Here is a 55582-nt window from a genome sequence, read left to right on the forward strand (position 1 = left end):
GGATTGTGCGGCGGGGGCGCCGACGGGGTTTGACATGGTGAATTTCCTTGTGGGATCAGTTCAGACTGCGAAGCTTATGCCTCGGCCCGGGCACTGTCCAAGGCCGGTGTGTTTGTGGGTTATGCATTTGATGCATAGTTCGGCGTAACCCCATCCCATGCTGCAGTGCGGCAATCTACCGGCGGGGTAGCGGCCCGTGGGCCCGGACCTTGCCGGGCGGCCCGTTGCGCCTAGACTCGGCCAGCCCGGCGCAGAACCAGGCGCTGCACCGGGCACACACCGGACGCACACCGGACGCACACCGGACCGCCGGGACCATGAAAAAAGAGAGGGAAATCCCATGAGCGTGACCTACACCGCCTGCCCGCAGTGCCAGGCGCCCAACCACCCTACGGCGCGTTGGTGCGTGAAGTGCGCCCACCCCCTGGCGGCAGAGGCCAACCTCGCCACCCCCGCTGCCCCGGCGCCGATGGAGTTTGTGTTCGATGACGACGAGCACCCTGCTGCGGGCCCGGCGCGCCAGCGACCGGCCATGGCCTACGCAGGCGCCGCAGTGGCCCTGCTGGTGGTTGCGGGCGCCGCGGCCTGGTACCTGCTGGGTCAGCCCGATGCCGTGCCGCCCCCGCAGCACGGCGCGGACGTCGCAGCCCCCGCCGCAGTGCCCGGCACCGCGGGCACTGCGGAGTCTGCACCTGCCCGCCCCGAGCCGGTGGAGGAAATCATTGAATCCGAACGCGCACGCCCGGCAGCCGCTGCGTCCGCACCAGACAGTACCGCTGCTGCTGCACCGTCGTCTGCATCTGCGGCATCTGCGGCCTCTGCGCCGCCTTTCACGCCTGTCACCGCGCCCCGCGTGGCCGATGCGGCATCGCTGCCTGCCACCGGCAAGCCACGCACGGTGGCACCGGCCGACAATGCACCGTGGACGCCGCCCGCAGCGCCCGCGCCGTCGCCCGGCGACAGCCTGGCCCGCTTGCGCGGTGCGCTGGCCCAGTGTGCGGCCATGAGCAACGAGCTGTCGCGCGCAAGCTGCCTCACCCGCACACGGCAGAACTTCTGCGGCGACGCCTGGGGCCGCATCCCCGAATGCCCGCCGGGCCAGTGATGGCATGCGCAGCCTGTCTTTGCGCCGCCCGCTGCCGTGCCCGCAGCGGTGCGGGCCCTATTCGATGCGGATCTTCTGCAGCGCCGGGTCGCCCGGCGGGTAGCGCAGGTCCAGGCCGGTGAGCACTTCGCGCACCAGCGTGGCGATCATCAGGTTGCGGTGTGTCTTGGAGTTGGCAGGCACGATGGTCCACGGCGCCCAGGGCGTGTGCGTGGCGGCCAGCAGCATTTCGTAGGCCTTCTGGTACTGGCTCCACTGCTTGCGTGCCTCGATGTCGCTCATCGAGAACTTCCAGTGCTTGGCCGGGTCGTCCAGGCGCTCCTGCAGGCGTTCACGCTGCTCGTCAGCGCTGATGTGCAGCATGAACTTGAGCACGATGGTGCCGGTGTGCGTGAGCATGCGCTCGAAGTCGTTGATGTGGCCAAAGCGCTGGTGGTGCTGCTCGGGGGTGATCCATCCGTTCACGGCGGGCACCAGCACGTCCTCGTAGTGGCTGCGGTTGAACACCGTGATCTCGCCCGCGCCGGGCACCTTCTGGTGGATGCGCCACAGGTAGTCGTGGGCACGTTCGGCCTCGGTGGGGGCGCTCCAGCCCACGGCGTGCACGCCCAGCGCGCTCATGCGGCCAAACACGCCCCGGATGGTGCCGTCCTTGCCGGCCGTGTCCGTGCCCTGCAGGATCACCAGCAGCTTGTAGCGCTTGTCGGCGTAGAACAGGTTCTGCAGCGTGTCCAGCTCCTGCGCAATCGACTCGGTGGCGGCCTTGTCCTTGAGCTTGTCGCCCAGCGAAAACGGCTTGGCCGACGGATCAAAGTCCTTGAGCGCCACCGTGCGGCGGTGTTTTCCGGCCTTGCGCCGCTCGGGCTGGCCGTCGGGCCGCTTGTCATCGTCATGCTGCGGCGCGTCCGGCTGCCATTGCGACCAGCGCTGGGCCACGTCTTTGTTGCTGCTGTGAAACGGGTGGTTCATGCGGGCTCCTCGATGGGCCATCGTACGTCAGCGGCGCGGGCGCAGTAACCTCTTCTTTCAAAATTCAGACGCTACCAAAATCATAGCTATTGGCGCATGATTCACTAGCGCTTGAGGGCTGTTAGGCTTGAAACTGGCCGCAGGAGCCGCTCAGCGCGCCCCATGCGCCATGTGCCATGCGGTAGGCCAGCGGCGTCTGCCCCGTGGCCTGGCGGAACGTGCGGTGCAGCCCGGCCTCGCTGGCAAAGCCCAGGTCTTCGGCAATGCGCTTGAGCGGCAGCGGCGTGTCGCACAGCGCCTCGCTGGCCTGGCGCAGCTTGATGCGGCGCATCCACAAGGCCGCCGTCAGGCCCGTGTGGGCCTGCACCCGCCGCGCGAGCGTGCGGGGCGAGAGGCCCAGCGCCTGGGCCAGCGCAGGCAGTCGCAGATCGGTGGCGGGGCTGCGCTGCACCCACAGCATGGCGCGGCGCAGGTCGGCGTCGGCCAGCGTCATCAGGTCATGCCCGGCAAATGCGGGGTGCGCCGTGCGGGGGCGGGGCAGCATCAGCAGCTCCTGCAGGTCGGTCAATGCCTGGGGCGGCAGGCGGGCGGACAGCGCGTGCAGCATCAGCGGCAGATAGCCGTTGGCCCCGGCGGCCGTGGTGGCAATGGGGCCGGCCACCAGCGGCTCGTCAAAGCGCCAGTCCACCGGCGCAAACTGCTGCTCCAGCGCCGCACGCAACCACCAGGTGGCTGTGGCGCCCTGGCCGCGCAGCCGCCCGCTGGCAGCCGCCAGCACCACGCCCGCGCAGTAGCTCCACAGCTGGGTGCGCCGGGGTAGCGCGCGCAAGGCCTGTACCACCGGGGCCAGCTGCTGCAGCGGCCCCTGCAGCTGGTCGGGCGACGAGAGCCACAGGCCCGGCACCAGCACCACATCGGCCTCGGCATGCTGCAGCGCCACGGTGGGGGCCAGCGCGGGGCCTTGCCAGGTGGGCACCGGCAGCAGGTCCACCCCCACCCAGCACATGTCCATCAAGCTGGCCTGCGCGCGCAGGTTGGCGGCGCGTGCCATGTCCGCCGCAGCAAACAGGCCGGCGGGCATGCAGCCCGGGTAGAGCAGCAGCGCCACGCGCAAAGGCGGCTGGGGTGCAGAGGACGGAGAAACCATGGGTGGCACAAAAGCGCAAGAAATTGTCAATCTGCGCCATTTTCAGGGGAGGCCTGCTTTTCAACAATGGCAACACCCCTTCCCACTGAAAGCCCCCCATGCTCATCACCCAACTACGCAACGCCACCGTTCTGCTCGAGTTTCAGCACGCGGGCCGCCCGGTCGGCCTGCTGGTGGACCCCATGCTCGCGCCCCGGGGCAGCCTGCCCGCGCTGCGCTACCTGGGCACCCGGCGCCAGCGCAACCCCCTGGTGGATTTGCCCGCCGAGGCCGACACGGCGCTGCAGCGCGTGACCCACACGCTCATCACCCATTGCCAGCGTGGGCACTTTGACCACCTGGACCGCGCGGGCAAGCAGTTTTTGCGGGAGCGCCAGATTCCCGTCCTGTGCATGCCGCACGACGCCGCCTACCTGGCGCAGCGCGGCCTGCAGGTGCTTCCGCTGGCGGGCGAGGGCCGCCAGCCCTTTGCGCTGGGCGGGCAGGTCACGCCCGTGGCTTGCACCCACGGCCGGGGCTGGGTGGCGCGCTTCATGGAGCACGGTCACGGCTACCTGCTGGAGCTGCCGGGCGAGCCCAGCGTGTACTTGGCGGGCGACACGGTGCTGACGCCCCCGGTGCGCGACTGCCTGCAGCACCTGCGGCCCGGTGTGGCCGTGCTGCCTGCCGGTGGCGCCCGGTTCGACCTGGGCGCAGACATCCTGATGGGCGCCGCCGAGGTCGCACAGGCTGCCGCGCTGACGACCGGCGCGGTGGTGGTCAACCACCTGGAGGCCCTGGACCATTGCCCCACCACCCGCGCCCAGGTGCGCGCCCTGGCGCAGCGCGGCGGGTGGGCGCACCGCCTGTGGGTGCCCGAGGACGGCGAGTGCCGTGAATACCCCGGACCCATTGTCCAAAAAAATGCTATGAATTTGATAGCTGTTACGGCATGATCGACTAGCGCTACCGCCCAAAAGGGCCATAAATCACGCCAGCTCGGTCTCCAGCGCCCGCTGGTCCCGCATCAGCGCCACAAACCGAGCAGCGCCCAGGCCCAGGGGCCGCTCCTTGGACCACACCACGTCCACCCACAGCGCGGTGCCGTTGCTCAGGTTCTCGAACGGCATTTCCACCAGCCGCCCTGCCTCGATGCGCGACTGCACCAGCGCGCGCGGCTGCCAGCCCCAGCCCAGGCCGGCTTCGATGAGGCCCAGCGCGGCCAGGTGGTTGTCGGTGCGCCAGTGGTGGCGGGCAAACACAAAGCGCGGGTCGGTCTGTGCCAGGTCGCGGCTGGCCACCACGATCTGGCGCGTGGTGGTCAGGTGCTCTTCGCGCAGCATGGCGTCTTCTGATGGTGCGCCGCGCGCTTGGGCGGCGGCGCGGGCGGCCACCAGCACCGGGTGCTGCGGCGCCATCACCGCTACCAGGGTTTCTGTGCCCACTTCCTGAAAGCCCTCGCGCCCGTCGATGCTGGGCCGCTCGAACACCAGCGCCAGCTGCGCGCGGCCGCTGTGCAGCAGCGCCAGCGCATCCACCTGCGGCGCGGCCAGCACCTCGATCTGCAGCAGCGGGTGTTCTTGCGCCAGTGCCGCCAGCGCCTCCGTCCAGCGCGAGGCCAGCAGCTCGGGCGCAATGGCCAGCGTGAGCCGCTCCTCCAGCCCCTGGGTGAGCGCCAGCGCCTGGGCGTTGAGCTGCTGCAGCTGTCCCGCCAGCAGCCGGGCCTGGGGCTCCAGCGCGCGGGCGGCGGCGGTGGGCCGGGGCTCGCGCCCGCTGCGGTCAAACAGCTGCACATCCAACTCGGCCTCCAGGTGCGCAATGGTCATGCTCACGGCCGACGGCACACGCGACAAGGCCCGCGCGGCGGCCGAGAACGAGCCGTGGTCGAGCACGGTCAGAAACACCTGCACGCTGTCAGAGTTGAAGGCCATGGTGGTTTTATCTATCAGTAAAACTGAAATAAGCTGACTTTATATGTCAGTGTGGCGAATATAAAGTACTGGCCATGGACAAGACTCCCACTCTTTTTGGCCTGCAAGGCGTCAAGCGCCGCGTGATCTACGTGACCCTGTACGAGCTGATCGCCATTGGCGCCGCCACGGTGGGCCTGGCGCTGCTCACGGGCCAGGGCGCGGGGCATTCGAGCGTGGTGGCGGTGGCAGCCTCGGTGATCGCCATCGTCTGGAACATCGTCTTCAACTGGGCGTTCGAGCGCTGGGAGGCACGCCAGCCCGTGCGCGGGCGCAGCGTGGCGCGGCGCGTGGCGCACGCCATCGGGTTTGAGGGCGGCCTGGTGTTCACGCTGGTGCCGCTGTTTGCCTGGTGGTTTGGCGTGAGCCTGTGGCACGCGTTCGTGATGGACCTGGGGCTCATCGTGTTCTTCCTTTGCTACACCTTTGTCTTCAACTGGGTGTTTGACCACCTGTTCGGCCTGCCCGCATCGGCCATGGCAGCGTAGTAACAACAGCCTCGAGCGCGCTTCTTCAAACAATGTCAACCGCCGTTCGCCGGCGGGCTGGGGCGCTAAGCCGCCACCCATAATCGGCCCCATGCGAGGGCCGTTTTTATTGCTGCTGCGGGGGTTGCGGGGTCGGTGGGCCGGCGTGGCGGCCTGCTGCGTGCTGGCAGGCTGTGCCAGCAACGCCCCCACCCCGCGCGGCGAGGTGAAGGGTGCACCCACCCATGCCGCCGAACTGGCCCAGTCCGATGCCAACCGCATGGCCACCCTGGCCATGCAGGAGAACCTGGACGGCCTGCTGCGCCTGGCCGACAAGCTCTACCGCCGCAACCCTGCCGAATGGCGCAAGGGCGCTGCCACCAGCCGCGAACAGGCGCTGGAGCAGCTGCGCACCGCCGTGCTGCAGCGCCAGCCCTGGGCCCCACTGCAGGGCCGCCGCGACATCGCCGCCATGGCGCTGGCCCTGGCACCCGAATTTGCGGGCGACCGCGTGGCGGCCTTCATTCACGCCACGGCCGACATGGTCATCACGGCCCACGGCGGCAAGACCGAGTTCTTCTTGCTCGACGGCGTGGACGCCCAGCACCTCTACAACGCCGCGCGCAACGTCGAGACCGCCGTGTGGCTGCTGGCGCAGCGCCGCAACGCCCAGGGCCAGCCGCTGCTGCTGGCCGACGAGATCGGCCAGCTGGGCCGCAACCTGAGCTTTGAGCGCGAGTTCGGCAAGATCATCGCGCGGCTGGACCTGCTGGCCGCGTTCACCACCGAAAAGTACCGCCGCGCCGCCATCAGTTACGTGCAAGGCATTGTGGGCGGCACCTTTTTGCAATTCCTGCCTGTGCGCTGATGCGGCGAACGCCAGCCGGTATCACCCGGTAAAATCCGCATCTGCCCAAGGAGCGTTGCAGCGGCCTCTCACACGACGGGGCCGTCAGGCTTGGGTACCCAAAAGCTATTCAAGCCCCACCGCAACGACGCTCACCTGTTTTTCTGCTGCCCCTGCACAGGTGAGTCCTATGTCCGCGTCTGCCCCGTCCCTGCCCCCCATGAAGCTGTCCGGCCTGGAGCCCGTCTCCATCGGCGAGGGCACGCTGTTCGTCAACATCGGCGAGCGCACCAACGTCACCGGCTCCAAGGCGTTTGCGCGCATGATCCTCAACGGCCAGTACGAAGAGGCCCTGGCCGTGGCGCGCCAGCAGGTGGAAAACGGCGCCCAGGTCATCGACATCAACATGGACGAGGCCATGCTCGACAGCAAGGCCGCCATGGTGCGCTTCCTGCAGCTGATCGCCTCCGAGCCTGACATCGCGCGCGTGCCCATCATGGTGGACTCCTCCAAGTGGGAGGTGATCGAAGCCGGTCTGCGCTGCATCCAGGGCAAGGGCATCGTCAACTCCATCAGCATGAAAGAGGGCGTGGAGAAGTTCAAGCACGAGGCGCGGCTGGTCAAGCGCTATGGCGCTGCGGCCGTGGTGATGGCGTTTGACGAAGTGGGCCAGGCCGACACCTACGCGCGCAAGATCGAGATCTGCGAACGTGCCTACCGCGTGCTGGTCGATGAGGTGGGCTTTCCGCCCGAGGACATCATCTTCGACCCCAACATCTTTGCGGTGGCCACCGGTATCGAGGAGCACAACAACTACGCGGTCGACTTCATCGAGGCCGTGCGCTGGATCAAGCAGAACCTGCCGGGCGCCAAGGTGTCGGGCGGTGTGTCGAATGTGTCGTTCAGCTTCCGCGGCAACGACCCGGTGCGCGAGGCCATCCACACGGTGTTCCTGTACCACGCCATACAGGCGGGCATGGACATGGGCATCGTCAACGCGGGCATGGTGGGCGTGTACGACGACCTGGAGCCCGTGCTGCGTGAGCGTGTGGAAGACGTGGTGCTCAACCGCCGCCCCGACGCGGGTGAGCGCCTGGTGGAGATCGCCGAAACCGCCAAGAGCGGCGCCAAGGACGAGAGCAAGAAGCTCGAATGGCGCGGAACGCCCGAGCACCCCAAGACCGTGGGCGAGCGCCTGTCGCACGCGCTGGTGCATGGCATCACCGACTTCATCACCGAAGACACTGAAGAGGCCTACCGCGCCATCCTGGCCAAGGGTGGGCGCCCGCTGCACGTGATCGAAGGCCCGCTCATGGACGGCATGAACGTGGTGGGCGATCTGTTCGGCGCGGGCAAGATGTTCCTGCCCCAGGTGGTGAAAAGCGCGCGCGTGATGAAGCAGGCCGTGGCCCACCTGATCCCCTACATCGAAGAAGAAAAGCGCCAGGACGAACTGGCCGGGCGCGATGTGCGCAGCAAGGGCAAGATCATCATCGCCACCGTGAAAGGCGATGTGCACGATATCGGCAAGAACATCGTCACCGTGGTCCTGCAGTGCAACAACTTTGAGGTGGTGAACATGGGCGTGATGGTGCCCTGCCACGAGATTTTGGCGCGCGCCAAGGTCGAGGGGGCCGACATCGTGGGCCTGTCGGGCCTGATCACCCCCAGCCTCGAAGAGATGCAGTACGTGGCCGGCGAGATGCAGAAGGACGACCACTTCCGCATCAAGAAGATCCCGCTGCTCATCGGTGGCGCCACCACCAGCCGCGTGCACACCGCCGTCAAGATCGCTCCGCATTACGAAGGCCCTGTGGTCTACGTGCCCGATGCGTCCCGCAGCGTGAGCGTGGCGCAAAGCCTGCTGGGCGACGGCGTGCAGAGCTACGTGGATGAGCTGAACGCCGACTACGACAAGGTGCGCACCCAGCACGCCAACAAAAAGGCCACTCCCCTGTGGCCCTTGGCCAAGATCCGCGCCAACAAGACGCCCGTGGACTGGTCGGCCTACCAACCCGCTGTGCCCCGCGCGCTGGGCCGCCGCGTGTTCAAGAACTTCGACCTGGGCGAGCTGGCCAAGTACATCGACTGGGGCCCGTTCTTCCAGACCTGGGACCTGGCCGGCCCGTACCCCGCCATCCTCACCGACGAGATCGTGGGCGTGGAAGCCACGCGCGTGTTTGCCGATGGGCAGGCCATGCTCAAGAAGATCATCGAAGGCCGGTGGCTCACGGCCAGCGGCGTGATGGCCCTGCTGCCCGCCAACAGCGTGAACGATGACGACATCGAGTTCTATACCGACGACACCCGCACCGAAGTGGCCATGACCTGGTACGGCCTGCGCCAGCAGGCCGAGAAACATACCATCGACGGCGTGACTCGCCCCAGCCGCTGCCTGGCCGACTTTGTGGCGCCCAAGGAAAGCGGCATTGCCGACTACGCCGGTATGTTTGCCGTGACGGCGGGCCTGGGCATCGAGAAGAAGGAAAAGGCCTTCATCGACGCGCTGGACGACTACTCCGCCATCATGTTCAAGAGCCTGGCCGACCGCTTGGCCGAAGCCTTTGCCGAAGCTCTGCACCACCGCGTGCGCACCGACCTGTGGGGCTACGCTGCCGGTGAAGCGCTGAGTAACGACGACATGATTGCCGAGAAGTACCAGGGCATCCGCCCCGCGCCCGGCTACCCCGCCTGCCCCGACCACAGCGCCAAGACCGACCTGTTCCGCGTGCTGCAGGCTGGCGAGATCGGCATGTCGCTCACCGAAAGCCTGGCCATGATGCCCGCCGCCAGCGTGAGCGGCTTCTACATCGGCCACCCCGACAGCGTGTACTTCAACGTCGGCAAGATTGGCGAAGACCAACTGCACGATATGGCCCAGCGCCGGGGCATGGACGAGAAGGTGCTGGAGCGGCTGCTGGCGCCGAACCTGTGATGCTATGAATTGAATAGCTTCCGGCGCTTGTTCGGTAATCGCTGGAAGCCTGTTTGATTCAAGTGTTCCGGCCCATCAGCCCTTGTATCCAGGCAGCTTCGCGATCACCTTGATCTCGAACTGGAACCCGTACAGCCAGGTCACCCCGATGCCGGTGAGCGTGGGGTAGGGCGCCTCCCCCCAGAACTCGGGCACGACGCCCCAGACGGTCTCGAAGTTCGCCTCCGGGTTGACCACGAACATCGTCACGTCCACCACGTCATCAAACGTGCAGCCTGCAGCGTGCAGCACGGCGTTGAGGTTGCTGAACGCCAGGCGCACCTGCGCGGCCAGGTCGGGCTCGGGCGAGCCGTCCTCGCGGCTGCCCACCTGGCCCGAGACAAACAAGAAGCCGTTGGCGCGCACGGCGGGCGAATAGCGGTTGCGCTCGTACAGCGCCTGGCGGCCTGCGGGGAAGACAACATCACGGTGGGGCATGGGATTCCTTTCGTTCTGCAGGGCATATGGTTGCGATGCAGCCACTGTAAGAGCGCGCGTTGTTTCGATAAACCGGCTAATCTGCGCACCACTGTTCCTGATCGCCAAACAATGGCGGGCTTGCCGTCCCTTCTGCATGCCTCAACTACCTGTACGCCATGGACCGTTTTGACGCCCTGCAGGCCTTTGCCCGCGTTGTGGAATCCGGCAGCTTCACCAAGGCTGCCCTCACCCTGCACCTGAGCCGCACCACCGTCACGCAGCTGGTGCAGCAGCTCGAAGCGCGCCTGCGCGTGAAGCTCCTGCACCGCACCACCCGGCGCGTGCAGGTCACGCCCGATGGTGCTGCCTACTATGAGCGCGTGGTGCGCCTGCTGGCCGACCTGGACGATGCCGATGCCAGCGTTTCCAGCGCCGCCGCCGCGCCCCGGGGCCGCCTGCGGGTGGACGTGCCCAGCCCCCTTGCGCGCCTGGTCCTCATCCCCGCGCTGCCCGCGTTCCACGCGCAGTACCCCGACATCCTTATCCACATGGGCGTGAGCGACCGCACGGTGGACATGGTGGGCGACAACGTGGACTGCGTGGTGCGCGGTGGCGCCCTCACCAACCCGGCGCTCGTCGCACGCCATGTGGGCGATCTGCAATTGCGCGTGTACGCCGCCCCCAGCTACCTGCTGCGCGCGGGCACGCCCGAGCACCCGCAGGCGCTGGAAGGCCCGCACCACCGCACCGTGGGTTTTCTGTGGGCGCGCACCGGCCAGCCTCTGCCTTTCGAGATGCGCCGCGGCACCGAACATGTGCGCGCCCAAGGCCACGATATCTGCGCTGTGGACGACGGCAACGCCTACCTGGCCGCAGGCCTGGCGGGCCTGGGCGTGCTCTGGCTGCCCGACTACATGGCCCGCCCTCACGTGGCGGCTGGCGAGCTGGTGCCCCTGCTGCAGGACTGGACGCTGGAGCCGATGCCGCTGTACGTGGCCTACCCACCCCAGCGGCATGTGAGCGCCAAAGTGCGGGTGTTTATCGAATGGGTGGCGGGGTTGATGGCGCTGCATGCGCCGGTGATGGGGCGCAGCAGATAAAGCGCTATTGAATAAATAGCTAAAAAAGATTGCTGAACAGGCTCAAGACAGGGTTTTGAGTCAAAAATTCACCACACAAAGTGAAAAATCTGCGGCACCGCCATCACCCACGCCACGCCGCCTCAATTGCCGCCACATCAATCTTGCGCATGGCCATCATCGCGTCAAAGGCCCGCTTGGCAGCCGCGCGGTCCGGATCGTTGATGGCCTGCGTCAGCACCCGTGGCGTAATTTGCCACGACAGCCCCCACCGGTCCTTGCACCAGCCGCAGGCGCTCTCCTGCCCGCCGTTCCCCACAATCGCGTTCCACAGCCGGTCGGTTTCAGCCTGATCGTCCGTCGCGATCTGGAACGAAAACGCCTCGCTGTGCGTGAAGGCCGGGCCGCCATTCAGCCCCAGGCACGGGATGCCCAGCACCGTGAACTCGACCGTCAGTACGTCACCCTGCTGGCCTGCGGGGTAGTCGCCGGGCGCATGCATCACCCGCCCCACGGCGCTGTCGGGAAAGGTGGCTGCGTAGAACGTCGCCGCCTCCAGCGCCGTGCCGTTGAACCAGAGGCAGAGGGTGGTTTTGGGGGACATGGGGTGCTCCTGTTGGGAACCGCAGGATGATCGGGCTGAGCGGGATGGAGCCGAGATTTTGGCAGTTTGTGCGGTGTCGAATAGCTCTTTGAGATTGGGCTGGAATGGGCCCAGAGCCGACTAAGCGTCAACCTCCAGTTGTCCAAGTAGACGACAGCGGCAGCGCTTCAGGGTGGGTTCGCAAATACCTATAGGCTTGCTCTTGAGACACGCCTACTAAGAGCGTGGCAGAGGAATCCCAGCAAACAACCTCAAAGCACGCGCCGGGAAGCTGCGGACGGACGTCCGGCGACCTCCAAAAGGCGGGGTTTCCGTCAGCACTCGGCGCCTTTTCCACGGCAACACGTACTCCGGGTGGGAATGCGCTGAACACCCCCCACATAAACTGCGTTGGCTCTCCAAGCAAGGCCTTCGCAAGATCTTCACCCGTCACCCAGAGATTTCCTTTGTTGAGGACTGGGAACGGCGCACTAGTCTCCACGTCGCTCACATACCAATCGTATGCCCGCGGGTCCACTCCCATAGCCGAGAAGGTCGCGCCCACGTCTGTGAACCACGGAATTCGCCTAGAGTTTTCGAGAATGAGGTTCATGCGCGATGTCCGCTCCTGGCCGTTGTCTGCCGTTGGTTGTCTGAACCGATAGGTCTTTAACCGTGCTTGGAGCCGCGCATTGTCTTGCCCTTCAGCGCGACCCCGTCCCACCCGCGCTCTCCGCCATCTCCAGCTGCATCATCACCATGTTGACCAGCGTGTGCACCGAAGGCCGCCCGGTCTCGATCACGTAGTGGGCGGTCTCGCGGTACAGGTGGTCGCGCTGGGCGTAGAGGTCGCGCAGCTTGTCCATGGGGTTACCGCCTTGCAGCAGGGGGCGGGTCTTGTCGTGTTTGACGCGCTTGAAGATTTCTTCGGGCGAGGCGCGCAGGTACAGCACGTTGCCGAACTGGCGCAGCACCTCGCGGTTCTCGGGGCGCAGCACGGCGCCGCCGCCGGTGGAGAGGACCATGCCGCCGGGCTGCTGGGCCACGTCGGCCAGCACCTGGGATTCGATGTCACGGAAGCGGGCCTCACCCTCGGCCTCGAAGAAGCTGCGAATGGTGGAGCCCAGGGTCTGCTCCAGCCGGTGGTCCAGGTCGATGAAGGGCACACCCGCCCGGTGGGCCAGTTGCCGGCCAACGGTGGATTTGCCCGAGCCGGGCATGCCGACCAGTGCGCAGCGAATCTGCATAGGTTCAAAAAAGAGGTCTGGGGGAGGGCCAGCGTACTGCGGATGGGGCTGTGTTGCGTGCCGTAACTGGACGCTGAGTGTAAGCCTGCCCCTCTGGCGCCGGGCGTAGAGCGTAGCCTTTGCAACTGGCGCCGCCCCCCCCGCCCGCGCGCAGCGCGCGAGCGGGGGGAAGCGGCAAAGCCGCTCAGGGGGGGCTAATCACAGTGCCGCATACACCAGCGCCGGGTACAGCTCGCACAGATACCGCAGCTGGCCGGGCGCCTGCGTGAGCAGGATGGCGAACAGGTCTTCCGCGGGGTCCACAAAAAAGAAGGTGCCGCCCAGGCCGCTCCAGCTGTAGTGCCCGGCCGATCCGGGGCGGGTGGCCTGCCCCGCGGCGGTGCGCACGGCCACGCCCAGGCCAAAACCGTAGCCGGTGGGCAGGATGTCGCCCGCCACGGGCAGGCGGCCCAGGTGGTCGGCGGTCATGTAGTCCACTGTGGCGCGGCCCAGCAGGCGAATAGGGGCGCCAAGGCCATCGGGCCCGGGGGCCGTGCCCCGGCCCAGCATGAGCTGCAAGAAGCGCGCGTAGTCGCTGGCGGTGGAGACCAGCCCGCCACCGGCCGACTCGAACACGGGCGGCGCGGTCACGTCGATCAGCGGCATGCCGATGCCGGTCTGCGGGTCGCGCTCAAAGGCTTCGGCCAGGCGGTGCTGCTGCGCGGCCGGCACTGAGAAGCCGGTGTCGTGCATGCCCAGCGGGCCGAACACGCGGCGCTGCAGGATGGCGCCCAGGCTTTCGCCCTCGATCACCTCCAGCACCGCGCCCAGCACGTCGGTGGCGCGGCTGTATTCCCAGCGGGTGCCGGGCTGGTGGACCAGCGGTAAGGGGCCCAGTGCCGCGACCAGATCCGCATTGCTGTGGCGGCGCGAGCCGACGCGGGCGGCGCGGTAGGCGTCGGGCACGGTGCCCGCCTCCCACGCGTAGCTCAGGCCGGCGGTGTGGCGCAGCAGGTCGTGCACCGTGGCCTCGCGCTGCACGGGGGCGGTGGTGCCGGTGGCTTCGTCGTAAACGCGCTGGCCGGCAAACGCGGGCAGGTAGTGCGACACGGGGTGCGAGAGCAGCAGGCGGCCTTCTTCCATGAGCATCATCGCCACCAGCGAGGCGATGGGTTTGGTCATGGAATAGATGCGGAACACCGTGTCGGGCGCCATCGCGGGCACCGCCGACTCGGCGCTGGGCGGGCGCTGGTGGCCCACGGCCGTGTGCAGCACGGTGTGGCCCTGGTGGTGGATGAGGGCCACGGCACCGGGCAGCAGACCCTGGTCCACATGGGTTTGCAGCACGGAGCGCAGGCGGGCGAGGGCAGAGGGGTTCATGGCGGCTGGAGGAGGGTTTTGAGGCAATCTGGGCCGGTAGCGCTAGTGGATATTGCACTGAAAGCTATCAAAAAGAGAGCGCATGGGGTAGGACGTTAATGGGGCTCAGGACGCCGTGCCAGCGGCACGGCTGCGTTCTTGCTCCTGCAGCTCGCGCCACTGCACCTTGCCAGTGCCGGACTTGGGCAGGCTGTCCACCAGCTGCACGATGCGCGGGCTTTTGTAGGCGGCCATGTGTTCGTGGCTCCAGTCGATGATGGACTGCTCGCTCACCTGGCCCTTGAAGGCGTCGCGCAGCACGACCAGGGCCTTCACCGTCTCGCCCCGGCGCTCGTCGTGCGCGGCGATCACGCACACCTCCTGGATCGCAGGGTGGGCGTACATCATGGCCTCGACCTCGGCGGGCCAGACCTTGAAGCCCGACGCATTGATCATGCGCTTGAGCCGGTCCACCATGAAGAAGTAGCCGTCCTCGTCCACCTGCGCCAGGTCACCCGTGCGCAGAAAACGCTTGTCGTCCAGTGTCACGAAGCTGTCGGCCGTGGCCCGCGGGTTGTTCCAGTAGCCCAGCATGACCTGAGGGCCGTGCACCACGATCTCGCCAATCTCGCCCGGAGGCAGTTCGGCGAACGTGGCCGGGTCTACCACGCGCGCATCCACGTCGAACACCGGAATGCCCAGGCACTGCGGCTTGGGGCGGTGGGGCGGGTTGATGTGGGTGGCGGCCATGGTTTCAGACATGCCGTAGCCCTCCACATAGTCGAGCCCGGTCAGGTCCTTCAGCTGCTGCGCCACGGCCTTGGGCATGGCCGCGCCGCCGCCGCGCATGGCCTGGATGCTGCTGATGTCGTAGTCGGCGATGCGCGGGTTGGCCAGAAAGTCCACCACCATGGTCGAGATGGCCTGCCAGATCGTGACCCGGTAGCGCTGGATGAGCTGGGCGGCCGCGTCACGGTCCCAGCGCGGCAGCACGACCACGGTGGCGCCCACAAACAGCGGTCCGTTCATGCTGCCCGACAGGCCGGTGACGTGGAACAGCGGCAGCACCGCGAGGTAGGTCGAATCCTGCGTGCGCGCAAACCACTGCACGCCGCCCACCAGCGTGCTCATCGCGCTGCGGTGCGTGTGCATGCAGCCCTTGGGGTGGCCGGTGGTGCCCGAGGTGTAGGGCATCACGCACAGGTCGTCCGGCCCGGTGGTGATGGGGCCCGGGGTGCGCTGCTGCGCCAGCATGTCGCTCCACAGCGTGACGCCGGGCGCATCAATGGCCTGGCGCGGAGCGCTGACGAACGCGGGCACGGGCAGGTCGGTGGGCACCTGCAGGTAGTCGCTGTAGGCGGCCACGATGAGGTGCTTCAGCTTGCCTTCGCAGCCAGCAGCATCCACCAGCGGCTGGGCCTGCCCATGCAGGTCCTGCGGCACAAAGGCCACGGTGGCGCCGCTGTCGTGCACGTAGTGGCGCAGCTCGTCGGTGCGGTTCATGGGGTTCACCGGCACCACCACCGCGTTGGCGCGCAGGATGCCGTAGAACGCCAGGATCCACTGCGGGCTGTTCTGCATGTACAGCAGCACCCGGTCGCCCGCCTTCACGCCACACACCTGCTGCAAGAAGCCCGCAATGTGCTCCGCCTGTTGCTGGAACTGCCGGAAGGTCACCAGCGTGTCGTAGAACACCAGAAAAGGCTTGTCCGGGTAGCGCGCGGCCGACACCTCGGCGTTGTGGAACAGATGCGTCTGCGGCAGCGTGAGGTGGCGCGACAGGCCGGGCGGCCAATGGGCGAGGTGGCGGTCGGACATGGTGACGGAACTCTGGGTTGGTTCGTGCAGGGTACAGGCCGGGCAAAACAGGGCTCAACTCAGGCGAGGGACGGCCAGCAAGGGCCGCCCCGCAGCAAAGGCCGTCGTCCCCCTGAGGGGGAAGGCGCCCAGCGCCTCAGGGGGCTCAGATCAAACTGGCACCACCGTCCACCACGATGCTTTCACCCGTGATGTGCCGCGAGGCATTGGACGCCAAGAACACCACCGCGCCCTTGAGGTCCTCTTCGCCGCCAATGCGGCGCAGGGGCGTGCGCTCGATCACCGCAGGGCCCAGCTTTTCGATCAGGCCGCTGGCCATCTTGCTGGGGAAGAAGCCGGGGCAGATCGCATTGACGCGAACGCCGTAGTGCCCCCATTCGGACGCCAGCGTGCGCGCAAAGTGCAGCGCGGCGGCTTTGGAGGTGTTGTAGGCAATGGTGTTCATGCCCGGGGGCGTGCCCTTGAGCGCGGCCACCGAGGCCGTGACGATGATCGAGCCCTTGCCGCGCGGGATCATGCAGCGCTTGCCCACTTCGCGCGACAGGAAGAACGGCGCGCTCACGTTCAAGTCCATCACCTTGTGCCAGGCGGCGTCGGGGTAGTCCTCGGCCTTGGCGCCCCAGGTGGCGCCCGCGTTGTTGACCAGGATGTCAATGGTGCCAAAGCGCTCGACCACCTGGTCCACCAGGCCGGGGATGTCCTCGGTCTTTTGGAGGTCGTTCACCACGGTCAGCACCTCGTAGCCCTGCGCCTCCAGGTGCTTCTTGGCCTCGGCCAGCTCATCGGCCTTGCGCGCGGTGATGGCGAGTTTGGCGCCCATTTCGCCCAGGGCCTCGGCCATCTGCAGGCCCAGGCCGCGCGAGCCGCCGGTGACCAGGGCGACCTGGCCGGTGAGATCGAAGAGTTGCTTGACGCTCATGGAAAAAACGCTTTCGTGCAGAGAGGGGTGAGTTGAGTGAATGCCAAGACCAGCCCGGCGGCTTGTGGCCCGCAGGCTGGGTGAGGAGGTGCGGCTGGGGCGGCGGTGGCCGCTGTGTCAATGGCGGTCGAGTCAACCGACAGCGCCCCATGCTAGCCCTGCCCAGGCACCGTGTAAAACCGGTGCTGTCACCTTTGAAACTCTGTGCGATGCATCCGGCACGGTGCGTGTGGGACAGCGCCTACCCCGCCTCGCGGCTGCGGCGGATGGATGGGGCCGCCGCCAGGCCTTACGCTCGCGGGGATGACCGCGCCCCCTCCGTCCTTGATGGCGACTTCGCTTGCCCGCATCGCCCAGCCCCTGTTGCCCCTGTGGCGCCTGGTGCAGCCGTTCTGGCGCGCCGCGCAGATGTGGCTGGACGCCGATGGGCTGCGCATGAGTGCGGCCATGTCGTTCTACGGCATGCTGAGCCTGGCGCCCCTGCTGCTGTTGCTGGTGGGCGTGCTGGGCTGGTGGGTGGACCGCAGCTACCTGGAGAGCAGCCTGGTCGCCCAGGTGCAGTCGGTGATGGGCCAGCAGGTGGCCGATGTGGTGCGCCAGGCCATGGCCAGCGCCCAGGCCCCGTCCGAGGGGCGACTGGCATCGGCCATCGGGTTTGTGGTGCTGGTCTCGGGCGCCACCGGCGTGTTTGTGGAGTTGCAGTCGGCGCTGGAGCGGCTGTGGCGCCGGGATGGCTACACACCTCCCCAGCGGGCCGCGTGGTGGCGCATGGCGTCGCTGCGGCTGCGGGGGCTGGCTTATGTGCTGGCGCTGGGCTTTTTGCTCATGGTGTCGCTGGCGCTGTCCACGCTGATCCACCTGTTGGCGGGCTGGGCGGGAGAGCGGCTGACCGTGGCACACCTGCCCACCTTGGCGCCCCTGGCACCGTTGCTGCAGGTCGTCAACGAAGCCATTGCCTTCGGGTTTGCGGTGGCCCTGTTTGTGGGGCTCATGCGCATCGGCGCGGGCCCCAAGCCGTCGCTGCGCTACCTGGTGATGGGCGCCGTGGTGGGGGCCACACTGTTCACGGTGGGCAAGCAGCTGCTGGCGTGGTACCTGTCCACAGCAGCCGTGGTGTCGGCCTATGGTGCGGCGGGTTCGCTGGTGGTGCTGCTCATGTGGATCTATTTTTCATCGGCCATCCTGCTGTTTTCTGCCAGCTGTGCGCAGGCGCTGGAGCAGGCCTTGCACCCCGGGCCACGCCGACCGGTGGGCTGGGCCCGGTGGACGGCTGCGGCCCGCGCGCGGGTGCAGGAGCTGTAAATGTTGGCAACAGCGCACAACAAGCCGGGGCCAGCGCGGCGCCCGGATCGTTCGGGCCGCTGCGATGGTGCCCGTTGCGCTGCCGGGCCGTGCGGGCAGGGCCCATATGCGGGGCCTGGCGTCGCAAGTGCTGGCCAAGGTGGTTTACCGCTGCTTACTGCCGCTTACAAACCGGCCACACCGCAGCGCCCCCCGCTGTGTACCTTTGCACCATCCAGGCCGTTGAAACACCACGGCTCCATTCCGTAGCGGACATGCAGCGCACATCTACCTGCCACCCCTGTGGATTTCTCCGACATGAACAAGGACATGACCATGAACCTGACAGTTTCTTCTCCTGCCTCGCCCGTACCCGCTGCAGCCCCCGCCGGACCGGCTCTGAAATGGATGTGGGCGGCCATTGGCGCGCTGGGCGTGAGCGTGCTGGCCTTGGGTGCCACCCTGGTGATGCAAAACCGCACGCCCTCGGCAGCCGATGCGACAGCCCCCGCCGCCCTGGCGGCGGCCCCCCGCACGCCCGAATCCGAGATCATTGAAGAAAAACGGGCCCAAGCGCCGGTTGTACCTGCCCAGAATGCTATGAATAACGGAGCAAACTACCGTCCGCAGACCGGCGGCAGCGCAGGCCGGTCCGGTGACATGGCGGGTGGCATGGCCCCCGGGGGCGCTGCCCAGCCCGTGCGTGCTGCAGCCCCTGTGTGCCGCAGCTGCGGCCGTGTCGAATCGGTGCAGGCGGTTCAACAAGCTGCCCCCGCCACGGGCGTGGGCGCCGTGGCCGGCGGTGTGCTGGGCGCCGTGGTGGGCAACCAGATCGGCAAGGGCAGCGGCCGCACCGCTGCCACCGTGCTAGGTGCCGTGGGCGGTGGTTATGTGGGCCACAAGGTCGAAGAGCGCACCCGCACCCACACGGTGTACCAGGTGGCGGTGCGCATGGAAGACGGCTCGCTGCGCCACTTCCAGCGCGCTGAACCCACTGCTGTGGGCACGCCCGTGGTGCTGCAGGGCAAGGGCTTCCGCGTGGACCAGGGCGGCTCGGCCCGGGCGGCAGACCCCTATGCGCAGCCACAGCCCCAGCCAGGTGCGGTGCGGGTGTCGGACACCTACTGAGCCCGTCGCTTCCCTCCAAACAAGAGCCCGCCAATGCGGGCTTTTGTTTTTGTCGCTGTTGGTTGCTGGTGGCTGGTTGGCGGGTTACAGCACCACTGGGATCTCGGTCGCAGGCGGCGTGTTGCGGCTGCGTCCACAGCGCACCAGGCCGTCGATCATCACCATGCCAATGCCCGGGATGTCGCCCAGCTGCACGCTCTCCAGCAGCGTGGCACCCGCAGTGTGCTGCGCACGGTCCATGAACACAAAGTCCGCCGCGCGGCCCACCTCGATCAGGCCGCAGTTCAGGTTGCGGATGCGCGCCGTATTGCCCGTGGCAAAGCAGAACACCAGCTCGGCGGGGATGTCGGCAAAGCTCGAGATCAGCGCAATCATGCGCAGCATGCCCAGCGGCTGCACGCCCGAACCGGCCGGACCGTCGGTGCCAAGGATCACGCGGTGTGGGCACTTGAGCTCGATGGCCGCCCGCGCGGCCCGGATGGCGATCTTCTCGTTGCCGTTGTGCACCAGTTCGATGGCGCGCGACGACTTCTCGCACAACTCGCACACATGCTTCCAGGGCAGCGAGGTGTGGCCGCCATTGATGTGGCCGATCACGTCGGCATCGGCCTCCAGCACCACGTCCTTGTCGATCAGGCCCGAGCCTGGGATGGACGGTCCGCCCGTGTGGATGGTGCTCTGGATGCCGTGCTTGCGCGCCCAGGCCACCATCTGCTGGGCCTCGTAGCCCGCCTTGACGGAGCCCAGGCCTACTTCGCCCAGCAGCGTCACGCCCGCGTCGGCCAGGTCCTTGAAGTCCTGCTCGGTCATGCCTTTCTCGATCACCGGGGCGCCTGCAATCACCTTCACGCCGCCGGGGCGGAAGTTGTCGAACGAGCGCTGCGCGGTGATGGCCAGCGCCTTCAGTCCCACGATGTCCTTGGGCCGGCCGGGCAGGTGCACTTCACCGGCCGAGACCATGGTGGTCACGCCGCCGTTCATGGTCGAGTCGATCCAGCCGATCTGGTTCTGGCGCGGCGTCCAGTCGCCAAACACGGGGTGCACATGGCTGTCGATCAGGCCCGGCGCCACACAGGTCTGGCGTGCGTCGATCACGGTGTTGGCGTGGTCGGTATCGCAGTCCTTGTAGCGGCCCACGGCCACGATGAGGCCGTCATTCACCACGATGGTGTCGGCGTCGAGGATGGGCCTGTCCAGGTCGCCCGACAACAAAAGACCGATGTTCTGGATGACGACCTTGCCCGATTTGCCGCCTGCTGCTGCTTCTGCCATGGATTCTCCTTGTGGGGTGGTGGGCGGGGCACCACGCGGCACCCCGCAGGGAAAAATCTCTTGTTGATTCAGGCCGCTGCCCTGCCCTTGGGCAGGCTGGGGCCGGGTGCCACTGTGCGCAGCACGCTGTCGATGACAAACGATTCCCAGTGCGCCAGCGCGTCGGGCGTCTCCAGGTCTTCGCCCAGAAAGGCCGACAGCGTGTGCCGGTTGGACATGTAGAAGTAGCCCGTGGCGGCGATCAGCAGGTACACGTCGCGCGCCGACACGTCCTTGCGGAACAGCCCTTGCGCCTGGCCGCTCTCCAGCACGCGGCGGATCACCTCGATGGCGGGTGACGAGTATTCGCGGGCGCGCATCGACTTGGAGATGTGCTTGCCCTTGTGCAGGTTCTCGGTGTTGAGCAGCGTGATGAACTCGGGGTTCTTGCGGTAGTAGCCCACCACAAAGCGGATCACCGCCTGCAGCGCCTCGACCGGCTTGGCGGTGTCCAGGTCCAGTTTGGATTCCGCGTCGTTCATGCGCCGGTAGGTTTCCTCCAGCACTTCGATGAACAGGCCTTCCTTGCTGCCGAAGTAGTAATAGATCATCCGGTCGAAGGACTTGGCCGCCTTGGAGATCTTCTCCACGCTGCCGCCTTCGTAGCCGTAGCGGGCGAACACCTTGGTCGCCGCCTTCAGGATGTTGTCGCGCGTGGTCTGTGCGGCCTGCTCGCGCACGCCCGTCTTGCGGGCAGAGGCTGCGCGGGGGGACGCGGTCCGGGTCTTGGTGGGAGTGGCAGACATGGCGGGTCCTGGTGGATGAGGCGGGCCCCCGGTAAGGGGGCCGCCGGGGGATCACTGCTCTGCGAACGCGCGCTCGATCACGAAGTCGCCGGGCTTCGTGGTGTTGCCTTCCTTGAAGCCACGCTCTTCCATCATGTGCTTGAGGTCGCGCAGCATTTCGGGGCTGCCGCAGATCATCACGCGATCTTCGGTGGGGTTGAGTGCGGGCAGGCCCAGGTCGCGGGCCATCTGGCCGTTTTCGATCACGGTGGTCACACGGCCTTGGTGCTTGAAAGGCTCGCGCGTCACGGTGGGGTAGTACTTGAGCTGCTTGGTGACCATCTCGCCCAGGAACTCGTGTTGTGGCAGCTCCTGTGTGATGTAGTCGTGGTAGGCCAGCTCCTTCACCTCGCGCACGCCGTGCACCAGGATGACTTCCTCGAACTTCTCATAAGTCTCGGGGTCGCGGATCAAGCTCAGGAACGGGGCCACGCCCGTGCCGGTGGAGAGCATGTACAGGCGCTTGGCGGGCAGCAGGTAGTCGATCAGCAGGGTGCCCGTGGGCTTCTTGCCGACCACGATGGTGTCGCCCACCTTGATGTGCTGCAGGCGCGAGGTCAGCGGGCCGTCGGGCACCTTGATGGAGAGGAACTCCAGGTGCTCTTCGTAGTTGGGGCTCACGATGCTGTAGGCGCGCAGCAGGGGTTTGCCGTTTTCGCCGCGCAGGCCAATCATCGTGAAATGGCCGTTGGAGAAGCGCAGCGCGGTGTCGCGCGTGGTGGTGAAGGAGAAAAGGCGGTCCGTCCAGTGGTGGACCGTCAGGACGCGTTCGTCAAGAAAGGCGCTCATGGTGCGTTAGATGGAAAAGTTGGAAGCAAATAAGGAATTTGGCTGAAGAGCAGGGCCCCGTGCGCTCTACAGCGCAATGTTCAGGCCTGAAAGCTTGTGGCTCACAACCCTCCATTGTTCCGCATCTGGCAAAGCCGCTTTTCTTTTGGTGATTGTGGGGAGCGTGGGCGCCAGCTTTTTGTTGAACTGCAGAAAGATTTCCATGCCTTCGGGCAGGTCGTCTTCGGCATAGATGGCGTTGGCCGGGCACTCCGGAATGCACACCGCGCAGTCGATGCATTCGTCCGGGTCAATGACCAGGTATTCCGGCCCTTCCTTGAAGCAATCGACCGGGCACACATCGACGCAGTCGGTGTACTTGCACCGAATGCAGGCGTCTGTCACAACGTGCGTCATTTTGGGGCTCCTCATGCACCATTTTTGGGGGCGCAAAAACACCATTGCAGAGTCTGATTGATTCCGCTACATTGACATCGAATGTAGTGTTCACAACATTTAAGTTAAGTGAATGCTACACAAAATGCAATGCGCGTACAAGCACTTGCCACAATGCAATGAATGGGCCGCCACGATGACTGAACACACCAAGACCGACGGGCTACCTGGCATGGATGCGCCGGATCTGCCGCAGGTGCTCGAGCGCGCCCGGCCGCGCAACGAGCGCATGAACGCTGCCAAGGTCGAGTGCAATGCGTGCCCGGTGCTGTGCCAGATTTCCGAAGGCCGCGCAGGCGCTTGCGACCGCTACGCCAACCAGGCGGGCGTGCTGGTGCGGCTGGACCCGGTGGTTTTGCTGCGCAAGACGCTGGACGCGGGCGAGGCCACGCTGGTGCCATTCGCGGGCCGCGCCGAGGCTGCTGAAGGTGCAGGGACGGAGGTGGCTCCAGCACCCACATGGAACGGCGATCTGCTGCTGTCTGAAGAGGTGTTCGTGACGGGCGTGGGCTCGTCCACCACCTACCCCGACTACAAGCCGGCGCCCTTCATCGTGGGTTCCCTAACCGATGGCGTGGACATGGTCACCGTGGTCACCGAGGGCATCTTCAGCTACTGCAGCTTCAAGGTGAAGATCGACACCGACCGCTTCCTCGGCTCCGAGCAGGCCAATGTGCGCTGCAAGGGCGAGGTGGTGGGCCATGTGACCACGGCAGAGTACGGCTCGCAGATGCTGTCGCTGGGCGGTGTGCACCACCTCACGGGTGGCACCAAGAAGGAAGGCCGCATCACCGCCGAGATGATGCAGGCGCTGGGCAACAAGCAGGCGGTGGAGTTCACCATCGACGGCGGCTCGCAGCTCGTGATCCAGGCGGGGCGTGCGCCCATCGTCAACGGTGTGGCCGAGCAGCGCATGCGCGTGGGCTGCGGCTCTGCGGCCATTGGCATCTTTGCGCGCCAGTTCTTCGGCCATGCGGACGAGGTGGTGGTGGTGGACGACCACATCACCGGCGTGCTCACCGAGCACCAGGCGGGCCGTTGCCTCGACATGAAGCCTTCCGGCATCCAGATGCGCGGGCGCAAGTCCACACCGGGCCGTTACTTTCAGGTGGCCAACCCGGGCATCGGCTGGGGCGGCACCGACATTGCCGACCCGCTGTCCATCATCGAGGGCTGGGACGAATCGGTGGCCTGGCCGGGGCTGCGCTTGTTGATGACCTCCACCACCGGGGAGCATGCCTCCTGGTACGTGCTGGACGAGCAACTCCATCCGATCGAAGCCGAAATGCCGGCCGAGGTGCGCCGCATCGTGGACCGCATCGGCGAGAACTGCGAGCCTTCGCTGGCGTCTGTGCTGTTCCTTGGCGGAGCCGGCGGCAGCCTGCGCGCAGGGGTTACCGAGAACCCGGTGCTGCTCACGCGCTCCATCAAGAACGCGCTGGTCAACGTGACCTGTGGCGGTGCCCCTGCCTATGTATGGCCGGGCGGCGGTATCACCGTGATGGCCGACGTGCTGCGCATGCCGGACAACAGCTTTGGCACCGTGCCCACCCCCGCCATCGTGGCGCCCATCGAGTTCAGCATGCGCCGTGCGGACTACGAAGCGCTGGGCGGGCACACCGAACAGATCCGCAGCCTGCGCGAAGTGCTGGAGCGCGGTGCGTGGCACAACGACGGTGCACCGCAGGCGCGCGTATGGCAGAGCTTGCCCGCCACCAATCCGTGGCCGCTGGGTCGCCCACCTCTGCTGGGTTGATATGAAACACCCCCTGAGTCGCTTCGCGCCTTCCCCCTCCAGGGGGACGACACCCTTGCTGCGGGGCGGCCCTTGCTCGGCGTCTATGGCGGGGGCCGCGCCGGTGTTTACGGCTGCGGGCGGTGCGCCCTGCATTGAGTACTGAAACGCACATGCAAGCCGCTCGCAAGCTCCTGTCCGATGGCCGTTGGCATTTCCAGCATGGTCCGATGGACCTCATCCTCCAGGCCGAAGGGGCGCGCGACGCCGTGGCCCAGGCGCACGAACGCGCCTGGCAACGTTTTGAAGGGCTGCTGCAGGAGCTGGTGAATGAACTTCCCGGCCTGCGGGCGCCGGTGGGTGCGCACTGCACGTTGCAGGGCGTGGTGGGGCGTCGCATGTGGGCCGCCTGCAGTCCCTACCGCGCAGGCTTCATCACGTCGATGGCGGCGGTGGCGGGTGCAGTGGCGCAGGAGATTCTGGCCTGCTACGAGCAGCCGGGCATAGACCGCGCCTGGGTCAACAACGGCGGCGACATTGCGCTGCACCTGGCGCCCGGCCAATCGGCCACGGTGGGGGTGTACGCTGACATCGCCGCACTGAATGCGGCACAGTTGCGCAACGGTTTGGTGCTGGATGGGCAGATCTGCATCGACAGCGCCATGCCGGTGCGCGGTGTGGCCACCAGCGGCTGGCGGGGGCGCAGCCAGTCGCTGGGCATTGCCGACAGCGTGACGGTGCTGGCGCGTTCGGCGGCGCAGGCCGATGCGGCGGCCACCATCGTGGCCAACGCGGTGGATTTGGTCGATGCGCGGATTGTGCGCAGGCCCGCGTGGCAGGTGCGGGACGACAGTGACCTGGGGGCCATTCCAGTCACCGTGGATGTCCCTGCCTTGCCCAGGGAGCTGGTGGCCCGGGCATTGCACCAGGGGCTGCAAAAAGCGCAAGAATTGCAGTCCAGCGGCCTGCTGTGGTTTGCGCTGCTGGCGTGCCAGGGGCAGTTGGTGGCGACCTCGGCGCCACAGGCGCTGGCGGATGCGGTATGGCCCCGGGATCCGGCGGTGGAATCGGAAGTTGGTTCAGTATTTGCTTAACGAAATGCACAGGTCTCCAGAATGATCCAGATACGACGCGTTTTCACCCATCTTGAGGAAATCCGGCACGAATTCGGGCCGGTGGCCGACGTGCCGCTGCTGCGTGGCGCCATTGGCGCGGTGCTGACCAACCCGTTTGCGGGACGGTACGAGCCCGACATCCTCCCCATGATGGACGCGCTGCAGGACGTGGGGCTGGACATGGCCCAGCGCCTCCTGAAGGCCATGGGCGTGCCCGCCGAGCGCATCGAGACCTACGGCAAAGGCGCCATCGTGGGCGCGGCGGGTGAGCTGGAACACGGTGCGCTGTGGCATGTGCCCGGCGGCTACGCCATGCGCGAACTGTTGGGCTGGAAGGGCGACCGCAACGCCTATGCCAAGGGCCAGGCCGAAGAGAAGACCGGGCAGCCCGCGAATGCGCTGTCCATCGTGCCCTCAACCAAGAAAGTGGGCGGCCCCGGTGCAGCGCTGGATGTGCCGCTCACCCACATCAACGCCAGCTACGTACGCAGCCATTTCGACGCGATCGAAGTGCGTGTTCCGGGCGCGCCATCCGCTGATGAGATCGTGTTCATACTTGCCATGACCACGGGCCCGCGCATCCACGCCCGCGTCGGAGGGCTCAAGGCGGCAGACATCAGCCAGTGGAACGGCCTGCGCTGAGCCGCCCGCCGACCCGCACACCATCGAACAAGACAAGATCCCAAGGAGCCAAAAAATGCCAGCCAAGATTCGAAAGATCATCGTCCAGACCGACGAGGTCCGCGTGGAAATGGGGCGTGATATTCAGCCCCCGGTGCGCAAGGCGCTGGCCATGGCCGTGATCGAGAACCCCTTTGCCGGACGTTATGTGGAAAACCTCGACGAACTCATCGCCATCGGTGAGGAGCTGGGAGGCCTTCTGGGCGCCCGCTGCGTGCAGGCCCTCGGCATTGCCCCGGGCGATGCGCACAGCTACGGCAAGGCCGCCATCGTGGGCGAGGCGGGCGAGCTGGAGCACGCCGCCGCCATCCTCCACCCCAAGCTGGGCGCACCACTGCGTGTGGCTGTCGAGAAGGGTGCCGCGTTGGTCCCATCCAGCAAGAAGATGGGCGGCCTCGGCACGGCCATCGACGTGCCCCTGGGCCACAAGGATGCGGCTTACGTGCGCAGCCATTTCGACGCCATGGAAGCCCGTGTAGCCGATGCCCCGCGAGCCAATGAAATCGTGGTGGCCGTTGTCGTGACCGACAGCGGGCGGCCGTTGCCACGTGTCGGCGGCCTCACGGCCTCTGAAATAAAAGGCGTTGACGGCCTGCGCTGAGCCCGGCGCGCGTACAACACACCTGTCCTGTCTCACCCCCGTTCGATCTCTCTCCAACCATCCTTCAGGAGTCTCCCCATGACGATGCGACGAAACCTCATGCGTGCCACGGCTGCGGCTGCATTGGCCCTTACCCTGGCCCCTGTTTTTGCCCAGGGCGTGATCAAGATTGGCGAGGTCAACAGCTACAAGGCGCAGCCCGCTTTCCTGGAGCCCTACAAGAAGGGCATGGAGCTGGCGGTCGATGAGATCAACGCTGCGGGCGGCGTCAATGGCAAGAAGATCGAACTGATCACGCGCGACGACAACGCCAACCCCGGCGACGCCGTTCGTGTGGCCGAAGAGCTGGTGTCGCGCGAGAAGGTCGATGTGCTGGCTGGCACCTTCCTGTCGAACACCGGCCTCGCAGTGGCCGACTTCGCCAAGCAGAAGAAGTTCTTCTTTCTCGCTGGTGAGCCGCTGACCGACAAGATGACCTGGCAAGGCGGCAACCAGTACACCTTCCGCCTGCGCCCCGGCACCTACATGCAGGCCGCCATGCTGGTGCCTGAGGCCGCCAAGATGAAGAAAAAGCGCTGGGCCGTGGTCTACCCCAACTACGAATACGGGCAGTCTGCGGTGGCGGCATTCAAGCAACTGCTCAAGGCCGCCCAGCCCGACGTGGAGTTTGTGGCCGAACAAGCCACACCGCTGGGCCGCGTGGATGCCGGCAGCGTGGTGCAAGCGCTGTCGGATGCCAAGCCCGACGCCATCTTCAACGTACTGTTTGGCGCAGACTTGTCGAAGTTCGTGCGCGAAGGCAACACGCGCGGCCTCTTCAAGGGCATCGAGGTGGTCAGCGTGCTGACGGGCGAACCCGAATACCTGGATCCTCTGAAAGACGAGGCCCCCAACGGCTGGCTGGTGACCGGCTATCCCTGGTACGGCATCAACACCCCCGCACACAAGGCGTTCGAGCAGGCGTACCAGGCCAAGTTCAAGGACTACCCGCGCCTGGGTTCGGTGGTGGGCTACAGCATGATCAAGTCGGCTGCGGCCGGTATTGCCAAAGCCAAGAGCACCGACACCGACAAGCTGGTCGCTGCCTTCAAGGGACTGCAGGTGGACACCCCATTCGGCAAGATCACCTACCGGCCTGAAGACCATCAGGCCACCATGGGCGCATTTGTCGGTCGCACCAAGAACGAAGGCGGCAAGGGCGTGATGGTGGATTACGTCTACCTGGATGGTGCCGATGCCAAGTACCAGCCGTCCGCTGCCGACGTGAAGAAGTCACGAAGCGCTGATTGATTCCCTCTGAGGTCTGAGGCGCCTGCCGCGCCTCGGTCCCGGCAGACGCTACCAGCAGCCCGGCACAGGCAAATTCTGCGGGTGCTGGCTGGTGTCGGCTGGGGCACGGCCGGCTTCTTTCATGGCCTTCGCGCTGGCAAAAATAGTGTGAACAGGCCCTACAGGGTTTATTGAACATGAGTTTTTCGGGTTTCATCGTTCAGCTCATCAACGGGCTGGCGAGCGCGTCGTCGCTGTTCCTCGTGGCGGCGGGTCTGTCGCTGATCTTTGGCGTGACCCGCATCGTGAACTTTGCCCATGGCTCGTTCTTCATGGTGGGCATCTACGTCGCGTACTCGCTGGTCGAGCGCCTGAGCGGTGCGCTGGGCTTCTGGGTGGCCTTGCCGCTGGCCGCGCTGATCGTCGGCGTGCTCGGGGCGCTGATCGAAGTGGTGCTGCTGCGCCGCATCTACAAGGCGCCCGAGCTGTTTCAGTTGCTTGCCACGTTTGCCCTGGTGCTGGTCATCAAGGACGCGGTGCTGTGGCTCTGGGGGCCCGACGAACTGCTGGGCCCGCGCGCACCGGGCCTTTCAGGTTCCGTCAGCTTGCTGGGGCGGCAGTTCCCCAGCTACGACCTGTTCCTCATCGTGGTCGGTCCGCTGGTGCTGGGCGCAGTCTGGCTGCTGCTCACGCGTACCCGGTTTGGCACGCTGGTGCGCGCCGCTACACAAGACCGCGAGATGGTGAGCGCCCTGGGCGTCAACCAGGCCTGGTTGTTCACGGCCGTGTTTGCGCTGGGCGCGATGCTGGCCGGGCTGGGTGGCGCGCTGCAACTGCCGCGCGAGCCCGCGACGCTGGAGATGGACCTGCACACCATCGGTGCCGCCTTCGTGGTGGTGGTGGTGGGTGGCATGGGCTCCATTCCGGGCGCGTACGCCGCCGCCCTGCTGATCTCCGAGATCAAGGCCATCTGCATCTGGCTGGGTGTGGTCGACGTGTTCGGCCTGAGTGTTTCTTTTTCCAAGCTGACCCTGGTGGTGGATTTTCTGGTGATGGCGGTGGTGCTGGTCTGGCGCCCGTGGGGCCTGTTCGGCCGGCCGCAGGCACCCAGCCGCTATGTGGGCATGCAGGAGGAGCCGCTGCGTCGGCCTGGCAAGGCCTACCTGGTGGCGGCCGCCGTGCTGGGCCTGCTGCTGGCAGCGGCGCCGGTGCTCACCGCGCAGTCGCCGTACACCACTGTGCTGCTGATTGATCTGTTGATCGCAGCGCTGTTTGCGGCCAGCCTTCACTTCATCATGGGGCCTGCGGGCATGCACTCCTTCGGCCATGCCGCCTACTTCGGGCTGGGTGCCTATGGCGCGGCTCTGCTGGTGCGCTCGCTTGGGCTGCCGATGGAGGTCGCACTGGTGGTGGCGCCGCTGGTGGCCGCCGCCGGGGCGTTTGTCTACGGCTGGTTTGCGGTGCGGCTGTCGGGTGTGTACCTGGCCATGCTGACGCTGGCCTTTGCCCAGATCACCTGGGCCATCACCTACCAGTGGGACAGTTTCACGGGGGGCAGCAACGGCCTGACCGGTGTCTGGCCTGCGGCCTGGCTGGCAGACAAGCGCATGTATTACTGGCTCACGCTGGCACTGGTGGGGTCAGGGGTGTGGTGGCTGCGCCGCGTGCTGTTCTCGCCGTTTGGCTATGCGCTGCGCGCGGGGCGCGACTCTGTGCTGCGCGCCGACGCCATCGGCATCGACGTCAAGCGCATGCAGTGGGCGGCGTTTGTGGTGGCGGGCACGGCTGCAGGGCTGGCAGGGGCGCTGTATGCGTTCTCCAAGGGCAGCATTTCGCCGGAGTCGCTGGCCGTGGGCAAATCGGTGGACGGGCTGGTGATGGTGCTGCTCGGCGGCATCCAGACGCTGGCGGGCCCTGTGGTGGGTGCGGTCACCTTCACCTGGCTGCACGACACCGTGGCGCGCAACACCGACTACTGGCGCGCCATGCTGGGCGCCATCATCCTCATCCTGGTGCTGCTGTTTCCGCAGGGCATCGCTGGCACCATCAAACAGATTTTTGACAACATGCGCGACGCCAAGAACACCAAGGAGGGCGCAGCATGAGCCTCCTCAAAGTCACCGGTCTGGGCAAATCGTTTGGCGGCGTCAAGGCGGTGGATGGCATCCACTTCGAACTGGCGGCTGGCGAGCTGCTGGCGCTGATTGGCCCCAACGGCGCGGGCAAGTCCACCACCTTCAACATGGTCAACGGCCAGCTGCCTGCCGATGCAGGCTCCATCCAACTCAACGGCCAGGAGCTGGTGGGCCGCAAGCCCCGCGACATCTGGCGCATGGGGGTGGGCCGCACCTTTCAGATCGCCGAAACCTTTGCATCGCTGACGGTGGTGGAGAACGTGCAGATGGCACTGATCTCCAACGACGGCCTGCTGTTCTCCCTATGGCGCAGGGCTGCCGATCACAAACGCGAGGAAGCCTTGGCGTTGCTCGACCAGGTGGGCATGAAGTCGCAGGCCGATCGGCCCTGCAGCGTGCTGGCCTATGGCGATGTGAAGCGCGTGGAGCTGGCGATTGCCATGGCCAACAGCCCCAAGCTGCTGCTCATGGACGAGCCCACCGCCGGCATGGCGCCCAAGGAGCGCAACGAACTTATGGCGCTGACCAAACAGCTGGTGATCGACCGCAATATGGCCGTGCTCTTCACCGAGCACAGCATGGACGTGGTGTTTGCCTATGCGGACCGCATGATCGTGCTGGCGCGCGGGCGGCTGATTGCCGAGGGCAAGCCGCTGGAGTTGCGCGACCACCCCAAGGTGCAGGAGGTCTACTTCGGCACCGGCAAGACGTTTGAGAAGAAAGCCGCAGCCAATGCGGAGGCGGCATGACCATGACGACCCACAACCCCAAAGAACTGCTGCTCCAGGCCAAGGGCCTGCAGGCCTGGTACGGTGCCGCGCAAATCCTGTACGACGTGGACCTGGACGTGCGCCGGGGCGAAGTGGTTGCGCTGATGGGCCGCAACGGCGCAGGCAAATCCACCACGCTCAAGACGCTGATGGGCATGCTGGCCAAGCGCAAGGGCAGTATCCAGTTCATGGGCAAGGACCTGTCCAGAACCGACCCGCACGACGCTGCCCGCCTGGGCCTGGGCTTTGTGCCCGAAGACCGCCGCGTGTTCACCGACCTCACGGTGATGGAGAACCTGGAAGTGGGCCGCCAACCCTCCCGCACCTGGCCCGACGGCACAGCCGCCCCGGTGTGGACGCCCGAGCGCCTGTTCAAGCTCTTCCCCAACCTGGGCGAGATGCCCCAGCGCCCCGGTGGGCGCATGAGCGGCGGCGAACAGCAAATGCTCACCGTGGCCCGCACGCTCATGGGCAACCCCTACCTGGTGCTGCTGGACGAGCCCTCTGAAGGTGTGGCGCCCGTCATCGTGGAGCAGATGGCGCACATGATCCTGGAGCTGAAAGAGCAGGGCGTGAGCATCCTGTTGTCCGAGCAGAACATGCACTTTGCCGAGCTGGTCTCCGACCGCGCCTATGTGCTCGAAAAGGGCCAGATCCGTTACCAGGCCAGCATGGAAGAGCTGGCCGCCAACGAAGAGGTGCGGCGCGCCTACCTCAGCGTGTGAAGCAGAAGTTCCCCGGCCCCGGCCCTACCGGGCCATGGCCGATGTGTCAGTGCGTTCCCAACCGGAGTGTTCACCATGCAAACTGCGCAACGTCGTCGCTTTCTTCTTCAATCGGCCGCGCTTACCGTGGCCGGGGCCAGCTTCCCCGCCAGCTGGGCGGCAGGCAAGATCAAACCCGGTGAGCGAGCGGCGCTCATCGTGGTCGATGTGCAGAACTGTTTTGTCCCCGGCGGCACGCTGCCCGTGGCCAAGGGGGATGAGGTGGTGCCCGTCATCAACCGCATTGCCACAGCGTTTGAAAACGTGGTGGTCACGCAGGACTGGCACACCCAGGGCCACGCCTCTTTTGCCAGTGCTCACGCGGGCAAGAAGCCGTTTGAAACCACCAAGCTGAGTTACGGCCAGCAGGTGCTGTGGCCCGACCATTGCGTGCAGGGCACCGACGATGCCGCCCTGCACAAGGACCTCCAGGTGCCCAAGGCCCAGGTGATCCTGCGCAAGGGCTTTCACCAGCATGTGGACAGCTACTCGGCCTTTGAAGAGGCCGACCGCAAGACCTCCACCGGCCTGGCGGGCTACCTCAAGCAGCGTGGCATCAAGACCGTGTTTGTCACCGGCCTGGCCACCGACTTCTGCGTGGCCTGGACGGCGCTCGACGCCAAACGCCTGGGCTTCGAAACCTATGTGGTCGAAGATGCGACCCGCGCCATCGACCTCAACGGATCGCTCGACGCGGCCTGGAAAAACATGAAGGCCAAGGGTGTCAAACGCATCCAGTCCAGCGACATCGATGTCGCCTGACGGCGCACCGCCCCGGTGCTTCGGCGCCGGGGTTTGACGGATTCACAACACCCCGCAGAAATGGTTGCGCAGCCGCTCCGCTTGCAGGGAAACTTGCGCCTTTGATGTAAGGAGCGTTTCATGAAATGTCGTGGGATGGAGGAGGGGGGCATCGACCGCCGTGCGGTGCTGACAACCCTGGCCGCCGCTGCTCTGGGAGCCGCAGGCCCGGCAGCTGCCGAGACCGGGGTGACAGACACCCGCATCAAAGTAGGCCAGTCGGCCGTGTTCACCGGCCCGGCCAAGGATTTCGGGGTGGACTACAAGGCCGGCATTGCGCTGGCGTTCGACAAGGTGAACAAGACCGGCGGCGTGCAGGGGCGCACGCTGGAGCTGGTGTCGCACGACGATGCTTACGAGCCCAAGAAGACGGCCGAAAACACGGCCAAACTCATTGACGAAGACAAGGTGTTTGCCCTGATCGGCTACGTGGCCACCGGAAACCTCATCGCCGCCATGCCCCTGGCCGAAAAGGCGGGCGTGCCCATGTTCGCGCCGCTGGTGGGCACCACCTCGTTTCGCACCACGCACAACCGCTACCTGTTCCACGTGCGCGCCAGCTACGAGACCGAGCTGCGCAAGATCGTGGGCCACCTCGCCACGCTGGGCATCAACAACATCGCCGTCATTTACCAGAACAGCGCGTTTGGCAAATCCAACCTCGACACCTGCCTGCAGATCGCCCAGGGCCTGAAGGTCAAGGTGGTCGATTCCGTGCCCATGGAGATCGCCGCCACCGACGCCAAGCCCCAGGTGGCGCAGCTCACCAAGGCCCAGCCGGGCGCGGTGGTGATGATCATGGCGGGCAAGATGGTGGAGGTGTTCCTGCGTGACTACCGGGCGGCGGGCGCGGCGTCGCCGCTGTACACCATCTCGGTGGGTATCACTGACGCACCGGGGTCTGCCCAGCGCCTGAACGGCGGCATCGAAGGGCTGGTCACGGCCAGCATCGTGCCCTCGCCGCAGGCCAGCCGCCTGGCCATCGTGGCCGACTACCGCAGGGACCGCGCGGATGCAGGCGAAAAAATCGACAGCTACACCATGCTGGAGGGCTATATCGCCGCGCGCGTGTTTGTGGAGGGCCTCAAGCGTGCAGGCAAAGCCCTCACGCGTGAAGGCTTCATCAAGGCCATGGAAGACATGGGCACCACCAAGATCGGCGACTTTCCGCTGCAGTACGGCCCGAACAACCACAATGGCTCCAACTTTGTGGACCTGGAGATGTACACGCGCAGCGGGTCGCTGCGACGCTGAGAACAACCCACCGAGACATGCACGCGCCCGCTTCACCCTCCCCGGTCGTCGTTAATGGCCAGCCGTTTGCCGTGCCGCAAAGCACTTTGGCCAGCGCCACGTTGCTGCACGTGCTGCGCAACGACCTGTCGCTCAACGGCCCCAAGTACGGCTGTGGCCTGGGGCAGTGCGGGGCGTGCACGGTGCTGGTGGATGGGATTGCCGCGCGGGCCTGCGTGATCCCGGCGCAGGGCGTGGCGGGCCGCGAGGTGACCACGCTGGAAGGGCTGCCCGGGCGCTGCAGCCGCACCGCAGGACTTCACCCGGTGCAGCAGGCCTTTGTGGATGAGCAGGCCGCGCAATGCGGCTATTGCCTGAACGGCATGGTGATGATGGCCGTGGCCTTGCTGGAGCGCAATCCTGACCCCGACGAAGCGGCAGTGCGCCGCGAGCTGTCGGGCAACCTGTGCCGCTGCGGCACGCATGTCGAAATCATCCGCGCCGTGCTGCGTGCGGCCCAGTTGATGCGCGAGGCCCAGGCATGAACACGCCTCCATCCCTGCGCGCCCACAGCCCGCTCACCCGCGCCGACTTCCATGCTGCCCGGGGCGTGCTGCTGGTGGTGCGCAACCCACCGCCGGCACCACCGCCCGTCAAGGGCCAGCCCGCGCTGGTGGCGGGCAACCCGGCCGAGGGCGTGGAGATACTGATCGCCGTGTGGGACGACGGCAGCGTGACCGCGCTCAACGGCCATGTGGACCTGGGCACCGGCATCCGCACCGCACTCGCGCAGATCGTGGCCGAAGAACTGGACGTGCCCTTGGCGCAGGTGAACATGGTGCTGGGCGACACCACCCGCGCGCCCAACCAGGGCGCCACCATCGCCAGTGCCTCCATCCAGATCCACGCCAAGCCCCTGCGCATCGCCGCTGCGCAGGCGCGCCACTGGCTGGTGGCCCAGGCCGCAGAGCGGCTGGGCGTGCCAGTGGATCAATTGCAGGTGCGTGCGGGGATCGTGCAGGTCACTGCAGACCCATCGCGCCAAGTGGCCTACGGCGCGCTGCTGGCGGGCGCGCACACCACGCTGGATCTGGTGGACGCCACGCCCACCAAGGCCGCCGCCGATTACACCGTGGTCGGCCAGTCCGTGCCACGCGTGGACATCCCCGCCAAGGTCAGTGGCGAGCTGGTGTTTGTGCACGACATGCGCGTGCCCGGCATGCTGCACGGCCGCGTGGTGCGCCCGCCGTATGCGGGGGCCGACCATGGCGACTTCATCGGCAACACGCTCGAATCGGTGGACCAGCAGTCCATCGCCCACATCCCCGGCATCCGCGCCGTGGTGGTGATCCGCGACTTTGTGGGCATCGTCGCCGAGCGCGAGGAGCAGGCTGAGCAGGCGCTGCGCGAGCTGAAAGTGCGCTGGAAGGACTGGCCCGGCTTCCCGCGCCAGGACAGCGCCGAGGCGCTGGAACAGGCCATCCGCGCCAACCCCGCCACGCAGCGCCGCCTGGTGGACGAGGGCGATGTGGATGGCGCCCTGGCCGCGCTGTCTGCCGACGGCCAGCCCATGCCGCGCACCTATGTGTGGCCCTACCAGATGCATGGCTCCATCGGCCCATCGTGCGCGGTGGCCGAATGGCGCAGTGATGACAGCACAGGCCGCCCGCGCATGACGGTGTGGGCGGGCACGCAGAACCCCCATGTGCTGCGCGCCGACCTGGCCCGCCTGATGGGCTTGGCCGATGTGGACATCGACCTCATCCGCATGGAGGCCGCAGGCTGCTATGGCCGCAACGGGGCCGATGATGTGGCCGCTGATGCCGCGCTGCTCTCGCGCGCCGTGGGCGCGCCGGTGCGCGTGCAGCTCACGCGCGAGCAGGAGCATTTGTGGGAGCCCAAGGGCACGGCGCAGCTCATGCAGGTGCGCGGCGGGCTCAAGGCCGATGGCACCGTGGCGGCGTACGACTTTGAAACGTCCTACCCCTCCAACGGCGCGCCCACGCTGGCCCTGCTGCTCACCCGCGCCATCGAGCCTGTGGCCCAGGCCTACGAGATGGGCGACCGCACCGCCCGCCCGCCCTACCAGTACGACAACCTGCGCGTGGCCGTCAACGACATGCCGCCCATCGTGCGCGCGTCCTGGCTGCGCGGCGTGTCGGCCCTGCCCAATTCGTTTGCGCACGAGTCGTATGTAGACGAGCTGGCCACGGCGGCGGGTGTGGACCCGGTGCAGTTTCGCCTGCAGTTGCTGAACGACCCGCGCGCTGCCGAGCTGGTGCAGGCCACGGCCGAAAAGGCGGGCTGGATTCGCCGCACCGGCCCGCAACAGCGCCCGCTAGATGGGGATTGGGTGCAGGGCCAGGGCTTTGCCTACGCTCGCTACATCCACAGCAAATGGCCCGGCTTTGGCGCCGCCTGGGCGGCATGGGTGGCCGATGTGGAGGTCAACAAAAAGACCGGCGAGGTGCACGTGCGCCGCGTGGTCGTGGGGCACGACGCGGGCCTGATGGTGAACCCCGCCGGTGTGGAGCAGCAGGTGCACGGCAACGTGCTGCAGACCACCAGCCGCGCGCTCAAGGAGCAGGTGACGTTCGAGCCCGTCAAGCAGGCCGTGGACAACCGCGAGTGGGGCAGCTACCCCATCCTGAGCTTTCGCGAGGTGCCGGTCATCGAGGTCATGCACATGCCCCGGCAGGACGAGGCGCCGTTGGGCTCGGGCGAGTCGTCCTCCGTGCCGGGCACGGCAGCGATTGCCAACGCGATTTTTGATGCGACGGGCGTGCGCTTCCGTGCGCCGCCCTTCACGCCCGAGGTGGTGCGCGCCGGGCTCAACCCACTGCCCGGCGGCGCAGGTCAAGCGGCTGCGGGCAGCACCCCACCCACTGAGCAGGCCGAGGTATTGCCCACGCTGGAGCTGCCCGCACCCACGGTGTCCGCCAGCGCCACATGGCCCGCCAAACGCAGCCCCTGGGCCCGCGCGCTGGCCCTGGTTGCCGGTGGCATCGCCATGGGTGCCGCGCTGCTGGGCTGGCGCCCCTCCATCGCGCCCGTGGTGCAGACGGCGGGCGCGTCGGTCTACAACGCCGCCACCATCGAGAGCGGCCGCCTGCTGGCCGCTGCGGGCGACTGCGTGGTGTGCCACACCGCCCCGGGCGGCACGCCCAACACGGGTGGCCGCGCCATGGAAACGCCATTCGGCAAGGTCTACACCACCAACCTCACGCCCGACGCCGAGACCGGCATCGGCCAGTGGTCCTTCAGCGCCTTCCAGCGCGCCATGCGCGAAGGCATCTCGCGCGATGGCAAACACCTGTACCCCGCGTTCCCTTACACGTCGTTCGCCAAGATGAGCGACGACGACCTGACCGCGCTGTACGCCTACCTCATGGCGCAACCCGCCGTGCGGGCCGAGGTGCCGAAGACCGAGTTGACCTTCCCGTTCAGCGTGCGCCCGCTCATGGCGGGCTGGAACGCGCTGTTCCACGACGCCACGCCGTTCAAGCCGGACCCTACGCGTCTGCCCGAATGGAACCGGGGCGCCTACCTGGTGCAGGGCGTGGGCCACTGCGGCGCCTGCCACACGCCGCGCAATGCGCTGGGAGCCGAGCGGGGCGGGGCTGCGTTCCTCTCGGGCACCATGGTGGATGGCTGGGAGGCGCCTGCGCTCACCGGCCTGTCGAAGGCGCCCGTGCCCTGGACGGCCGATGCTTTGTATGGCTACCTGCGCCACGGCCACAGCCCGCAGCACGGCAGCGCCTCCGGCCCCATGGCGCCTGTGGTGCGCGAGCTGGCCCACTTGCCGGACGAAGACATCCGCGCCATGGCGGGCTACCTGGCCTCGTTCACCGCGACCGATGCGGCTACCCAGCCAGCCACCCTGCCTGTGCCTGACCCCCAGCAGCGCGCCCAAGCCGCTGTGGCCCAGGCCGCTGCGCTGGCCCCGCAGCCCGGCCAGGCCCAGCGGCTGTTCGACGGTGCCTGCGCCGCCTGCCACCACGACGGTGATGGGCCGCGCCTGCTGGGCGTGAACGTGCCCCTGGCGCTCAACAGCAACCTGCACAGCGACCGGCCCGATAACCTGCTGCAGGTCATCGTGCACGGCATCCGCGAGCCCGCCGCGCGGGACATCGGCTTCATGCCCGGCTTTGGCCACGCGCTCAGCGATGCGCAGATCACCGAGCTGGCGGGCTACATGCGCCAGCGCTACGCCCCCGGCCGTCCGGCGTGGCGCGATGTGCCCGAGGCGCTGGCCCGTGTGCGGGCGGGGCCTGCACATCCGTAGCCTGACGATCTCGCAGACCCCCCTGGGCGATCGTCAACACGGTTTCGGAGCCTTGTGGTGCTGAGGCGCTAGTGGAATATGTGCAAGCTGCTATCAAAAATAGAGCGACCGCAGGTGCAGTGTTCGGCCCGACAATCGGGCTGCACCACCGTCCAGACACCATGACACCTGCCATGTCTTTGCCATCGCACAGCGCCTTGCGCACCCCGCACCGGCGCGTGCAGCGCATCGGCGGCGCCGCAACGTTGGCCCTGTGTTGCCTGGCCCTCACGGCCTGCGGGCCAGATGTGCAGGGGTCGCCCAAGCCGCCTGCGGCGTTTGGCCCCGTGCAGAGCAGCTGGTTCGGCTGCCCGTCCCTGCAAGGGGTGTACGCCTGGCCGCCGGTGGCGCCCGGTGGGGTGCGGGGCAGCCTGCCGTTTTTTACTGGCTCGGCGGAGATGCAGGTCTGGGTGCAGCAGCAGCGCGGCGAAACCACGCTGCGCACGCGCACCGTCAACCGCGCGCGCAACGTGCGCACCTCGCTCACCCGCCAGTGGAGCCTGGTCACCTACAGCGGCGCACAGGCCCGCTGCAGCTCCGGCATGCTCGACCTGGCTCCGCAGACCGCGCCGACCGGCAACGAGCCGGGGACCTCTGGCGTGCTGCAAGGGTTCCGGATGGCGCTGCTCAAAGACGGCGGCCTGGCTGTGGGCAAGCGCACGCTCACTACCGGCAACAAGGGCTCGTACTTTTCGTGGGGTGGGCAGTCCTACGGCAGCTACGACGCACCCGATGTGGAGACCTGGACCTGGTTCAAGCTCGCCCGCACTGCAGCGGGGGACAGCGAGCCGCCGGTCATCGACGCCTACACGCCCGGGGCCACCTCTCCATAAGCCCCTTGGTTGCAGAGCGGCGCGCGAAAAAAGCCGCGAACTTCCCCTTTTATCGCGCTACCGCCTGCGTTGCCACCTCGGCACAGTGACATCGGGGCTTGGTCCATGGTGGGGCAGGCCCGGGCGCCCGGCTCTTTGTGTCGTGGCAGGTGCCCATGTCATCGGCCAGCCACGCGGCGGCCGCCCACTGTTGCCGTTCAAGGAGAAGACCATGCCCGCTAGCGAAATCGAAATCCACGCGATCGTGCTGCGACTGCTGCGTGAAGGCTATGCCGCCCTGACCGCCGCCCAACGCCGGGTGGTGGACACGCTGATGGCGGTGTGCTGACGCGCGCCTGCGAGCTGTTCGAAGGCCCACGGGACTGTTCGCGATCTGTTTGAAGCCTTTTGGGCCGGATGCGCTAGTGTCCATTGCCTGAGGCGCTATTAAAAATGTAGTGATTGCAGCGCGGCCTGCATCGCCTGCGCAATCAGGCGCATGTCGTGGTCGCTGACGGCAAACAACCCAAAGCGGAACTTGCTACCCCAGCGCTGGCGGTCGTCCACAAACTCGAAGTCGTCCAGCAGCGGCGCAATCGCCGCCTCACGCGCAGGTACATAGGCCACATCCCGGCGCGAGGGCACAAACCCACCGCCCATGTCAAACGCATACGGCGCACCCGGCAACACGATGCCGATGGAGACAAACGCCTGCAGCCGGTCCTTGCCGCCCATCGTGACGGTGGGCGCGTAGTACGCCACACGGTCGCCGGGGCGTATGCGCTGCAGGGGCGCCACCTTGCCGTGGCATACCTGCATGTAGCCCGCGCCTGGCGTGGCGCAGCCCCGGCGGGCGTGCTGGGCGCAGGCCACCGCGATCCAGTTGCGGCGCGGGGCGGCTGCAGGGGGCACTGCCGACAGGGGCATGTCGTTGCGCGCAGGCTCGGCATCCGGCCAAAGGGGGTGTTGCAGCAGGGCGTCGGTCATGAGAAAAGCTCCGGGTCAAAGAAGCCACCGATGGTGCGGGCCCGCTGCTGACACCGCAGTGTCAGTACCTTTGCAGCATCCCTGTGCGCAGCGCAACGCCTCAGACCAGCTGCCCCCACTGCCACAGCGCAAACCCGCCCAGCAGCAGGGCCGACGCCCGGTTGATGCGCAGGCGCCAGGCGGGCGTAAAGCGCTGCCGCTGGTAGGCAATCGCACTGGTCAGCAGCAGCCACCAGGCGGCAGAGCCCACCAGCACCCCCGTCACCATCCACAGCGGTGACGGCAGGCTGGGCCGGCCGCCACCCAGCGCGCCAAACACCGCAATGAACGACACGATGGTGGCCGGGTTGGCCAGCGTCAGCGCGAACGTGCCCGCCGCCAGGCCCAGCAGCCCCCGCGCGTCGGGTGCCGGGGCGGCGGTGTGGGCCACCGGCGCATGCCAGGTGCGCCAGGCCAGCACCAGCAGCAGTGCGCCGCCGCCCAGTGCCAGTGGCGTTTTGGCCTGCGTCAGCCCGTCGATGAGCCAGCGCACGCTGAAGGCGCCCACGGCGCCATACACCGCATCGGCCGCAGCAGCGCCCAGGCCCGTAGCCAGCCCGGCCGCCAGGCCCCGCTCCAGCGTGCGTTGCATGGTCAGCAGGCCGATGGGGCCCACAGGGGCCGCGATGAGCACGCCGATGACGGCGGCTTGCAGAAACACGGTGATTGATGTGAGGTCCATGCACCGATGCTAGGGCGGCTGTTGGCGGTGGAGAATGCAGAAAATTCGGAGAATCCCGCATTGGGTTTCGTTTTTTTCTGTGCCCATCGAGAAAGGCTTGTATGGAAGTCGATGACAAAGCCTGGCGCCTGATCAGCGCGCTGCAGGCCGATGGCCGCGCCTCGCTCAAGGAACTGGCCGAGGCCGTGGGCCTGTCGGTGCCCGCCACGCTGGAGCGCCTGCGCCGCCTGCAAGAGGCGGGCGTGGTGCGCGGCGTTCATGCCGACATCGACCCCGCCAAGGTCGGCTACGGTGTGCGCGCGGTGGTGGGCATCAACGTGCCGCAGCCCGGCAAGAAGGCGCTGATCGACAAGCTGCGCCAGTCGCCCCAGGTGCTTGAGTGCCACCACGTCAGCGGCAACGACTCGTATGTGATGCAGGTCGTGGCGCGCGACCTGCCCGACCTGGAGCGCTTTCTGGGCGACATCAACGGCTATGGCGAAACGCGCACATCCATCGTGTTCTCCACGCCCATCCCGCTGCGTGGCCTGGCCCGGCCGGAGGCGGGCTGACCCACACCTCAGAACGTGATCTTTACCGACGCCGCACTGCGCTGCGCGTCGCCATGGAACACGGCCTCTATGTTGTTGCCATCCTGGTCCAGCACAAACGCCGCGTAGTAGCCGGGGTGGTAAGAGCCTGTTCCAAGTCTTTTTGAAGTCGCACAAGTACCTTGCCGGGATGGGATGCAAGACGCGGGGCGCAGCCGATAGCCCGTGCTATCGGCAAGCGCCGTAACGCCGCAGACCGCCCGGCAAGGCACTTGCCCGCAGGGTTGGAGTGAAATCGGGCGATTGGACGCCCCGGCTGCTTGCATGGGCACGAGCCCATGCGGCGCATCCGAAGCATCCACTCATCCCGATTGCACTCCAATGCGATCTCCAAAAAGACTTGGAACAGGCTCTTCGCTCGCCCGGCGCGCCGTTGTCGGTGCCGCCGTGGGCCAGCGCAGCTTGGTAGAACGCATCCACCATCGCCCGGTCCCGGGCCTGAAATGCCAAGTGATGGCGGCCTGTCAGGTGGCCCTGCGCGGCAGGGCTGTCGGCTGACGACACAAACAGCTCGTCCGCCCAGAAGTAGCCCTCGTCCGCCCCGCCCATGGGCACCTGCAGGGCCTCCAGCACCGCCGTGTAGAAGGCCTGGCTAGCTGCCAGGTCGCGCACGACCAGCTGCACATGGTCAAACAGCCTGCCCCGGTGGATTTCTTGCGCTTCCATGCTGTGCTCCTTTCGTAGACCGTCGGTGCGTTGTGGCTTCAAGCCAGCGCGTGCAGACCCACGCGGTTGCCATCCAGGTCGTGGATGTGCGCAAAGAAGCCCATGCCCGGCGGCAGCGCCTGGCGCGGCAGGGCCACGCGGCCGCCCTGGGCCACCGCGCGGTCCAGCGCAGCGTCGAGCGAGGGCGATGCGTCCAGGTACACCAGTGTGCCGCTGCCCGACACCTGGGGCGCCGTGGGGCCCATCATCAGCGCGCCGCCTGCACCATCGGCTTCGGGGTCGTAGGCAAACACGGCGCCTTCGCTCGGGCCCATGTTCTCGCGGCGCATGGGCTGGCCCAGCACGGCTTCGTAAAAGGCCTGGGCGCGGTCCAGCTGGGTGGTGGGGATTTCAAACCAGGCGATGGCGTTTTTCATGAAAGGCTCCTTGTCGTTCAATGGGTGATGGAAAGAAAGAAGCCCCGATGGTGAGCGGGGGCTGCTGACAGCGGAGTGTCAGCAGCCTGTCACCCCGCATCACATTGCCGGAGCGGGCGCGGACGCCGCCACCTGCGCCCGAAACGCACGCGGCGACAGCCCCGCATCGCGCGTGAAAGCGCGGGTGAAGTACGCCGGGTCGGCATACCCCAGCGTGTAGGCAATGGTGGCCACGCCCAGGTGCGTGTAGGCCAGGTTGCGCCGCGCCTCGCGCATCAGGCGCGCCTCAATCAGCCGCTGGGCCGACACGCCCGTGGCAGCACGCGCCACGCGGCTCAGGTGCGTGGGCGACACGGCCAGCGCCCGCGCGTAGTCGGCCACCTGCCAGTGCTCCAGAAAATGCGCCTCGATCAGCGCCTCCAGCCGCTGCACCAGGCTGGACTCTGGCGCGTGGGTGTCGTCCGGGCTGTGCTCGTCCATCGCGCGCGCCACCCAGCCCAGCAGCGTGGCGCTCAGGCCCCGCAGCACCAGCGCACGCGCCTTGGCGCGGCCCGAGAACTCCTGCCAGACCTGGCCCATGGCCTGGTGCAGCTGTGGCGGCGCAGGCGCCACGGCGGGCCGCGCCAGGTCGCGCCGCACATCGCCCACGCGCACAAAAATCTCGTCCATCAATTCATCGGCCAGCGTGGCCACCCAGCCCTGCGTGTGCTGCGTAAAGCGGAATGCGTGCACATGCCCCTGTGGCACGTTGATGAGTGCACCGGCAAACAGCGGCACCCGCTCACCATCCAGGTGCGCCACGCCCCCGCCTGACGTGATCAGCAGCACCTGGTGCAGCCGCGTGTGCCGGTGCGGCGCCAGCTCCCAGTCGTGCAGCGCCGATCGCTCGGCAATCGTCTCGCAGTGCAGCACATCGGGCAGGTGCTGCGACTCGCCGAACAGGCTGTACGAGTGGATGGTTCCGATGTTCGAAAAGTGCATGTTCTGGCTCCATCCGTCCATTCAACGCGGCGACTGTGCCACGTATCTTTGGGTGGTCGTTTTGACCCATGTCATCAACCCAACAGAGCGGCTCACACAACTCAGCGAAGCGGCCCTGGCTAGGCGTCCTGCCGCAGACAGTACAAGCAGTACGGCAAGGCGGGACAACAACGCCAGGGGAGTTTTGTGAGCCGCTCGCCACAAAGGAGACACCATGAAAACCCAGGTTTGCATCATCGGCGGAGGCCCCTCGGGCCTCATGCTCTCGCAGCTCTTGCACCTCAAGGGCATCGACACCATCGTGCTGGAGCGCCAAAGCCGTGAATACGTGCTGGGCCGCATCCGCGCCGGCGTGCTGGAGCATGGCTTTGCCGCACTCATGCGCGAGGCCCAATGCGGCGAACGCATGGACCGTGAAGGCGAGATCCACGACGGCTTCATCATTGCCCACGACGGAAAAATGGACCGGGTCGATTTGCACAAGTACAGCGGCGGTAGCTCCGTCGTGGTGTACGGCCAGACCGAGCTGACGCGCGACCTGTACGAAGCGCGTGACCGCATGAAGGGCGTCGTCATCCACAACGCCGAAGACGTGCAGCCGCACGACCTGAAAAGCGCCAACCCGTACGTGACCTACCGCAGTGGCGACGAGGTGGTGCGCATCGACTGCGACTTTGTCATCGGCGCCGACGGCTTCCACGGCGTGAGCCGAAAGTCCATCCCGCGCGACGTGCTCAAGGAGTATGAAAAGGTCTACCCCTTCGGCTGGCTAGGCGTACTCTCGCGCACCAAGCCCGTATCGCCCGAGCTGATCTACGCCAAGCACGAACGCGGCTTTGCGCTGTGCTCGCTGCGCTCGCAGGTGCTGAGCCGCTACTACATCCAGGTGCCGCTGACCGACAACGTGGAAGACTGGTCCGACGAAGCCTTCTGGGCCGAGCTGAAACGCCGCCTGCCCGCCGAGGTGGCCGCCCAACTCATCACCGGTCCCTCCATCGAAAAGTCCATCGCCCCCCTGCGCTCCTTTGTGGCCGAGCCCATGCGCTACGGCAACCTGTTCCTGGCCGGCGATGCCGCCCACATCGTGCCGCCCACCGGCGCCCGGGGCCTGAACAGCGCCGCATCGGACATCTACTACCTGTACCACGCCATGGTCTCGCACTACAAGGATGGCGACAGCACCGGCTTGGAAAAATACTCCGAGAAGGCCCTGGCCCGCGTGTGGAAGGCCCAGCGCTTCTCGTGGTGGATGACGACCATGCTGCACACCTTCCCCGAGTCACTGGCCTACGACCAGAAGCTGCAGGACACGGACCTGGCGTACCTGTTCTCGTCCGAGAAGGCGCTGGGGTCGCTGGCAGAGAACTACGTGGGGTTGCCGTTCTGAGCGCCCGGCAGTAGCACTGCCACCCAATCAAAGGCCTGCATGGGATTCCCTCATGCAGGCCTTTTTTGTATGTGACCGGTCGGCGTTGTGTGCAAGTGGTGCTCCGTCTGCTCACGCGGCGCGCCCTACGGCCTGCGCACTGCGGCCCCCTGCGGGCCCCAGACAATGCCACTTTTCATGCAGCCGCCCGGCACGGCAATTGCCATCTGCTACGGAAAATTTAGGCAGAACTGATGCTTACGCCCGTACAGCAGGCCCGATAGCATCGCACCAAGTTTTCAGATCATTGGCCCCGTGCTGTCGATGTGCAATTCGACGATGGCTTGAACACGATGAAGCTGCAGACGCAGCGTTTTGAGGCGCTGCACTGGACGGCAGTGAGTGCCCATCAGCAACCAGGAAAGCCATCACAAATGGATTGGGTCCCGATAGTCTTCATCACCTTCAAGGTGCTCGTGTTTGGCACCTGCATGTTCTACGCCATCAAGTGGCACCATGACCAAGGGAAGAAGGCGAAAGAAGAAGCGAGCAGATTGCAGGCGCCAACTGACCGCACGCCGGGCGCTTCGGAATAGGTAGGCAATGCTCCGCGTTCATGTGCCCGGCGCTTCCCCTGGCAGGTGACGACTACGCTGCACACTTTCCTAGAGTTGCTGTGCCAACGACCAGAAGCTGCAGGAAGCCTTTTCATGTGACCGTACCGGTCCCCCTATGTACCCCTGCTAGCGATCGTTCAGTCGGGCAGCTCGGCTAGGACTCTCTTGGCTCTTGGCTTAGCATCTAAGACTAGGCGAAAAGGTGCGTCGAGCTGAATGTCCGAAATTAGATTAAGCATGTTTGGACTGCCCTGTGGGATATGCGGCACCCTCTCGCTCGGACACTCCGGAGCGAATGACAAGGGGAAGATATGGCGACGAAAACCAAGATGAGGTCGGTTGCGATGACAGGATCGCTATTCGAGGAGAACTATCTTGTCCGCACACTCGGACGCATAGCTCAGGACTCCGAGGTCGCGCTCACGGAACTTGTTGCCAATGCGTGGGATGCAGGCGCCTCTCTTGTGGATTTGACGATCCCTCCGACCAATGCGCTTGTATTGACGGTAGAGGACGATGGGCATGGCATGACCGCGTCTCAGTTTAAGGGTCGTTGGATGAAGCTGGGCTACGACCGCATCAAGCATCAGAGCACGATGGTCGAGTTCCCGCCGGAACGCAAGGGCTGGCGTCGGAAAGCCTACGGCCGTAATGGTGTTGGGCGCCATGGGCTGCTGTGTTTTGCCGACCATTATTCGGTTGAGACTTGGCGCGAGGACAAAGGGGCAAGTTTCGACATCGGTACCAATAGTGAGGAGAACCCTTTCAAGATCGAAAAGGAGGGGGCTTTTATCAAAAAGGGACACGGTACTAAAGTCTCTGTCGTCGTCATGCGGCATTTGCCGGACCCGGACGCCATCCGCGCGATTCTGGCTGCGCGCTTCGTCCATGATCCGCAGTTCGTTGTTCGGGTCAATGGGGAGTCCGTTGCCCTGGCGGATCAGACGGGCCTCATCGAACAGACGCCATTGCAGATCGACGGATGCCCAGGAGCGGAGGCCTACGTTGTGGACTCGACGCGGTCGAACAGGTCAACGCTCTATCAAGGTATCGCTTTCTGGGTGAATGGCCGTCTTGTCGGTATGCCGAGTTGGGTAGTCGGATCTGAGGCCGTGATTGATGGCCGCGCCCGCTTTGCGAAGCGTTATTCGATCGTTATTAAGGCCGATGATGGTTGGCTGACCGAGGTCGAGCAAGACTGGGTTCGATTCAAAAGTAACAAGAAAGTCGATGCTCTTTTCGAGGCTGCTCGCGAGTACGCCAAGAGGGTCTTCGCGCAGCTCTCTGCGACGCTGGTTGAGGAAAGCTCCGAAGAGGCCCTCGTCAAAAACCGTGAAGACTTTAAGGAACTCTCACCGTTGGGCCGTGCCGAGGTCGCCAGCTTCGCTCGCGATTTGGTGAAGTCCACGCCCACCGTTTCACAGGACGTTCTTTCCGCGGCGGTGCAGGCATTGATTAATATCGAAAAGGCCCGTGGCGGCGCAGCTTTACTTGAAAAGCTCACAAGGCTTGATGAGTCAGATATTGAAGGGCTTGATCGGCTGTTGAGCCAGTGGACCGTCCGCGACGCGCTTTCGGTGCTTGACGAAATTGATCATCGCCTAGCGGTGATCGTGGCTATCGAGAAACTTGCTGGCGATGAAACTTCCGACGAGCTACACACTTTGCATCCGCTGGTGACGCAGGCCCGATGGCTGTTTGGCCCCGAGTTCGACAGTAGTGAATACTCATCCAACGTGAGCTTGCGAACGGCCGCCGAGAGAATCTTTAAGAAGCGATTGTCCAGCGAAGCGTTCATAAACGCCAAGCAGCGTCCCGACATCATGACCCTTGCCGATGCGACTTGTTCGATCGTTGGCACGGAGGGTTTCGATGCTGCCGACCCAACGCTCACACGGATTCAAAACGTCCTGATTATTGAGTTGAAGAAAGGGCACTCCGCGATCGGCCGAGAGGAGATGAACCAGGGCAATGGCTATGTGCAGGACTTTCTCGGCAGCGGCGCACTCGATGGTACGCCGATGTTCCGCGCTTTCGTTGTAGGCCACGAGATCACTGCGAAGACCACCCGTGAAATTGAACTCAAGGAAGATGGTGTCCTGCGCGGGCGAGTGCAGGCAGTGACCTATGGCCAGCTAACACGGTCTGCTCATCAACGGCTGTTCCGTTTGAAGGAACGTATTCCCGCCCGGTATGAAGACGTGTCTGGCGCAGATCTGTCTGCGAAGGTCATGCAGACCCCGTCGCAGGCTAATCTTCAGTAGCAATGCCGCCATGTTCTTCCCAAGCGGCCGTAGCGTCGTCCGCAGCCATTTCTTCAGCACCTGTCACAGCACCCTCGCATCACACGTCTTGGTAGCAGGAGGCCGATATCGCCCTCCGCCCAACATTCAACGTGAAGGAACTGCTGTATGAATCGCGCTGTCTGGTTCAACGTATCGCCCGAGGGTGCCAAGGCTATCGGGACGCTGCACCACTTTGTCACCCAGGGCACGAGCCTGCCCAGCTTGCTGACGCACCTGGTCTTTCTGCGCGTGTCTCAGATCAATGGGTGCGCGCACTGCATCGACATCCACACGCGTGACTTGCTGGCCGAAGGAGTATCGGTGGAGAAGGTGGTGCTGGTGCCTGTGTGGCATGAGGCGGCGTATCTGTTCTCCGAGCAGGAGCGCGCCGCGCTGGCCTGGGCCGAAGAGGTGACCCGCGTGAGCGAGACCCATGCCTCCGATGAAGCCTATGCGGCGGCACTGGCCGTGTTTGGCGAGAAGGACCTGGTGGAGCTGACGCTCACGATTGCCGCCATGAACGCCATCAACCGCATGGGCGTCAGCTTTCGCATGAAGCCTCGCGCCAAGGCGTAAAAGGAAAAGAAAAAAGGAAGCCCGGCTTGCGCCGGGCTTCCTGCTTTTCAAGCGCTGAATGGATCACTTGCAGCTGAAACTGCTTGCACTCTCCACATCCCCCGTGCCGTTGTAGCGGGCCACCTTGGGGTACACGCACAGCGGCCGGGTGCGGTTGGCGGACCAGCTGGCGGGCAGCTCGGTGTTGACCACATTGGCGCCTGCGCCGCGTGCCTTGGCGGTCACGCTGTCGGGGGCTTTGCCTTGTTCCACCCAGGCCACCAGCGGGGCCAGCATGTCGAACTGGTCGGTGGCGGGGCCGCCGGAGCAGTGGTTCATGCCGGGCACCAGGAACAGGCGGGCAAAGGCGTCGGCCTTGCCGCTGTGGTTGGCCTGCAGGCGGTCCATCCAGTTGGCGGTGTCCATGGGCGAGAACACGCCGTCGGCCACGCCGTGGAAGACGATCATCTTGGCGCCCCGGTTCTTCAGGGCGCTCAGGTCGGCTTCGTTGGGCGGGGTCATGTACGACCAGGGCGACTCGGTGTACGTGGTGTTGGTGGCGAACATCTTGGGGTAGTCGGTCTCCATGCTGAAGTTCAGCGCGTACTGCATGCCGGGGATGGCGGTGAATGCGGCCACGCTGGATGGGGGCGACGTGAAGATGAAGGCCACTGCACCTGCGTCGCGCGTGGCGGGCGCGCCAAAGTGCCACGATGCAAAGTTGGCGCCCGCAATGCCGGGGTCGAACCAGGTGCCGGTGTACAGCGCTTCGCCCTTGCTGTTCTTGGGGCCGGCAAAGATGCTGGCCAGCACGCCCTTTTGCTCGCTGGTGATGCAGCTGCCGTCGCGCGCGCCGGTGCAGGTGGGCACGTCGGTTTGCAGGTTGAAGGCGGCCTGGCAGGCGGCCACATCGTTGACCTGGCCGTCGGCCACGCCGTCCAGTGCGTCGCACTTGGCGACGATCTTGCTGCTGATGAGCTTGAACTCGGCCGGGCTCACGGCGGTGGTCAGGTCGGGCAGGCCGGTGGTGGCGTCTTTGGTGGACACCTTGGCGTATTGCTGGGCCTTCCACAGCTGGGTAGTGGCGGCCTTGGGCAGGTGAAAGCCGGGGTTGCCTGCCAGGATGCCGTCGTACTGGTCGGCATAGCGCGATGCGCCCACCATGGCGTGGCGGCCGCCGTTGGAGCAGCCGGCCAGGTACGAGCGGTCGGGCGCCTTGCCGTAGGCGCTCTTGATGAGGTTCTTGGCCATGGGGGTGAGGGTGCCCACGGCCTGGTAGCCGTAGTCCAGCCGGGCTTGCGGGTCCACGCCAAAGAAGGGTGTGGGTGCGCCATGGCCTGCGTCAGAGCTGAGCACTGCAAAGCCTTGCACCAGGCCGGGTGCCACGGGTGCGGCGCCGCTCACCGAGCCCAGCGCGGTGACCACGCTGCCGTCCAGGCCGCCGTTGGCCTGGTGCAGAAAGCGGCCGTTCCACTCCACGGGCAGGCGCATTTCAAAGCCGATGGCGTAGCTGGCGCCGTCCACGGGGCCGGTGCGCTCTTTCATCTTGCCTTTGACGAGGCAGTGCGCGGGCGCCTGGGTGGTCACGCCCTGCACGGTGATGGGGCCTGCGGGCACCTGTTCGGCCGAGGTGATGCGCGTGTCGGGCAACGCCAGGCTGCTGGCCAGCGTGGCGCACGACTGCAGGGTGGCCGGTGTGGCGGCGGAGAGCTGGGGCAGGGCGGCGTCGGACGAGCCGCCACAGCCCATGAGCAAGGCAGCAGCCGCTGCCGAGATCGCCAGGGGGTGGTGGGCACGCATCCGGTTTCTTCTCATCTTCAAGCGCATGGTGTTGTCTCCAGTGGTTTTTTTGAGGCGCAAGGAACCCCGCAACGTGGCCTCAACACGCTGTGGGTGGGAGATCGATGGAAGGTGTTTCGCTACTAAATCAGGAGCTGTGGGCGCATATGAATCATGCGCTTGCGGCCTCCTGCGGCCTGAATTCAAACGCCTGGGCAATGCGCTGGCGCAGGATGGTGGTGCGCAGGTCGAATTCGGGCAGCACCCACTGGGCGAAGGCCTGGGCGGGTGGGGTCCAGCGGTCTGTAGCGGCGGTTGACTGCTCGGTGCGGTGGGGGCGGGCGGAGCCGATCTGGGCCCAGGCCCATTCCAGCAGCACCAGTGCCACGGCGCGCAGGTAGTCGTCGGCCACCCAGTAGGGCAGTTCGGGGTCGGACTGGGCGGCAATCGCCAGGGTTTGTGTGATCTCCACCAGGGCATGGCGGCGCGCGCTGGCGGCGGCGCTGGGGGCTGCGCCGGGCAGTGTGGTCAGCAGCGTTGCCAGGCCTTGGCCGCCATCGGCCAGCACCTTGCGCACCAGCAGGTCGATGGCCTGGATCTCGTTGGTGCCCTCGTAGATCATGGCCACACGCGCGTCGCGCACGATCTGCTCGATGCCCCATTCACGCACATAGCCGTGGCCGCCAAACACCTGCAGGCAGGCGCTGGCGCCGTGAAAGGCCTGGTCGGTGAGTGCGGCCTTGAGCACGGGCGTGACCAGCGCGCACCAGCGCTGCGCGGCGGCGCGTTCACCCGCGTCGGCACTGTGCTTGGCCACATCGAGCTGCAGGGCCGTGTGGTAGGCCAGCACGCGGCCGCCGTCGATCCAGGCGCGCTGTGTGTGCAGGATGCGGCGGATGGCGGGGTGGTCTTGAATGAGGCTGGTGTCCTTGGCGCCGGGCGCGCGCATCTGGCGGCGCTCTGCGGCGTAGGCGCTGGCCTTTTGCCACGCGGCCTCCAGCAGGCCAATGCCTTGCAGGCCCACGTGCAGGCGGGCGGCGTTCATCATCACGAACATGGCGTTCAGGCCCTTGTTCGGCTCGCCCACCAGCCAGCCAGTGGCGTCGTCAAAGCGCATCACGCAGGTGGGGCTGCCGTGCAGGCCCATCTTTTCTTCGATGCGTTCGCAGACCACGGCGTTGCGTGTTCCATCCTGAAGCACCTTGGGCACCAGGAACAGCGACAGGCCCTTGGGCCCCGCCGGTGCATCGGGCAGGCGTGCCAGCACCAGGTGCACGATGTTGTCCGTCAGGTCGTGTTCGCCGCCGGAGATAAAAATCTTGCTGCCGTTCACCCGGGCGCTGCCGTCGGGCTGGGGCACGCCGCGTGTGCGCACCAGCCCCAGGTCGCTACCTGCGTGGGCTTCGGTCAGGCACATGGTGGCCAGCCATTCGCCGGTGGCGACCTTCTCCAGGTACTGCGCCTTGAGTTCGTCGCTGGCGTGGTGCTTGATGCATTCGTACGCGCCGTGCAGCAGGCCGGGCGCCATGGTCCAGCCGTGGTTGGCACCGGCCAGCCATTCAAACAGCACACACTCCAGCACCGCAGGCAGGCCCTGGCCGCCATCGTCGGGCGCGCAAGACAGCGACGGCCAGCCCGCTTGCCAAAAGGCCTGGTACGCATCGCGAAAACCTGCGGGGGTATGCACGCGTCCACCGTCAAAGCGGCAGCCTTCTTCGTCGCCGCTGCGCTGCAGCGGGGCGATGGCGCTGTCCACAAACTTGGCCGCCTCGTCGAGCACCTGGGCCGCCAGGTCGCCGTCGGTATCCGCAAACGGCGCCAGGCCCTGCCAGCGCGTGGGCGCCTTCAGCACGGTGGTCAGCAGGTGCTGGATGTCGGCAAGGGTCTGGCGGGCTTGCATGGTTTGCTCTCTTATTAGTAGCTGTTTGCGCTTGATGGTTGGGCGCTAGCGGCTGTTTCTTCTATTTTTTGCCATGCGGCGGCCCGGACTGGGGTGCCAGTCCGGACCTGCGGCGCAGGGGAAATCAGGACTCTGCGGTGAAGCCGATCTTCTTGATCAGCGGGCCCCAGCTGTCGTACTCGGCCTTTTGCCAGCGGGCCTGTTCTTCAGGGGTGGAGCCATGGGGCATCAGGCCCACGATGGCCAGGCTGTCGATGACCGACTTTTCCTTCAGCGCGGCGTTGATGGCGGCGTTGGCAGCAGCAATCACGGGCTTGGGCGTGGCGGCCGGGGCGTAGAAGCCAAACCATTCTTCAGTGGTCAGCTCAGGGAAGCCCTGTTCGGCAAACGTGGGCACATCCGGCACGTAGATGGAGCGCTTGGGGCCCGAGGTGGCCAGGATGCGCAGCTTGCCTGCCTTGTAGTTGGCGATGAAGTCGCCGTGCGGCGTGACCATGGCAGCCACCTGGCCGCCCACCACGTCCGTCACGCCAGGGATGGAGCCACGGTAAGGCACATGGCGCAGGTCCACACCGCTGTTGATGCCCAGCAGCGCACCCAGGAAGTGGGGCGTGGAGCCCGCGCCGGGCGAGCCGTAGCTGGCGTCCTTGGGGTTGGCCTTGGCCCAGGCCAGGAAGTCCTTCACGTTCTTCACGCTGGCGGGCACCATGGGGCCCACGGCCAGGCCGTGGTGCATGATGGCTGCGATCGACACGGGCGCGAAGTCCTTGTCGGTGTAGTTCATCTTGCTGTAAATGTGCGGGTAGTTGGCCAGGGCCGACACCTGTGCCACGGCCAGCACCGAGCCGTCTGCGGGCGCAGCTTTGAGCGTCTCCAGCGCAATGCGGCCGCCCGCGCCGGGCTTGTTTTCCACCACGCCAGGGTTCTTGCTGAACGCGCTGCCAGCCCACTTCTCGGCCACGCGGCGGGCCACGGTGTCGCCCGAGCTGCCGGCGGGGAAGCCGAAGTACACCTTCACCTGGTCCACCTGGGCATGGGCGGCAAAGGGGTGGAAGGCGCCCAGCGCGGCGCTGGCGCCAAGGGCCTGAACGAATTGACGGCGGGTGGTGGTCATGCTGATGTCTCCTGGTGTGTGTCTGACGGAAATCTCGGGGGTCAAGCTGGAGCGCTTTCGCGCCCTCTTGTTATTTACTGATGTGTGGCGCTGTTCGTTTACCGGGGCGCCATGCGCAAGGCGCCATCCAGGCGAATGACTTCGCCGTTCAGGTGGCCGTTGGTCACGATATGGCAAGCCAGCTCGGCAAACTCTTCGGGTTTGCCCAGGCGTGGCGGGAAGGGGATGCTGGCCGCCAGCGACTGTTGCACGGCTTCGGGCAGCTCCTTCATCAGCGGCGTGGCAAACAGGCCGGGCGCCACGGTGCACACGCGGATGGCGTGCTGCGCCAGGTCGCGCGCCATGGGCAGTGTCATGCCGGCCAGACCCGCCTTGGAGGCGCTGTAGGCCTGCTGGCCCACCTGGCCATCAAAGGCGGCGACGGAGGCGGTGAACATCATCACGCCACGCTCGCCGTTGTCCAGCACGGGGAGCTTGCTGCAGGCGGCGGCAAACAGGCGGCTCACGTTGTAGCTGCCGATGAGGTTGATGTTGATGACGCGCACAAAGTCTTCGAGCGGGGCGGCGCTGCCGTCGCGTTGCACCACGCGCTTGGCGCTGCCAATGCCCGCTACGTTCATGAGGATACGGGCGGGGCCATGGGCGGCAGCAGCCTTCTCCAGCGCGGCGGTCACGCTGGCGGCGTCGGTGATGTCGCAGGGGCAGGCAACGCCGCCAATGTCTGCGGCGACCTTTTCGGCCAGCTCGGCATTGCGGTCGAGCACGGCCACCTTGGCGCCCAGGCGGGCCAGTTCGCGTGCGGTGGCCTCGCCGAGGCCCGATGCGCCGCCGGTCACGAGGGCGGCTTGTCCTTGAATCTGCATGGTGGGTCTGTCCTGTTCGGGGTGGGGTTTCAGGCGCCGGGCTTGAGGATGCCCGGTGCCGTGTCGTCGTGCAAGGCCGTGACGAGCGCATCGCGGTGCTTGAGCACGGCGCGCTGGTTGACGGAGCCCTTGTCGGTGATCTCGCCCTTGTCGATGGAGGGCGGCTCGGCCATCAGCAGCGCGCGGGCCACGCGGCTGGCGCTGCCGGTGGCTTCGCGGGCCAGCCCGTCCAGCACCGCCTCGATGCGCTGGCGCACGGCGGGGTGGGCCACCACGTCGGCCCAGGGGGCGTCCGGGCCCAGGCCGGCGACTTCGCGGCAGGCGGGGGAGGGGAACAGCAGGGCGCCCACTTCCTTCATGTTCAGGCCGGTGAGCACCACGTCCTGGATGTAGGGTGCGCCCGCCACGATGATCTTGGCGCGCATGGGGCCCACGCTCACGAAGGTGCCGGTGGAGAGCTTGAAGTCCTCGGCAATGCGGCCGTCAAACGCCAGGCCCCGGTGGATGTTGTTCTCGTCGATCCACTTCACGGCGTCGCCGGTGCACAGGTAGCCTTCGTCGTCAAATGCGTCGCGCGTGGCGGCGTCGGAGCGCCAGTAGCCGGGCGTGACGTTGGGGCCGCGGTAGCGCACCTCGGTCTTGCCGTCCACCTCCACCAGCTTGAGCACCATGCCAGGCACGGGCGCGCCGATGTGGCCGGAGCGCACGTCGGGGCTGTTGCAGAACATGGCCGAGGGGGCGGATTCCGTCATCCCCAGGCCCGTACACATCACGATGCGCTCGCCAATGGCGGCCTCTTGCGTGGCGTGCAGGCTGTCCCACACGGGCTGGGCCAGGCCGGCGCCCGAGTAAAAGAACAGGCGCACGCGCGACAGCAGGTTGGCGCGCAGCTGGGCGTCGGTCTTCATGGCCTCGGCAATCATTTCAAAGCCGGTGGGCACGTTGAAGTACACCGTGGGTGCGATCTCGCGCAGGTTACGCAGGGTCTCGCCAATCAGTGCGGCGGTCGGCTTGCCGTCGTCGATGTACAGCGTGCCGCCATGCATCATCGTGAGGCCGAAGTTGTGGTTGCTGCCGAAGGTGTGGTTCCACGGCAGCCAGTCCACCAGCACGGGCGATGCCTCGGCCAGCACCGGCAGCGACAGCGAGATCTGCTGCAGGTTGGCGCACCACATGCGCTGGGTGTTGATGACCGGCTTGGGCATCTTGGTGGAGCCGCTGGTGAACAGGAACTTCACGATGGTGCCGGGGCCGGTGGCGTGCATGGCCGCGTCCACCGCCGGAGTGGCGATGGTGTGGCGCAGGTTCTGGAAGGTGCCCGCCTTGCGGCCCTCCAGCGCGCCCTGGGCCAGGATCACTTCGACATCGGCCGCCACGGTGGCTGCGATGGCCTTGCCGTAGCGTGCGCCGTCGGCGGCAAACACCAGGCCGGGGGTGAGGGTGTCGATGACGTGGCGCAGCTTGTCGTAGTCCTGGCTCACGGTGGCGTAGGCGGGCGACACGGGGCAGTAGGGCACACCGGCGTAGATGCAGCCCAGCGCCAGCAGCGCGTGTTCGACGGTGTTCTCGCTCAGCACCACCACCGGGCGCTCTGCGTTCAGGCCCCGGTCCAGCAGGGCCTGGCCGATGCTGCGCGCGGCGTCGAGCGCCTGGGCGTAGCTCACATGCTGCCAGTCACCCGTCTTGCCACCGGGCAGCTGTTCGCGGCGTGCCAGAAAGCTGTGGTCGGGCGTGGTCTCCGCCCAGTGCACCAGGTAGTCCGTCACGCGGCGGGCAAAGGCGCCCAGGGGCAGGTCCGCCTGCAGGTAACGCACGCCCGGTGCACCGTCACGCAGGCTGACGCGGGTCACGCCGAAGGTCACGGGGCGGTAGCGGGCCGGGGCGAGGGGGGTGGAGAGGGCGCTCATAGGG

General features: G+C 66.4%; 49 protein-coding genes, 1 pseudogene and 1 riboswitch. Of the genes and pseudogenes, 26 read left to right on the forward strand and 24 right to left on the reverse strand.

Features of this window, described 5'->3' with window-relative positions:
• The first annotated feature begins 340 nt into the window (after positions 1–340).
• Positions 341–1105: a hypothetical protein gene (locus AC07X4_RS11340; protein WP_494740114.1), complete on the forward strand. Its 765-nt coding sequence runs from the start codon at positions 341–343 to the stop codon at positions 1103–1105.
• A 57-nt stretch (positions 1106–1162) separates the two neighbouring features.
• On the opposite strand, the gene AC07X4_RS11345 is transcribed toward AC07X4_RS11340, so the two are convergent.
• Both AC07X4_RS11345 and AC07X4_RS11350 read right to left on the reverse strand, forming a co-directional pair.
• Positions 1163–2074, reverse strand: a complete 912-nt coding sequence (locus AC07X4_RS11345) for a PPK2 family polyphosphate kinase (RefSeq protein ID WP_494740115.1) — start codon at positions 2072–2074, stop codon at positions 1163–1165.
• Positions 2075–2195: 121 nt separating this feature from the next.
• Positions 2196–3221 (reverse strand): GlxA family transcriptional regulator, encoded by a 1026-nt coding sequence (locus tag AC07X4_RS11350; RefSeq protein WP_494740116.1) that lies wholly within the window; start codon positions 3219–3221, stop codon positions 2196–2198.
• Positions 3222–3319: 98 nt separating this feature from the next.
• Here AC07X4_RS11350 and AC07X4_RS11355 point away from each other — a divergent pair, with 98 nt between their 5' ends.
• Entirely contained in the window at positions 3320–4156 is an 837-nt protein-coding gene (locus AC07X4_RS11355; RefSeq protein ID WP_494740117.1) for an MBL fold metallo-hydrolase, read from the forward strand.
• Positions 4157–4189: 33 nt separating this feature from the next.
• Here the strand turns inward: AC07X4_RS11355 and AC07X4_RS11360 are convergent, their stop codons facing one another.
• Positions 4190–5131: a LysR family transcriptional regulator gene (locus AC07X4_RS11360; protein ID WP_099731568.1), complete on the reverse strand. Its 942-nt coding sequence runs from the start codon at positions 5129–5131 to the stop codon at positions 4190–4192.
• A gap of 74 nt (positions 5132–5205) precedes the next feature.
• On the opposite strand from AC07X4_RS11360, the gene AC07X4_RS11365 reads away from it, so the two are divergent.
• The 3 genes from AC07X4_RS11365 to metH all read left to right on the forward strand — a co-directional run bounded on the left by AC07X4_RS11365 (position 5206) and on the right by metH (position 9419).
• Entirely contained in the window at positions 5206–5658 is a 453-nt protein-coding gene (locus AC07X4_RS11365; protein ID WP_199737442.1) for a PACE efflux transporter, read from the forward strand.
• Positions 5659–5749: 91 nt separating this feature from the next.
• Entirely contained in the window at positions 5750–6505 is a 756-nt protein-coding gene (locus AC07X4_RS11370) for a hypothetical protein (protein WP_494740118.1), read from the forward strand.
• Between the two features lie 41 nt (positions 6506–6546).
• Positions 6547–6645, forward strand: a riboswitch (S-adenosyl-L-homocysteine riboswitch).
• Between the two features lie 20 nt (positions 6646–6665).
• The gene (gene metH / locus AC07X4_RS11375) at positions 6666–9419 is read left to right on the forward strand and encodes a methionine synthase (protein ID WP_494740119.1); all 2754 of its coding nucleotides are present in this window, start codon (positions 6666–6668) and stop codon (positions 9417–9419) included.
• Between the two features lie 75 nt (positions 9420–9494).
• Here metH and AC07X4_RS11380 read toward each other — a convergent pair whose 3' ends face one another.
• The gene (locus tag AC07X4_RS11380; protein WP_056057135.1) at positions 9495–9896 is read right to left on the reverse strand and encodes a RidA family protein; all 402 of its coding nucleotides are present in this window, start codon (positions 9894–9896) and stop codon (positions 9495–9497) included.
• Positions 9897–10054: 158 nt separating this feature from the next.
• Between AC07X4_RS11380 and AC07X4_RS11385 the strand changes: the two genes are divergently transcribed.
• Positions 10055–10978, forward strand: coding sequence for a LysR family transcriptional regulator (locus AC07X4_RS11385; protein WP_494740120.1), 924 nt, complete (start codon positions 10055–10057; stop codon positions 10976–10978).
• A 103-nt stretch (positions 10979–11081) separates the two neighbouring features.
• Here the strand turns inward: AC07X4_RS11385 and AC07X4_RS11390 are convergent, their stop codons facing one another.
• The 5 genes from AC07X4_RS11390 to AC07X4_RS11410 all read right to left on the reverse strand — a co-directional run bounded on the left by AC07X4_RS11390 (position 11082) and on the right by AC07X4_RS11410 (position 16862).
• Positions 11082–11561, reverse strand: a complete 480-nt coding sequence (locus AC07X4_RS11390) for a VOC family protein (protein ID WP_494740121.1) — start codon at positions 11559–11561, stop codon at positions 11082–11084.
• Between the two features lie 683 nt (positions 11562–12244).
• Positions 12245–12787 carry a shikimate kinase gene (locus tag AC07X4_RS11395; RefSeq protein ID WP_494740122.1) on the reverse strand — a complete coding sequence of 181 codons (543 nt, stop codon included), beginning with the start codon at positions 12785–12787 and terminating at the stop codon, positions 12245–12247.
• 198 nt (positions 12788–12985) lie between these two features.
• The gene (locus AC07X4_RS11400) at positions 12986–14146 is read right to left on the reverse strand and encodes a serine hydrolase domain-containing protein (protein WP_494740123.1); all 1161 of its coding nucleotides are present in this window, start codon (positions 14144–14146) and stop codon (positions 12986–12988) included.
• 105 nt (positions 14147–14251) lie between these two features.
• Positions 14252–15943, reverse strand: coding sequence for a long-chain fatty acid--CoA ligase (locus tag AC07X4_RS11405; protein WP_494740124.1), 1692 nt, complete (start codon positions 15941–15943; stop codon positions 14252–14254).
• 145 nt (positions 15944–16088) lie between these two features.
• Complete coding sequence (locus AC07X4_RS11410; protein WP_494740125.1) at positions 16089–16862, reverse strand: SDR family oxidoreductase; 774 nt, start codon at positions 16860–16862, stop codon at positions 16089–16091.
• Positions 16863–17189: 327 nt separating this feature from the next.
• Between AC07X4_RS11410 and AC07X4_RS11415 the strand changes: the two genes are divergently transcribed.
• On the forward strand, positions 17190–18164 hold the full coding sequence (locus tag AC07X4_RS11415; RefSeq protein ID WP_109790948.1) for a YihY/virulence factor BrkB family protein: 975 nt from the start codon (positions 17190–17192) through the stop codon (positions 18162–18164).
• Positions 18165–18479: 315 nt separating this feature from the next.
• Complete coding sequence (locus AC07X4_RS11420; RefSeq protein ID WP_056057725.1) at positions 18480–19271, forward strand: outer membrane lipoprotein; 792 nt, start codon at positions 18480–18482, stop codon at positions 19269–19271.
• 84 nt (positions 19272–19355) lie between these two features.
• On the opposite strand, the gene AC07X4_RS11425 is transcribed toward AC07X4_RS11420, so the two are convergent.
• The 4 genes from AC07X4_RS11425 to fdxA all read right to left on the reverse strand — a co-directional run bounded on the left by AC07X4_RS11425 (position 19356) and on the right by fdxA (position 22552).
• On the reverse strand, positions 19356–20543 hold the full coding sequence (locus AC07X4_RS11425) for an amidohydrolase family protein (protein ID WP_494740126.1): 1188 nt from the start codon (positions 20541–20543) through the stop codon (positions 19356–19358).
• A gap of 68 nt (positions 20544–20611) precedes the next feature.
• Positions 20612–21328 carry a TetR/AcrR family transcriptional regulator gene (locus AC07X4_RS11430; protein ID WP_056742275.1) on the reverse strand — a complete coding sequence of 239 codons (717 nt, stop codon included), beginning with the start codon at positions 21326–21328 and terminating at the stop codon, positions 20612–20614.
• Positions 21329–21379: 51 nt separating this feature from the next.
• Positions 21380–22156, reverse strand: a complete 777-nt coding sequence (locus tag AC07X4_RS11435; RefSeq protein WP_056742273.1) for a ferredoxin--NADP reductase — start codon at positions 22154–22156, stop codon at positions 21380–21382.
• Positions 22157–22222: 66 nt separating this feature from the next.
• Entirely contained in the window at positions 22223–22552 is a 330-nt protein-coding gene (gene fdxA, locus AC07X4_RS11440; protein ID WP_056057161.1) for a ferredoxin FdxA, read from the reverse strand.
• A 175-nt stretch (positions 22553–22727) separates the two neighbouring features.
• Here fdxA and AC07X4_RS11445 point away from each other — a divergent pair, with 175 nt between their 5' ends.
• From AC07X4_RS11445 to AC07X4_RS11505, 13 genes are all read left to right on the forward strand, one after another.
• Entirely contained in the window at positions 22728–24347 is a 1620-nt protein-coding gene (locus AC07X4_RS11445; RefSeq protein ID WP_494740127.1) for a 6-hydroxynicotinate reductase, read from the forward strand.
• 152 nt (positions 24348–24499) lie between these two features.
• Positions 24500–25420, forward strand: coding sequence for a UPF0280 family protein (locus tag AC07X4_RS11450; protein WP_494740128.1), 921 nt, complete (start codon positions 24500–24502; stop codon positions 25418–25420).
• Between the two features lie 21 nt (positions 25421–25441).
• Positions 25442–26083 carry an amino acid synthesis family protein gene (locus tag AC07X4_RS11455; protein ID WP_110960508.1) on the forward strand — a complete coding sequence of 214 codons (642 nt, stop codon included), beginning with the start codon at positions 25442–25444 and terminating at the stop codon, positions 26081–26083.
• A gap of 55 nt (positions 26084–26138) precedes the next feature.
• On the forward strand, positions 26139–26723 hold the full coding sequence (locus AC07X4_RS11460; RefSeq protein WP_494740129.1) for an amino acid synthesis family protein: 585 nt from the start codon (positions 26139–26141) through the stop codon (positions 26721–26723).
• Between the two features lie 78 nt (positions 26724–26801).
• Entirely contained in the window at positions 26802–28013 is a 1212-nt protein-coding gene (locus tag AC07X4_RS11465) for an ABC transporter substrate-binding protein (RefSeq protein ID WP_056057171.1), read from the forward strand.
• Between the two features lie 176 nt (positions 28014–28189).
• Entirely contained in the window at positions 28190–30097 is a 1908-nt protein-coding gene (locus tag AC07X4_RS11470; RefSeq protein WP_494740130.1) for an ABC transporter permease, read from the forward strand.
• The gene (locus AC07X4_RS11475; RefSeq protein ID WP_056057175.1) at positions 30094–30876 is read left to right on the forward strand and encodes an ABC transporter ATP-binding protein; all 783 of its coding nucleotides are present in this window, start codon (positions 30094–30096) and stop codon (positions 30874–30876) included. Before AC07X4_RS11470 ends, AC07X4_RS11475 begins: the two co-directional genes overlap by 4 nt.
• A 2-nt stretch (positions 30877–30878) precedes the next feature.
• Positions 30879–31622 (forward strand): ABC transporter ATP-binding protein, encoded by a 744-nt coding sequence (locus AC07X4_RS11480; RefSeq protein WP_192419803.1) that lies wholly within the window; start codon positions 30879–30881, stop codon positions 31620–31622.
• A gap of 75 nt (positions 31623–31697) precedes the next feature.
• On the forward strand, positions 31698–32423 hold the full coding sequence (pncA, locus tag AC07X4_RS11485) for a bifunctional nicotinamidase/pyrazinamidase (RefSeq protein ID WP_056057733.1): 726 nt from the start codon (positions 31698–31700) through the stop codon (positions 32421–32423).
• A 120-nt stretch (positions 32424–32543) separates the two neighbouring features.
• The gene (locus tag AC07X4_RS11490) at positions 32544–33716 is read left to right on the forward strand and encodes an ABC transporter substrate-binding protein (protein WP_494740131.1); all 1173 of its coding nucleotides are present in this window, start codon (positions 32544–32546) and stop codon (positions 33714–33716) included.
• Between the two features lie 17 nt (positions 33717–33733).
• A complete protein-coding gene (locus AC07X4_RS11495; RefSeq protein WP_494740132.1) occupies positions 33734–34240 on the forward strand; it encodes a (2Fe-2S)-binding protein in 507 nt (168 codons plus the stop codon).
• Positions 34237–37980, forward strand: coding sequence for a molybdopterin cofactor-binding domain-containing protein (locus tag AC07X4_RS11500; protein WP_494740133.1), 3744 nt, complete (start codon positions 34237–34239; stop codon positions 37978–37980). Before AC07X4_RS11495 ends, AC07X4_RS11500 begins: the two co-directional genes overlap by 4 nt.
• A 173-nt stretch (positions 37981–38153) precedes the next feature.
• Positions 38154–38852: a hypothetical protein gene (locus AC07X4_RS11505; protein ID WP_494740134.1), complete on the forward strand. Its 699-nt coding sequence runs from the start codon at positions 38154–38156 to the stop codon at positions 38850–38852.
• Positions 38853–39278: 426 nt separating this feature from the next.
• Here AC07X4_RS11505 and AC07X4_RS11510 read toward each other — a convergent pair whose 3' ends face one another.
• Positions 39279–39818, reverse strand: coding sequence for an EVE domain-containing protein (locus AC07X4_RS11510; RefSeq protein WP_494740135.1), 540 nt, complete (start codon positions 39816–39818; stop codon positions 39279–39281).
• A 100-nt stretch (positions 39819–39918) separates the two neighbouring features.
• Positions 39919–40539 (reverse strand): LysE family transporter, encoded by a 621-nt coding sequence (locus tag AC07X4_RS11515; RefSeq protein ID WP_494740136.1) that lies wholly within the window; start codon positions 40537–40539, stop codon positions 39919–39921.
• A 101-nt stretch (positions 40540–40640) separates the two neighbouring features.
• Between AC07X4_RS11515 and AC07X4_RS11520 the strand changes: the two genes are divergently transcribed.
• Positions 40641–41090: an Lrp/AsnC family transcriptional regulator gene (locus AC07X4_RS11520; RefSeq protein WP_015012065.1), complete on the forward strand. Its 450-nt coding sequence runs from the start codon at positions 40641–40643 to the stop codon at positions 41088–41090.
• Positions 41091–41098: 8 nt separating this feature from the next.
• On the opposite strand, the pseudogene AC07X4_RS11525 reads toward AC07X4_RS11520, so the two are convergent.
• The 4 genes and pseudogenes from AC07X4_RS11525 to AC07X4_RS11540 form a co-directional block, all read right to left on the reverse strand.
• Positions 41099–41212 (reverse strand): annotated as a pseudogene (locus AC07X4_RS11525) (VOC family protein); the annotation flags it as partial.
• A gap of 85 nt (positions 41213–41297) precedes the next feature.
• On the reverse strand, positions 41298–41795 hold the full coding sequence (locus AC07X4_RS11530) for a VOC family protein (RefSeq protein WP_494740137.1): 498 nt from the start codon (positions 41793–41795) through the stop codon (positions 41298–41300).
• A gap of 38 nt (positions 41796–41833) precedes the next feature.
• Positions 41834–42211 carry a VOC family protein gene (locus AC07X4_RS11535; RefSeq protein ID WP_015012067.1) on the reverse strand — a complete coding sequence of 126 codons (378 nt, stop codon included), beginning with the start codon at positions 42209–42211 and terminating at the stop codon, positions 41834–41836.
• 99 nt (positions 42212–42310) lie between these two features.
• A complete protein-coding gene (locus AC07X4_RS11540) occupies positions 42311–43192 on the reverse strand; it encodes a helix-turn-helix domain-containing protein (RefSeq protein ID WP_494740138.1) in 882 nt (293 codons plus the stop codon).
• 214 nt (positions 43193–43406) lie between these two features.
• On the opposite strand from AC07X4_RS11540, the gene pobA reads away from it, so the two are divergent.
• The 4 genes from pobA to AC07X4_RS11560 all read left to right on the forward strand — a co-directional run bounded on the left by pobA (position 43407) and on the right by AC07X4_RS11560 (position 48036).
• Positions 43407–44579 (forward strand): 4-hydroxybenzoate 3-monooxygenase, encoded by a 1173-nt coding sequence (gene pobA, locus AC07X4_RS11545; protein WP_494740139.1) that lies wholly within the window; start codon positions 43407–43409, stop codon positions 44577–44579.
• A gap of 305 nt (positions 44580–44884) precedes the next feature.
• Positions 44885–45154, forward strand: coding sequence for a hypothetical protein (locus AC07X4_RS11550; protein ID WP_494740145.1), 270 nt, complete (start codon positions 44885–44887; stop codon positions 45152–45154).
• Positions 45155–45486: 332 nt separating this feature from the next.
• Positions 45487–47439 carry an ATP-binding protein gene (locus AC07X4_RS11555; RefSeq protein WP_494740140.1) on the forward strand — a complete coding sequence of 651 codons (1953 nt, stop codon included), beginning with the start codon at positions 45487–45489 and terminating at the stop codon, positions 47437–47439.
• Between the two features lie 147 nt (positions 47440–47586).
• A complete protein-coding gene (locus AC07X4_RS11560) occupies positions 47587–48036 on the forward strand; it encodes a carboxymuconolactone decarboxylase family protein (RefSeq protein ID WP_494740141.1) in 450 nt (149 codons plus the stop codon).
• A gap of 63 nt (positions 48037–48099) precedes the next feature.
• On the opposite strand, the gene AC07X4_RS11565 is transcribed toward AC07X4_RS11560, so the two are convergent.
• The 5 genes from AC07X4_RS11565 to AC07X4_RS11585 form a co-directional block, all read right to left on the reverse strand.
• On the reverse strand, positions 48100–49815 hold the full coding sequence (locus tag AC07X4_RS11565) for a tannase/feruloyl esterase family alpha/beta hydrolase (protein WP_494740142.1): 1716 nt from the start codon (positions 49813–49815) through the stop codon (positions 48100–48102).
• Positions 49816–49966: 151 nt separating this feature from the next.
• A complete protein-coding gene (locus AC07X4_RS11570; protein WP_494740143.1) occupies positions 49967–51694 on the reverse strand; it encodes an acyl-CoA dehydrogenase family protein in 1728 nt (575 codons plus the stop codon).
• Positions 51695–51818: 124 nt separating this feature from the next.
• Positions 51819–52808: a Bug family tripartite tricarboxylate transporter substrate binding protein gene (locus AC07X4_RS11575; protein WP_056057208.1), complete on the reverse strand. Its 990-nt coding sequence runs from the start codon at positions 52806–52808 to the stop codon at positions 51819–51821.
• 98 nt (positions 52809–52906) lie between these two features.
• Positions 52907–53671, reverse strand: coding sequence for an SDR family NAD(P)-dependent oxidoreductase (locus AC07X4_RS11580; protein ID WP_099731539.1), 765 nt, complete (start codon positions 53669–53671; stop codon positions 52907–52909).
• Between the two features lie 29 nt (positions 53672–53700).
• The gene (locus tag AC07X4_RS11585; protein ID WP_494740144.1) at positions 53701–55578 is read right to left on the reverse strand and encodes a feruloyl-CoA synthase; all 1878 of its coding nucleotides are present in this window, start codon (positions 55576–55578) and stop codon (positions 53701–53703) included.
• Between the last annotated feature and the right edge of the window lie 4 nt (positions 55579–55582).

The sequence above is a fragment of the Acidovorax sp. GW460-11-11-14-LB4 genome, assembly GCF_059423685.1.

What these genes read in the sequence shown, in the direction of transcription:
- pobA (WP_494740139.1), top strand. Translation starts at nt 43,407, where the DNA reads ATGAAAACCCAGGTTTGCATCATCGGCGGAGGCCCCTCGGGCCTCATG.
- AC07X4_RS11435 (WP_056742273.1), bottom strand. Translation starts at nt 22,156, where the DNA reads ATGAGCGCCTTTCTTGACGAACGCGTCCTGACGGTCCACCACTGGACG.
- AC07X4_RS11580 (WP_099731539.1), bottom strand. Translation starts at nt 53,671, where the DNA reads ATGCAGATTCAAGGACAAGCCGCCCTCGTGACCGGCGGCGCATCGGGC.
- AC07X4_RS11500 (WP_494740133.1), top strand. Translation starts at nt 34,237, where the DNA reads ATGAACACGCCTCCATCCCTGCGCGCCCACAGCCCGCTCACCCGCGCC.
- AC07X4_RS11445 (WP_494740127.1), top strand. Translation starts at nt 22,728, where the DNA reads ATGACTGAACACACCAAGACCGACGGGCTACCTGGCATGGATGCGCCG.
- AC07X4_RS11340 (WP_494740114.1), top strand. Translation starts at nt 341, where the DNA reads ATGAGCGTGACCTACACCGCCTGCCCGCAGTGCCAGGCGCCCAACCAC.
- AC07X4_RS11385 (WP_494740120.1), top strand. Translation starts at nt 10,055, where the DNA reads ATGGACCGTTTTGACGCCCTGCAGGCCTTTGCCCGCGTTGTGGAATCC.
- AC07X4_RS11470 (WP_494740130.1), top strand. Translation starts at nt 28,190, where the DNA reads ATGAGTTTTTCGGGTTTCATCGTTCAGCTCATCAACGGGCTGGCGAGC.
- AC07X4_RS11380 (WP_056057135.1), bottom strand. Translation starts at nt 9,896, where the DNA reads ATGCCCCACCGTGATGTTGTCTTCCCCGCAGGCCGCCAGGCGCTGTAC.
- AC07X4_RS11495 (WP_494740132.1), top strand. Translation starts at nt 33,734, where the DNA reads ATGCACGCGCCCGCTTCACCCTCCCCGGTCGTCGTTAATGGCCAGCCG.
- AC07X4_RS11425 (WP_494740126.1), bottom strand. Translation starts at nt 20,543, where the DNA reads ATGGCAGAAGCAGCAGCAGGCGGCAAATCGGGCAAGGTCGTCATCCAG.
- AC07X4_RS11585 (WP_494740144.1), bottom strand. Translation starts at nt 55,578, where the DNA reads ATGAGCGCCCTCTCCACCCCCCTCGCCCCGGCCCGCTACCGCCCCGTG.
- AC07X4_RS11490 (WP_494740131.1), top strand. Translation starts at nt 32,544, where the DNA reads ATGAAATGTCGTGGGATGGAGGAGGGGGGCATCGACCGCCGTGCGGTG.
- pncA (WP_056057733.1), top strand. Translation starts at nt 31,698, where the DNA reads ATGCAAACTGCGCAACGTCGTCGCTTTCTTCTTCAATCGGCCGCGCTT.
- AC07X4_RS11350 (WP_494740116.1), bottom strand. Translation starts at nt 3,221, where the DNA reads ATGGTTTCTCCGTCCTCTGCACCCCAGCCGCCTTTGCGCGTGGCGCTG.
- fdxA (WP_056057161.1), bottom strand. Translation starts at nt 22,552, where the DNA reads ATGACGCACGTTGTGACAGACGCCTGCATTCGGTGCAAGTACACCGAC.
- AC07X4_RS11505 (WP_494740134.1), top strand. Translation starts at nt 38,154, where the DNA reads ATGTCTTTGCCATCGCACAGCGCCTTGCGCACCCCGCACCGGCGCGTG.
- AC07X4_RS11575 (WP_056057208.1), bottom strand. Translation starts at nt 52,808, where the DNA reads ATGACCACCACCCGCCGTCAATTCGTTCAGGCCCTTGGCGCCAGCGCC.
- AC07X4_RS11430 (WP_056742275.1), bottom strand. Translation starts at nt 21,328, where the DNA reads ATGTCTGCCACTCCCACCAAGACCCGGACCGCGTCCCCCCGCGCAGCC.
- AC07X4_RS11535 (WP_015012067.1), bottom strand. Translation starts at nt 42,211, where the DNA reads ATGAAAAACGCCATCGCCTGGTTTGAAATCCCCACCACCCAGCTGGAC.
- AC07X4_RS11540 (WP_494740138.1), bottom strand. Translation starts at nt 43,192, where the DNA reads ATGCACTTTTCGAACATCGGAACCATCCACTCGTACAGCCTGTTCGGC.
- AC07X4_RS11345 (WP_494740115.1), bottom strand. Translation starts at nt 2,074, where the DNA reads ATGAACCACCCGTTTCACAGCAGCAACAAAGACGTGGCCCAGCGCTGG.
- AC07X4_RS11555 (WP_494740140.1), top strand. Translation starts at nt 45,487, where the DNA reads ATGGCGACGAAAACCAAGATGAGGTCGGTTGCGATGACAGGATCGCTA.
- AC07X4_RS11400 (WP_494740123.1), bottom strand. Translation starts at nt 14,146, where the DNA reads ATGAACCCCTCTGCCCTCGCCCGCCTGCGCTCCGTGCTGCAAACCCAT.
- AC07X4_RS11370 (WP_494740118.1), top strand. Translation starts at nt 5,750, where the DNA reads ATGCGAGGGCCGTTTTTATTGCTGCTGCGGGGGTTGCGGGGTCGGTGG.
- AC07X4_RS11395 (WP_494740122.1), bottom strand. Translation starts at nt 12,787, where the DNA reads ATGCAGATTCGCTGCGCACTGGTCGGCATGCCCGGCTCGGGCAAATCC.
- AC07X4_RS11475 (WP_056057175.1), top strand. Translation starts at nt 30,094, where the DNA reads ATGAGCCTCCTCAAAGTCACCGGTCTGGGCAAATCGTTTGGCGGCGTC.
- AC07X4_RS11365 (WP_199737442.1), top strand. Translation starts at nt 5,206, where the DNA reads ATGGACAAGACTCCCACTCTTTTTGGCCTGCAAGGCGTCAAGCGCCGC.
- AC07X4_RS11510 (WP_494740135.1), bottom strand. Translation starts at nt 39,818, where the DNA reads ATGACCGACGCCCTGCTGCAACACCCCCTTTGGCCGGATGCCGAGCCT.
- AC07X4_RS11455 (WP_110960508.1), top strand. Translation starts at nt 25,442, where the DNA reads ATGATCCAGATACGACGCGTTTTCACCCATCTTGAGGAAATCCGGCAC.
- AC07X4_RS11480 (WP_192419803.1), top strand. Translation starts at nt 30,879, where the DNA reads ATGACGACCCACAACCCCAAAGAACTGCTGCTCCAGGCCAAGGGCCTG.
- AC07X4_RS11410 (WP_494740125.1), bottom strand. Translation starts at nt 16,862, where the DNA reads ATGAGCGTCAAGCAACTCTTCGATCTCACCGGCCAGGTCGCCCTGGTC.
- AC07X4_RS11565 (WP_494740142.1), bottom strand. Translation starts at nt 49,815, where the DNA reads ATGCGTGCCCACCACCCCCTGGCGATCTCGGCAGCGGCTGCTGCCTTG.
- AC07X4_RS11520 (WP_015012065.1), top strand. Translation starts at nt 40,641, where the DNA reads ATGGAAGTCGATGACAAAGCCTGGCGCCTGATCAGCGCGCTGCAGGCC.
- AC07X4_RS11465 (WP_056057171.1), top strand. Translation starts at nt 26,802, where the DNA reads ATGACGATGCGACGAAACCTCATGCGTGCCACGGCTGCGGCTGCATTG.
- AC07X4_RS11420 (WP_056057725.1), top strand. Translation starts at nt 18,480, where the DNA reads ATGAACCTGACAGTTTCTTCTCCTGCCTCGCCCGTACCCGCTGCAGCC.
- AC07X4_RS11390 (WP_494740121.1), bottom strand. Translation starts at nt 11,561, where the DNA reads ATGTCCCCCAAAACCACCCTCTGCCTCTGGTTCAACGGCACGGCGCTG.
- AC07X4_RS11360 (WP_099731568.1), bottom strand. Translation starts at nt 5,131, where the DNA reads ATGGCCTTCAACTCTGACAGCGTGCAGGTGTTTCTGACCGTGCTCGAC.
- AC07X4_RS11355 (WP_494740117.1), top strand. Translation starts at nt 3,320, where the DNA reads ATGCTCATCACCCAACTACGCAACGCCACCGTTCTGCTCGAGTTTCAG.
- AC07X4_RS11405 (WP_494740124.1), bottom strand. Translation starts at nt 15,943, where the DNA reads ATGTCCGACCGCCACCTCGCCCATTGGCCGCCCGGCCTGTCGCGCCAC.
- AC07X4_RS11515 (WP_494740136.1), bottom strand. Translation starts at nt 40,539, where the DNA reads ATGGACCTCACATCAATCACCGTGTTTCTGCAAGCCGCCGTCATCGGC.
- AC07X4_RS11450 (WP_494740128.1), top strand. Translation starts at nt 24,500, where the DNA reads ATGCAAGCCGCTCGCAAGCTCCTGTCCGATGGCCGTTGGCATTTCCAG.
- AC07X4_RS11530 (WP_494740137.1), bottom strand. Translation starts at nt 41,795, where the DNA reads ATGGAAGCGCAAGAAATCCACCGGGGCAGGCTGTTTGACCATGTGCAG.
- AC07X4_RS11560 (WP_494740141.1), top strand. Translation starts at nt 47,587, where the DNA reads ATGAATCGCGCTGTCTGGTTCAACGTATCGCCCGAGGGTGCCAAGGCT.
- AC07X4_RS11415 (WP_109790948.1), top strand. Translation starts at nt 17,190, where the DNA reads ATGGCGACTTCGCTTGCCCGCATCGCCCAGCCCCTGTTGCCCCTGTGG.
- AC07X4_RS11570 (WP_494740143.1), bottom strand. Translation starts at nt 51,694, where the DNA reads ATGCAAGCCCGCCAGACCCTTGCCGACATCCAGCACCTGCTGACCACC.
- AC07X4_RS11460 (WP_494740129.1), top strand. Translation starts at nt 26,139, where the DNA reads ATGCCAGCCAAGATTCGAAAGATCATCGTCCAGACCGACGAGGTCCGC.